Here is a 55,441-nt window from a genome sequence, read left to right on the forward strand (position 1 = left end):
GCAGCCTTCCTTGGCCTCGATTGCCTGATGCAGGCCGTCCGACAAACGACGACCCGGCATCATCCGCCCGGTGAATTCGTCAATCAGGACAACTTCACCATCGCGGACGATGTAATCCTTGTCCTTCTGAAACAGCTTGTGCGCGCGCAAACCCTGATTGACGTGGTGCACGATGGTGGTGCTTTCAGGATCGTAAAGCGACTGCCCCTCTTCCAGCAGACCCCGCGAATGCAGCAGGTCTTCGAGAAACTCGTTCCCGTCGTCGGTAAAGGTCACGTTGCGGGTTTTCTCATCGAGCGAATAATGATCGTCGGTCAATTCCGGGATCAGCTTGTCGATACCAACATAGAGATCGCTGCGATCCTGCGCCGGGCCCGAGATAATCAACGGCGTACGTGCCTCGTCGATCAGGATACTGTCCACCTCGTCGACAATGGCAAAGTAATGCTCGCGCTGGCTCATCTCCTCCAGCGAAGATTTCATGTTGTCGCGCAGGTAATCGAAACCCAGCTCGTTGTTGGTGGCATAGGTCACGTCAGAGCCATATGCCGCCTTCTTTTCATCCTCGGGCTGCTGCGGATACACCACGCCGGTGGTCATGCCGAGAGCGCCGTAAACCTTGCTCATCCACTCGGCGTCACGGCGGGCCAGGTAATCGTTCACTGTCACGATATGAACGCCCTTGCCGGTCAACGCGTTCAGATAGGCCGGGAAGGTCGCGACCAGCGTCTTGCCTTCACCCGTCTTCATTTCCGAAATGTTGCCCTGATGCAGGAAAATCCCGCCCATCAACTGCACGTCAAAGGCGCGCAATCCAAGCGCGCGGCGCGCACCCTCACGACAGTTGGCAAACGCCTCGGGCAGGAGCGAGTCCAGACTTTCGCCCTCTTCGATCCGCTTTTTGAATTCCTGGGTCTTTTCGATCAGCCCTTCATCGCTCAGCGCTTCGAATTCGGGCTCAAGTGCGTTGATCTTTTCGACCAGCGGGCGGGTCGCCTTGATCTTGCGGTCATTGGGAGTGCCGAAGATCTTCTTGGCGACAGTTCCGATACCCAGCATATTCTATCCGTTCCGGTGTTTGTGCTTATCCGTGACAGGCAATTGCTTGCCCCGCCTCCCGCACCACCCTAGAACGGGCACAAGATGGCGGTTTTATTGGTCCAAAGCCGATGTAAGGGGCCGCCGATAGAGTGTCAACGTCGCGCAGCCGCACGACCCCCTGATGCAGCAATGCAAGAAAGGTAAACCATGTCTATTCGCCAACGGTTTCTTCCAACAATCGCCCTGACTTCGATGCTTGTCCTGCCGCTCTCGGCACAGGCGGAGGATACGGCCGACACCAACACCGTGATGGCCACCGTAAACGGTACCGAAATCACGCTTGGCCACATGATTGCTCTGCGCGCCAGCCTCCCGGCCCAGTACGGCCAGCTGCCTGCCGAACTGCTGTTCAACGGAATTCTGGATCAGCTGGTTCAGCAAACTCTGTTGATGCAGGATCATACCGGTGAGCTTTCGCAGCGCAACACCCTGATCCTTGAAAACGAACGTCGCGGCATCGTCGCCAGCGAGGTGATCGACCGGGTCATGAACGCCGACCTCAGCGATGAGGAAATTCAGGCCACCTATGACAGGGATTATGCAGGTGCCGAGGCGGAAACCGAATACAAGGCGGCCCATATTCTTGTCGAAACCGAGGACGAAGCCAAGGCTATCGTGCAGGAACTGGCCGATGGCGCGGATTTCGCCGAACTCGCTTCAGCAAAATCCACGGGCCCCTCTGGCCCCAATGGCGGGGATCTGGGTTGGTTCGGCGCCGGTGTCATGGTGGAGCCGTTCTTTCAGGCCGTGACTGCGCTTGAGCCTGGCCAGGTTTCCGACCCGGTACAGACGCAATTTGGCTGGCATGTCATCAAACTGAACGAAACCCGTGTCAAAGATACCCCCAAGCTGGACGACGTGCGCACGGAAATCGAAGAAACGCTGCGTCAGGCAGCCTTCGATGCGCATATTGAAACCCTGACCGGCAAGGCAGATATCGACCGCACCGACAGCTCGGGAATCGATCCCGAAATCGTCAATAACCTTGATCTTCTGGAGAACTGATCATGGGCGCTCCTCTTCCACGTTCCCCGCTTGCACCTGCGTCATTTCCCGACCTGCCCGCCATTCGCGGGGTCCGGTTTGCCACAACGCAGGCCGGCGTTCGCTATGAGGGGCGCGATGACGTGATGCTGGCCGTTCTGTCGCCGGGCGCAACCGTCGCCGGCGCCTTCACCCGGTCGGCCACCCGATCGGCGGCGGTTCTGGATTGCCAGGAAAAGAACGGCCAGATCAGCGACCAGGGCGCAGCGATCCTTGTAAATTCCGGAAATGCCAACGCCTTTACCGGTCGCCACGGCCGGGAGTCCGTCAAGGCGGTAACCGAAGCAGCGGCACAGGCTCTGAACCTGCCGGAATCCCGGATTTTCACCTCATCCACCGGGGTCATCGGCGAACCGCTGCCGCATGACAAGATCACCGCGAAACTGGACGAGTTGACCGTCAATCTATCCCCCGACGGAATCAAAGACGCCGCAAACGCCATTATGACGACCGACACCTTCCCAAAAGGGTCCGGCACCATCGTGCATATTGATGGACAGCCCGTGCGCATCGCGGGCATTGCCAAAGGGTCGGGCATGATTGCACCGGACATGGCAACGATGCTGGTCTACATCTTCACCGATGCGGTGGTGGATCAGCCCGTCCTGCAATCCATGGTCTCGGCTTTGAACGAAAAGACCTTCAACTGCATTACCGTTGATAGCGATACCTCAACCTCCGACACCCTGATTGTCGGGGCCACAGGGGCATCGGGCATCCGCGTGACCGAAAATTCTGTCGGGTTCATGGAGGGGCTGCGACAGGTCATGCTGGATCTGGCGCATCAGGTCGTGCGTGACGGCGAAGGCGCGACGAAGTTCGTGGAGATTTCGGTGACCGGGGCTTCCAGCGATACGGATGCTCGCACTCATGCCATGGCCATCGCAAATTCGCCGCTGGTCAAAACAGCTATTGCCGGAGAAGACGCCAACTGGGGCCGGGTTGTGATGGCGATCGGCAAATCCGGCGCGCCGGCAGACCGGGATACGCTTTCAATCTGGTTTGGCGATATTCGGGTCGCACATGAAGGCTGGGTTGACCCCGAATACAGTGAAACTGCCGCATCTGCTTATATGAAACAGCAAGAGCTGGCGATTCACGTCGATCTGGGGTTGGGCGGCGGAACCGCCGTTGTCTGGACCTGTGATCTGACCCATGGCTACATCGACATCAACGCCGATTACCGCTCATGAAAACCGTTCTTGTTTCGGCGGTCGCACTGATCGACGCAGATGGTCGCATTCTGCTGACCCAACGACCCGAAGGAAAATCCATGGCTGGCCTGTGGGAATTTCCGGGCGGCAAAGTCGAATCGGGGGAAACCCCCGAACACGCATTGATTCGCGAACTGGAAGAAGAACTGGGCATCAACACATGGGCCAGTTGCCTTGCACCGCTGACCTTTGCCAGCCACAGCTATGATGATTTTCATCTGCTCATGCCGCTGTTTGCCTGCCGCAAATGGGAAGGCACTCCACAAGGCCGTGAAGGTCAGGCATTGAAATGGGTCCGCTCCAACGCCCTGCGTGATTACCCCATGCCGCCCGCCGACATTCCGCTGATCCCGATCCTGCGTGATTGGCTGTGATAAACAAAAAAGGGGCTGCCGTAGCAGCCCCTCTTGTTTCATGCCGATCAGCGATCAGTCCAGCTTGCGCTCGACTTCTTCACGCTCGAAAATCTCGATCACATCGTTGGGACGAATGTCCTCGTAATTTTCAAAGGCCATACCGCATTCCTGACCCGATTGGACCTCGGCCACTTCGTCCTTGAAGCGCTTGAGCGTCTTCAACGTGCCTTCGTGGATCACGACATCGTCGCGCAGCAGGCGCACACCAGCCGAACGGCGCGCAACGCCTTCGGTAACCAGACAGCCCGCCACTTTGCCGACGCCGGAAACCTTGAAGACTTCCTTGATCTGCGCATAGCCGATGAACTTTTCGCGTACTTCCGCACCCAAAAGACCCTCGGCCGCCGCTTTCACGTCGTCGACCAGATCGTAGATCACGCTGTAATAGCGAATCTCGACGCCCTTCTGGTTGGCACTGTTGCGGGCTGGCGCGTTCGCCCGGACGTTAAAGCCCAGAACAGGCGCGCCCGATGCTTCGGCAAGGCCGATATCGGATTCGGTGATGGCGCCAACGCCCGAGTGCAATACGCGCACCCGCACCTCTTCGTTGCCGATTTTTTCCATCGCCTGAATGATCGCTTCCGCGCTGCCCTGCACATCGGCCTTGATCAGAACCGGCAATTCCTTGACGTTTTCGTCTTCCTTGGCTTTGGCCAGCAACTGCTCCAGCGATGTACCGGCACCGGCTGCCGCGCGTTTTTCCTTGGCCGCCTGCTCACGATACTCGGCAATCTCGCGCGCCTGCGCCTCGGTTTCGACCACATTCAGAACGTCGCCCGCTTCGGGCGTACCGTTCAGGCCCAGAACCTCAACAGGAACCGATGGCCCGGCCTTTTTCACCCGGTCGCCCCGGTCGTTGATCAGCGCACGAACCTTACCCCACTGCTCACCGACGACAAAAATATCGCCCTGCGTCAGGGTCCCTTTCTGCACCAGAACCGTGGCGACAGGACCGCGGCCAACATCAAGCTGCGCTTCGATCACCGCACCTTCAGCGGCCCGATTCGGGTTCGCCGTCAGTTCGAGAATTTCCGACTGAAGCGCAATCGCCTCCAGAAGCTCATCAAGCCCCTGACCGGTTTGCGCGGATACTTCGACATCCTGCACATCACCCGACATCGCCTCGACGATCACCTCGTGCTGCAACAGGTCGGTACGCACCTTGTCGGGGTTCGCCTCGGGCTTGTCGCACTTGTTGATCGCCACGATGATCGGAACCTCGGCCGCCTTGGCGTGGTTGATGGCTTCGACGGTCTGCGGCATCACCGCGTCATCCGCAGCCACCACCAGAACGACGATATCCGTCACCTGCGCACCACGAGCGCGCATGCTGGTGAATGCGGCGTGACCCGGCGTATCGAGGAAGGTCAGAACCTGACCGCCATCGGTCGTTACCTGATAGGCACCGATATGCTGTGTGATCCCGCCCGCTTCGCCGGACACCACTTTGGCGTTGCGGATCGCATCCAGAAGCGAGGTCTTGCCGTGGTCCACATGGCCCATCACGGTGATAACCGGCGGGCGTGCTTCCATATCTTCGGGTTTGTCTTCGACCTGATCGATCACGTCCTCGACATCGGAAGCGCTGACACGCACAACGCGGTGGCCGAATTCCTCGATGATCAGTTCGGCGGTATCGGCATCGATCGTCTGGTTCTGCGTAACCATCATACCGTTGTTCATCAACGCCTTGATAACGTCGCCCACACGCTCGGCCATACGATTGGCAAGCTCGGAAACCACAATGGCCTCCGGAAGCTGCACGTCACGCACAACCTTTTCACGCTCCTGATGACCACCCATGGCCTTCTGACGGGCGCGTTCCTGCTTGCGCTTCATGGCGGCCAAAGATTTCTGACGGCCACCTTCACCACCCGAAAGCGCCTGATTCAGCGTCAGCTTGCCCGCACGACGACCACCGTCGTCGCGGCCTTTGCCACGACCACGGGTCGTCTGGTCGCGTTCCTTCTCGACCTTGCGGACGGGTTGCTGCTTGGCGGGGGCACGCGGCTCTTCGGGCGGCGGCGGCGGTGCTGCAGCGGCTTGCTCTGCCTCAAGGCGCTTGCGTTCTTCTTCCTCGGCCTTGGCGCGGGCGCGCTCTTCGGCCTCGCGCTGTTCGCGTTCCTTGGCCTCGGCCTCTTCCCGGCGGCGTTGCCGTTCTTCCTCGCGCTCTTTCTCCTCAGCCTCGCGGCGTGCAGCCTCTTCGGCTTCACGCGCCTGCGCGGCCTGAAGCGCTTTCATCCGGCGCTCCATTTCCGAGTCCGAAATACCGGCCGGACGTTTCGAAGAACCGCCTGCGGACCCCTGCGCCTTGCCCCCGCCTGCCGCGCCCGGAGCTCCTGCACCCGGCTTTGGCTTGACGACGCGCTTGCGCTTGGTTTCCACCACGACGTTCTTGGTCCGGCCATGGCTGAAGCTCTGCTTCACGTTCCCCGAACGGGGACCGCCACGAACACCCAAAGTCTTTTTTCCGTCGTTGTCGCTCATATGGTTCAACTTCCTTTCCGGCAGGTCTGCCCGCCGTTCGAAACGCGCAGGCCCTTCAACCTTGCCGCTTCATCTACAACACGTTGGGACAAACCGCCAGCACCCAGTGCCGCATGCACTGTGGTTTGTCGCCCAAAGGCGCGCCCCAGCTCTGCGGCGGTCAGCCAGCCGATGAATGTCCCGCCCTGGGGCGTGCTTAACTTCGATTTTCCACGCTCCGATCCGTCACTGGCCTGAATCAGAACGGTGGCTTCTTCCCTGGACAGCCAATCCTTAACCTTTTCATAGCCCGTAACCGCGCCGCCGCCTTTTCGGGCAAGGCTGATCAGGTTCACGATCCGCGCCACCAACTGATCCTCGACCAAAGACACGAAGTCATCGGGAACGACCACAGCCTGACGCGCTGCACGGGCAAACAGCCCCTTTTTCACCGCCTTTTCAAGCGCCGCCCTATCGGACGACACCCAAATGCCACGGCCCGGCAACTTGCCTGCGATATCCGGCGCAATCTGCCCGTCGGGCGCAACGACGAAACGGATCAATCCATGACGCGGATGCACCTCACCCGTGGCAATGCACTTGCGTTCGGGACCGTCCTGGCGATCCTTGGGTTGCCCACCGCGACCCATCAGCAGCTTCCGAGGCCTGACGGATCAGGCCTCGGCCTCCTGTTCTTCGCCCTCGGCTTCGTCGGCAGCTTCGGGCTCAAGTTCCGCAGGGTCCACCCATCCTAGCATGACTCGCGCGGTCATAACCATGTTCTGGGCTTCGTCCAGCGACACGTCGAACGGTTCCAGAATCCCGTCATCCTTGACGCGCTCACCATCCACCGTGGTCCAGCCACCGGCCAATTCCCAATCGGCACAGGTGGCGAAATCTTCCAGGGTCTTCACCCCATCCTCGGCCAGCGCAACGATCATTTGGGGGGTCAGACCTTCGAATTCAATAAGGCTGTCCTCAGCCCCCAACGCGCGGGCTTTCTCCATTGCCTCCCGCGCCTGTGCTTCCAGAACGTCACGGGCACGCGCCTGCAATTCGTTGGCCGTGTCCTCGTCCACCCCGTCGATCACCAGCAATTCGTCCAGCTCGACATAGGCAACCTCTTCGAGATTGGTGAACCCTTCGGAAACCAGAAGCTGTGCAAAGAATTCGTCCAGATCCAGGTTGTCCATGAACAGTTTCGTGCGCTCCTCGAACTCTTTCTGGCGGCGTTCGGAATCCTCGGCCTCCGTCATGATGTCGATATCCAGATTGGTCAGCTGGCTGGCCAAGCGCACGTTCTGACCGCGACGACCGATAGCCAGAGAAAGCTGATCCTCGGGCACGACCACTTCGATCCGCTCAGCCTCTTCGTCCAGAACCACCTTGGAAACCTCGGCAGGCTGCAACGCATTCACAAGGAAGGTCGGCTGATCCTCGTTCCACGGAATAATGTCGATCTTTTCGCCCTGAAGCTCGTTCACGACCGCCTGAACACGGCTCCCGCGCATACCCACACAGGCGCCGACCGGATCAATCGACCCGTCATAGGAAATCACGGCGATCTTGGCCCGGCTGCCCGGATCGCGGGCGACGGCCTTGATCTCGATAATGCCGTCATAGATTTCCGGCACTTCCATCTTGAACAGCTCGGCCATGAACTCTGGCGCGGTGCGGCTCAGGAAAATCTGCGGGCCACGGGCCTCGCGGCGCACATCCTTGATATAGGCGCGCACACGATCGCCATTGCGATAGCTTTCGCGCCCGATCTTGTCGTTGCGGCGCAGGATCGCTTCACCCCGGCCGACATCGACGATGACGTTGCCGTATTCCTCGCGCTTGACCACACCGTTGATGATGGTGCCGGCACGATCCTTGAATTCTTCGTACTGGCGGTCACGTTCGGCTTCGCGAACCTTTTGCAGAATCACCTGCTTGGCCGACTGCGCGGCGATCCGGCCCATATCGACCGGCGGAATTTCCTCGATGAACTGGTCGCCCACTTTGGGATCGTCCAGATACTGCTTGGCCTGTTCGACGGTCATCTCGGCCTGGTAGTTTTCCAGTTCTTCATCCTCGACCACGGTGCGCACACGGGTAAAGGTCGCCTTGCCGGTTTTGCGGTCGATACTGACCCGAATATCCATCTCGGCGCCGTAACGGCTCTTGGCCGCCCGCGCGAGGCTTTCTTCCATCGCCTCGACCACCAGACCGGGGTCGATCATCTTTTCGCGGGCCACGGCCTCGGCGGTTTGCAACAGCTCAAGCTGGTTGGCAGAGGTAATTGCCATTTTCAGTCCTCCTCAGACCCTTCGGTCTCGATCTCGTCAAAAGCATCTTCATTAAGCGAGCCTGAGGCCTTGCGGGCCTTCAGCATTTCCTTGATCAACTCGTCGGTCAGCACCAGCTTGGCATCGGCCAGCCAATCGAATTTCAAACCCACGGTGCCTTCCTCGATATTGATCAGCACCTCGTCATCCTCGACCCCGGCCAGAACACCCTTGAAGCGTTTGCGCCCGTCGATCAGTTCGGACGTTTCCAGCTTGGCCTCGTAACCCTCGAATTCCTCGAAATCCTTGAGCCGCGTCAGCGGGCGGTCGATGCCGGGGCTGGACACCTCCAGCGTATAGGCGTCCAAGATCGGATCTTCGACATCCAGAACCGCGCTGACAGCATTCGATATCTCGGCGCAATCGTCCACTTCGATCCCACCGTCCGGCTTCTCGGCCATGATCTGCAATGTCGACGTCTTGCCGCTCATCAAGCGCACACGCACAAGTTCATACCCCATGTCCTCAATGACGGGGGTGATGATCTCGGCCAATCGGCGGTCAATCGCAGCTTTCGCAATCAGATCGTTGCTCATCGGTCTTTCACGCACAAAAAAACGGGCGCGCGGCCCGTTATAATTTCCCGGTGGAGCCATCCGGTGAAACCCGACGACGCCGCTGTTGAGGGGGATATACGCCTCTTATCCCGAGTCTGCAAGGGTAAGCGGAAAATTCATACGTTCGCCCGATTAATAATTCTGGCCAACCCACAAACCATGCATCGTCACCGACGCTTTACCGACAAAATACCGACGTGATACTGATACCGGCCTCGATGCAATCGGGCACCATTAACGGGCCTGCGCCAACAGGTTCATCACCTTGACCAACTCCGCGCTGATTCCCGGCTCGGACAGGGCGTGCCCAGCCACAGGAATCATGCGCAAATCTGCCTTTGGCCACGCTTTGGCCAGTTTGTAGGCCGACACCGGCGGGCAGATCATGTCATAGCGCCCCTGCACGATAACGCCGGGAATATGAGATATTTTATCAATATGATCAATGATTTGCCCGTCATACTCCAGAAACCCGCCATTGATGAAATAGTGGTTTTCCAGACGTGCAAAAGCCCGTGCATATTCCGCGGGGCTGTCCGCCCCGCTACCGCTGGAGTTCACCGTCGCCAACGCATTTTCCCACGCCGACCACGCCCGCGCGTGATGGATTTCCTCAACGCGATCCCCGGAAAACAACCGGCGGTGATAGGCCCCGATCATATCGTGCCGCTCGTCTTCGGGTATAAGATCTTGAAATCGCTTCCATGTTTCCGGCCAGAACATACCGGCTCCGCCACCATAGAACCAATCCAACTCGGCCTTGGTCATGGTAAACACACCACGCAAAATCAGATGGCGCACCCGTGCCGGATGAGTCTGCGCATAAATCAGCGCCAATGTCGCGCCCCAGCTACCCCCGAAAACGATCCAGTCATCTATCGTTAACTCCTGACGAATACGCTCGATATCCGCCACGAGATGCCAGGTGGTGTTGGCCTCGATGCTGGCATGTGGGCGTGATCGCCCGCAACCGCGTTGATCGAACAGGATGATCCGATAAATCTTCGGGTCGAAATATCGCCGCATGGCGGGGCTGCTGCCCCCGCCCGGACCGCCATGAAAGACAACCACGGGCAAGCCCTCGGGATTGCCCGATTGCTCGACATAAATTTCGTGCCCATCCCCGACATTCATCATTTTTCGATCAAATGGCTCGACCGGACGATAGAGGTACTGGACTGCGCTCTTTTGGCCTGAGAATTTATCCATGACCGTCCTATATAAGAGGGTTGAACCCAAAAGAGCACATGGAGAGCAGAATGCAAGCCGCTCAGACCACGATCGATCCAGCCGAGGTCGCCAAGTTCGAGGCAATGGCCGCCGAATGGTGGGACCCGAACGGCAAGTTCAAGCCCCTGCATATGCTTAACCCATGCCGATTGGACTATATCACGTCGCAGATCGCTGCGGAGTTTGATCGTGATCTAAACGCAGGCGCCCCGTTTTCAGGACTACGCATTCTGGATATCGGATGTGGCGGCGGCCTGCTGTCGGAACCCATGGCACGCCTCGGCGCAACCGTGGTCGGCGCCGACGCTGCCAAACGCAACATCCCCGTCGCGCAGGTTCACGCCGAACAGTCTGGCCTGACCATTGATTATCGAAATACAACAGCCGAAGCCATTGCGGCGGCGGGCGAACAGTTCGATATCGTGCTGAACATGGAGGTGGTCGAACATGTTGCCGATCCGTTGGCGTACCTGACGGCCTGTCAAACGCTGCTGAAACCGAGCGGACTTCATATTTGTTCAACCATCAACCGTAATGCCAAAAGCTTTGCCATGGCCATCGTCGGGGCCGAATACGTTATGCGCTGGCTTCCCAAGGGTACGCATGAGTGGAACAAGTTCATCACCCCGGACGAGCTGTTCGACCTGCTTGAAAAGGCCGGGCTGTCTCCGGTGGACCGCAAGGGATTTGTCTTCAACCCTGTCAGTTGGCAATGGTCACTATCGCCAAAAGACCTGAGCGTGAATTATGTGACCGCCAGCGTGAAACCGAAATAAGCGTCATTCGCTTTCCAGCTTTGCCCGCAATTCACGCAATACGGGCAGGGTGGCGCGCACGTTTTCATCGCCAAGTTCGCCCACAAGCTCGGAAATCATGGGTGCAATCGCGGCAATCGCCGCATCCCGCGCCTGACGTCCGGCCGGGCTGATCGCCACCATCTTGCGCCGGGCATCGTCCCAATCCGGGCGAATATGCACATACCCGGCCCACTCCAGCTTGCTCAGCGTATTGGTCATCGCGCCGCGCGTAACATGAAAGCTTTTCGCCAGTTGCGCGGGGCTTCGCTCCCCTCCGGATCGGGCCAGATGATTGAGTACGGAAAAATGGCTGATTTCCATTCCCTTGGGCAACACGCGGCTCAGCCGGTTCCGAATCAACTGATCATTGGTCAGAATTTCACTGAAAAGTGCGACGGCCAGTGAATTGCTGCTGTTCTCGTTCATTCCGGGTTGCCATATTCGGGCGCCGCATGAAGCGACGGGATGCGATGACGCGCTTTTGCCACCTCGGACATGTTCAAATCAACGTATATGATACCCGATTCGGCTCCGGCATCCGCCAAAACATCACCCCACGGGCCGACAGCCATTGAATGCCCATAGGTTTCACGTGGCTTACCACGGCTTGCACGATGCAGCCCGGTTTGCGCCGGGGCCAGCACGTAACTGCCCGTTTCAATTGCCCGCGCGCGCAACAATACCTCCCAATGCGCCTGACCTGTGACTTTGGAAAATGCCGAGGGTACTGTCAGGATTTCGGCCCCCGCCTGCGCCAACTGTCGAAACAGGTACGGAAAGCGAACGTCGTAGCAGACCGTCATTCCTACCGAACCGAATTCAGGTCGCGCCAGAACGCTGCGAACTCCGGGGCGATATCCGGCTGATTCGCGATAGGTTTCAACCTCGGACACCTGCACATCGAACATATGGATTTTATCATACCACGCAGCTATTTCGCCATCCGGATTGATCAGAAAGGACCGGTTCGCGAACCGGCCGTCCGGATCATCGGTTTTCAGTGCGAGAGAGCCAATCAGAAGCCATATATTCAATTGATCGGCCTGCTCACGCAATGCGGCAAGGGTCGGATCGTTGGCTTGAGTCTGCAAAACCTCGATTTGATGCGTGCGGCTGCCTGAAACACAGTTCGTAACCTCGGGCGTCAGGACAAATCCCGCACCCCGCCCTGCGGCCTCCCGTATATATGCCTGCGTCACAGGCAGATTGGCCTCCGGATCGTCACTACTATTTAGCTGTATCAGTGCCGCTTTCATCGCATTTAACCAGCCAACAAGGCGTCCAGTTTCCCGGCGCGCTCCAGGGCATACAGCTCATCGCATCCCCCGACATGGGTATCGCCGACAAAAATCTGTGGAACGGTTCGTTTGCCGTTCGCGCGCTGAATCATTTCCGGTTTGCGCGATGGATCGGCAAAAACATCCACTTCGGAGAAATTGACTCCCTTTTGTTTCAACAGGCGTTTAGCCGCATGACAAAACCCGCAAAGGGGCGAGGAATAGATTTCGACAGGTTGCATCTGCATTATTTCCGTAAGTTGGGATCGACCGCAACTTAGGCATCCTTGGCGGCGCGCGCCAGTGTCACGACGCGCACATCAGTTGCCCCGCCCCTGAAACAAGCCTGCGCCGCCGCCGAAAGCGTCGCTCCCGATGTCATCACATCATCCACCAGAAGAACCGAGCGGTCCATCATGTACTGACGACGCCGCCGGTGCGGTTCGATCATACCTTGCAGGGTCTCGAATCGCGCATCACGACCTAACCCATCCAACGGTCGGGTACGCTTGGGGCGCACAAGAAGATCAGGGCACCATGATAAGTCCAGTTTCCGGGCCACGGCCCGAGCCAAAAGAGCAGACTGATTGAACCGCCGCCGGATCATGCGCGTCCAGTGTAGTGGAACAGGCGCCACAATCATCTGATCATCGACCAATGGTCGGGCGGCATTGGCCATCCATAACGCAGCGGGTCGCACAATGTCATGCCGGTCCCCGTGTTTCAGCGCCAGAACCAAATTCCGCCCGTTGTCGCGATATATCAGTGCTGCACACCCCTTGCTCCACGGTCGCGCAATCGTCAGACAATCATCACAGAATTCGGGTGTTCCGGCATCGTCACCCGGCAACGGCACACCACAAGCATCACAACTCAGGCCGGAGATAAAAGGCGTGTCGCGCCAGCAGGGACCGCAAAGGCCGAACTCACTTTCCACCTGCGTTCCACACAATGTACAACGTGGAGGATAAACAAGCCGCAAGGCCGTTTGAAAAGCAGAGTACACGCCACTATCCTTCACCCATGACATCGCAACTCACAGACCGCGCGGCGCTGATCCGCAATCGCCAACGCGCCCTGCATGATCCGGCTCTGTTTCTGCACGAAATGGCGGCAGACGACATTCAGGATCGGCTATCTCTGGTTAACAAGACGTTTACGGATAAAGCCGTAATCACCGGGTTTCCCGATTTCTGGCGCAGCCGCTTCCCTGATGCGACCTGCAGTAAAGACACCGAACAATTGCAACTTGCCGAACACAGTCAGGATCTTGTGATCCATGCCATGTGCTTACATTGGGCCAGCGACCCCGTCGGACAACTGGTTCAATCGCGCCGGGCGCTACGGCCTGATGGCCTGTTTCTCGGTATCTTCTTTGGTGGCGAAACACTGCACGAGCTTCGCCGTAGCTTGGCCCAGGCCGAAGCCGACATCACCGGCGGTCTCTCACAGCGGGTCGTGCCCATGGGTGAAATACGTGATCTCGGCGCCCTGCTGCAACGGGCAGGCTTTGCCTTACCTGTCGCGGACAGCCTGCCTTTGACAGTCACCTATGCCTCGGCACTGGATCTGATGCGCGACTTGCGCGCAATGGGGGAAAGCAACGCTCTTGACGGAAGACAACGAAAGATATCCCGACGCGACGTGCTGATGCGGGCATGCACAATATATGCCGAAAATTTCGCCGATGACGAAGGCCGTATTCCTGCAACGTTCGAATTGATGGTTCTGACGGGGTGGTCGCCCGACGAAAGCCAACCCAAGCCACTGCGCCCCGGATCGGCTGCGGCGCGACTTGCCGACGCACTTGGCACAAAAGAAACAGCGCTCAAAGATTGACGCGGGTATGTAACCCGTTATCTCCACCTGAAACCCGCGCTGAAAAAGGGACTGGATATGCTTGACGCAAGCAACACCGCTTCACGACCGGATCATGCCCCGGCCGATCACCCGGCCATTCCAAAGTACAAAACGGGCGTCCTGCTGGCCAATTTGGGCACACCCGATCACTACAGCTACTGGCCAATGCGCCGCTATCTGAGCGAGTTCCTGTCGGACCGCCGGGTTATCGATTACAATCCGTGGAAATGGCAGCCCTTGCTGCAACTGATCATCCTGACCAAACGCCCCTTCTCCAGTGGCGAAGCCTACAAATCCATCTGGAACGAGGAAAAGGGCGAAAGCCCGCTGATGACGATCACCCGTGATCAAACCTCAAAACTGGCCGAATCCCTTCATGAACGGTACGGCGATCAGGTGATGGTGGATTTCTGTATGCGTTACGGGAACCCATCGACCAAATCCAAGGTTCGCGAAATGGTCAAGGCAGGCTGCACCCGTATCCTGTTTTTTCCGCTCTATCCGCATTATGCCGGCGCAACCTCGGCCACGGCCAACGATCAGTTCTTTCGCGCGTTGATGGACGAAACCTGGCAACCCACGGCTCGCATTGTCGAACCATATTACGAGAACACGCAGTATATCGAAGCCCTGGCGCAGTCGGTTGAGGCCGCCTATGCAAAAATCGAAGACCGGCCCGATATTTTGGTCGTCTCCTATCACGGCATGCCCAAGCGTTATCTGATGCAAGGCGATCCGTATCACTGCCAATGCCAGAAAACCACGCGCCTCCTGAAAGAACGTTTAGGGTGGGACGGTACTGAAATCACAACAACCTTCCAGTCGGTCTTTGGCCCCGAAGAATGGCTGAAGCCCTATACGGTGGATCACGTCGCCGAATTGGCAAAGCAAGGCAAAAAGAAAATTGCCGTTATGGCGCCCGCGTTTTCCGCGGATTGCATCGAGACACTCGAAGAAATCAACGAAGAGATTCGTGAAAGTTTCGAAGAGGCTGGCGGCGAACAGTTTACCTATATCCCCTGCCTCAATGACGATGATGCCCACATTCAGGCACTCAGTGGAATTATTCAGGACAACCTGAAAGGTTGGCTGGAGTGAATAAGATCACTCCTTAACGAAAAAGAAAAAAGGCAGTGAAAATCCACTGCCTTTTTCCTATTAATATGTCGCCTGACTTAGTCGGCGGCAACAGCGGCTGCGATGATCGCCAGAACAACCAGCGGAATCCAAACACCAGCGGCCGAAGAGCTTGCGGCAGTTTCTTCGACAACCACGGGAGCTTCCATGACGGGCTCTTCCATGTTACCGGCAAAAGCAGTCGAAGCGGCGGCGGTCAATGCAGCGGCGAGAACGAGTTTTTTCATAGTATCCTCCAGATATAGGCCCATCGCCAGCAAACCGGCGACAAGCACCCAAGACTTACCTCGTAAGAGATTTCTAATCAGCAAAATTTGCAGATTGCAAATGCAACTTAGAACTTTAGCCAACTAAAGGGCCGGTTTTTCGTCAAATTAGCAACACTTGTGTGCCAATTTTAGTCATACCGAAAAGCTCAGCAATATGCTGATTGTAAAGGCCAATACAGCCGTTCGACGATCTGCGACCGATTTTACGTGTGTCGTGGGTCCCGTGGATTCGATAATAAGTCCATCCCAAATACAACGCATGAGTACCAAGCGGATTGTCCGGCCCCGGCCCCACATATGCCGGCCATTCCGGATTTCGCTTGAGCATCGACGGAGTCGGACGCCAGCTTGGGCCCTCGACTTTTCTTATAACGCTGGTACGTCCACGGCGCGTCAAATCTTCGGTCAATGGCACACTGGAAGGATAAAGCCGGTATGTTTGACCATCCTCCGTCCAGAAATGCAAGGCACGTGATGTTATATCGACAAGAATAGCACCATTGTTCAAATTCGAGAAATACGGCCGCCAGTCCAGTGCACGAAAACTTGAAATATTGTGCCGCGTTGCTGGCGTGACATCATTTTCCATCTCGGTTGTGGCGCTGCTGTTCAGGTCTTGAGCAAAAGCCGGAGCACCGATGGTAGCTACGGTTCCGGCCAGAAAATTTCTTCGGCTCAAACCATTTACGAATTTCGAGGCCATTTTCCCAACTCCAGTTGATCGGCGGATACAGACCATTAATATATGGCGGGAAAGCCGCAGTCGCAAATCAAAGAGTCACCAATCGGCTACACGATGCGCAACCGGGTTTGAAAGACAACGTCAGCCACGATAGAGCTTGCAAGATGAAATCTAATTGGTGGTGACACACATGGCTCGTTTACTCGGACTGATTTTCTCGGCTCTGCTCGCATTGTCGGCTTGCGCCGCTCCGCCCGAGCCGCAAATAGGTCCGGATGGTAAGCCATTGCCCAAGGTCTATCGCATTCGCGGCGGTCAAACTGCGGAAATCCAGTACCGCATGCTGGATTCGGTTAACGCACTGCGCCAAGCTGCGGGCAGGCCGCCGGTTCAGTTGAATTCTCGCCTGAATGCGGCTGCCGCTACGCATTCCCGCGATATGTCGATTCAGAATCGCCCATGGCATTTCGGATCGGACGGATCGTCACCGATAGACCGGGTGAACCGCGTAGGCTATGAAGGCTCTCTGGTTGGCGAGAACATCTCGGAAACTTATGAAACCGAGCTTGAAACCCTTGCGGCCTGGATGGACAAACCATCGACACGCGATGTCATCCTGTCCCCACAGGCCAAGGATATGGGCTTTTCCTGGCTTCAGGAAAACAACGGCAAAATCTGGTGGACACTGGTCATGGGTGGCTGATGCCACCCAAAATCACGGGCTGACATAGATTGGCGTACCGTCCTTGACCATCGCATAGATCTCTTCGATTTCACGATTCTTGACCGCGATACATCCGGCCGTCCAATCCCGCCGGCCGCCGAGCCTTTGCTTGGATTCACCATGGATGAAAATATCGCCACCCGGTTCGCGCCCGATCATCGCGGCGCGGGTCACATCGTTGGTGTTCGGGTAGGAAATTCCGACCGATAAGTGAAATTCGCTGTTCGGATTACGGCGGTCGATCAGATAGGCGCCTTCCGGCGTTTTACCGTCGCCTTCGAATTGCTTATGCCCATCAGGCGCAAAGCCCAGGTCGATATCGTAGGACTTCAAAACCTGATCGTGATGCAACAGATGCATCCGCCGCTGCCCCTTGTTGACCACAACCTGGGTCACCTCAGGCCCGTTATATGTACGAAACTTCGACGCGCTGCAGCCCGTCAGGCCAACAAACAACGCAACACTTAGCAAAACCCCGATTGCCCGCATGGTATTTTTACCTGTTTTCTGCTCTCGTCGGGTTTTAACCTGCTATTCGCAAAATTCAAAAATTTCTTTTACACAATTAGGCAGATCCGCGCACAAATTCTGCCACAAGCTCGACATGAGCGGACCAGCGGAACTGATCGACAACCCGCAACCTCACCAATTCAAAACCTTTATCGACCAAATTTCGCGCATCCCGGGCAAAACTGACCGGATTACACGATACGTAAGCGATCAGGGGAATATCCGATTTGGCCAGTTCATTGATCTGCGCCGAAGCCCCTGCACGGGGCGGATCGATCACGGCAGCATCGAATCGCATCAGTTCATCCGGCATCAAGGGACGGCGAAACAAATCGCGCGCTTCATGTGTCACCGCCTTGAGGCCCGGTGCCTTGCGCCAACCAGCATCCAACGCGGCAATCATCGCCACATCCCCTTCGACAGCATGAACCATGGCATTACGCGCCAAAGGCAGCGCGAAGGTTCCGCATCCGGCAAAAAGATCGACAACCTGCGCAGATGATCCAACGATTCGCTGAACATCCTCGCGCAGGGCATTTTCACCCTCTTGCGTGGCCTGCAAAAACGCGCCCGGCGGCATGATCACAGAAACGTCGCCAAAAATCTGTTCGGGCGGTAAACGAGTTGCGATCACCTCGTCATCCCACGCCAGCCGCGCCAGATCATGACGCTCGGCCAAACGGGCCAATTCCAGCCGCAACGGACCATTCAGCGGCTTTCCATTCATCACACTGATATCCAATCCGCTTCGCGACAGCGTCGCCGCGACGGAAATACTGTGTTTGCGACTGGCCCCAACCCGAGCCAAGGCTTCAGCCACAGGCAGTGCAGACATCAGATCAGGGTGCAAAAGCTGGCAATCAGGAATTTCCACCAGAACGTCCGAAGCGCGGGCGTGAAATCCAACCATCGCCCCCTTTTTCGTGCGGCGTGCCGCAAACGTCGCCCGACGGCGGGATCGGGGCGGCGAAACCGCTATCGGCAGAAACTCAACCTCAAGCCCGTTTGCAGCCAGTGCCGCCTTGACCACGTCCTGCTTCCATTCCGCCAAAAACTCATCCGAGGCGTGCTGCAACTGACACCCGCCACAGGACTTGAAATGCCGACAAGGAGGGCTGACCCGACTGGGCGATGGTTCAACAATGCGGATATCGCTCAGGTGCTTGCCATCGGTTTGCGCATGTACCACCTCGCCCGGCAAGGTCAGTGGCGCGAACAAGGGGCCTTCTGCAATCCCGTCACCATGGTGACCCAGTCGGGTAATCTGAAACGTGTCCATCTCCGCCACTTGCTGTCTCAGTCCAAAAGATCATCGCGGGTAAGGGTGAAACCCGAAGCGATCCATCGCTGCTCCAACTCAGCCAACCGAGCGCCAAGGGCGGGGCCTGTATAGTTTGGCATCAAATCGCGGGCCACGAGGGGAAAGCTGGCCATTGCACCCTGTTCCACCAATCGACGCTGCGACGGATCGAAAACGCGTTCGAGAGCCGCATCCCGAAGCAACAAAATGTCTAGCGCTGCCTCGGCACCATACCGATATCCCAGTTCAGCCGGTGGGGTCATCGCACTCATCTCAGCACGCAACAGCGCCAAACGTTTGGACTGCGCCTTACTTAACCGCAAGCGTATCGCGACGTCCTCACCGCCGAGGGAGGCAAGCCGGCGCATCGGATCGGGATCAATCCCGGCGTCGGATTCGGAATGAACCAAGAGGGCGAGCATTCGATCATCGGCCCCAGGTAAAATCGCGTTCAGAACACCTGTCGCTTGCATCGCCGCAACAGAAGGTGCGGGATCGGGCGCCGCCAGAAGTTTAACCATTTCGGCACCGACACGCTCACGGGAAAGCCCTGCCAAACCCTCGATATGCGCCGCAACCGCGGCCAGTCCTTCGGCGTCCAGCCCTTGGCCGGGGTCACCATATAACGCGTGGAACCGGAAAAAGCGCAGAATACGTAAATAATCCTCGCGGATACGCTGATCCGGGTCGTCGATAAACCGCACATGCCGGTTCTCAAGATCAGGCAGCCCCTCCAACGGGTCTATAACCACCCCATCCCGCCGTGCATAAAGCGCATTCATGGTGAAATCGCGCCGCCGGGCGTCCTGAGCGACATCGCCGGAATAAGCGACGACAGCGTGACGGCCAAAGGTTTCCACATCCTGACGAAAGGTCGTAACCTCGTGCGGAATGTGACCCGAGATCACGGTGACGGTCCCATGTTCGATACCCGTCGGCACGGATTTCAAGCCAGCGGCCTGCGCCATTTCTATGACGTGTTGGGGATGGGCATCGGTGGCGATATCAATATCGTGCACAGGCACGCCCAGCAGGGCGTTACGTACGCATCCTCCGACGAAATACGCCTGATACCCGCCTGCCTCAATCATGCGGCAAACGGTTTGCGTCTCTTCACCGTCGATCCAGTCCCCTTTGATTCTCATTCTGTTTCCGTCGCGTCTGCCAACGCCCGCAGGATACGCGCGGTTGCGCCCCAGATGTAATAGGGGCCGAATGGTACGGTGTAATAGTGGCGCATGCGCCCTTGCCAACGCCGGGATTGAACACTGAACCGGGCCGAATTCAGCAAATGATCCAGCGGCACACTGAATACTTCGTCAACCTCACCGGCCTCGGGGCGCAGCTGAAAGGGAGCACGAACGCGGGCCACGACCGGGGTCACCCTGAAAGCTGTAACCGTTTCATGCGCGGGCATAAGCCCCAGAACTTCGACATTTTCAGGCTTCAGGCCGATTTCTTCATGCGCCTCCCGCAACGCTGCCGCTGTGATGTCAGCATCGCTTTCGTCTTGCTTGCCACCAGGAAAGGCAATCTGCCCCGGATGATGCTTCAAAGCCGAAGATCGTTTGGTCAGATAAACGCTGGCGACCGATCCCTGATACAGGATCGGCACCAGCACCCCCGCAGGGCGCAGTTTTCGGCCCGGCGGCAAAACAGCCTCGGGATTCAGATCGAAATCCGACGACGCCTGCCCCAGACCGGCCAGCGCGACACGAATCCTGTCCAGCGGATCAGCCATTGTCTCCAGGACTATTTTCAGCCTCGAATCCCAATGTTTTGGGGTCCAGGCGGTAATGCGCGCCACAGAACTGGCAATCGGCGGTCACGATACCCTCGTCAGTGGTCATCTTCTCGATATCCTTGGCCGAGTAGATCGACAGGCTGTTGCGCACCCGGTCTTCCGAGCAAGTGCAGCCGAAACGAACCGATTGTACATCGAAGACACGCGGCATTTCCTCGTGAAACAGCCGAACCAGCAGATCACTGGGCGCCACCGATGGACCGATCATTTCCAGATCTTCCGCCGTATCCAGCAACATATTGGCACGGTTCCAGTTTTCCCTGTCTTCGCCATCGACAATATCCGAGGCAACCAAAAGTCCATCCTCGCCAGAGCCGCCGCCCTGCGCAAACGGCGAAGCCTTGGGCATGTGCTGCAACATGACGCCGCCGGCGCGCCAGTGCTCGACGCCACCCTTTTCGGTCGACTTGCCGAAAGACAAGTTGAACCGTGTCGGCAGCTGCTCGGACTGTGCAAAATAGGCTTCGGCACATGCGCTCAGGCTGCCTGCGGCAATCGGGGTGATGCCCTGATAGGGTTCCGTTCCTTTGCCCTGATCAATCAGCACGGCGAAATACCCTTCTCCAAGCTGATCAAAAGGCGCGCTGTCGGTGATCCGATTGGCGTCAAAGCTGGCGTAGGCACGAATACGGGCCGGGGCGCCTTCGCTTTCGGGTGCGTAATAATCGGTGGCGATCATCCTTACCGCGCCTTTGGTCTGGACCTGCAATGACAGCTTCCAGCGCAGTTTGATCGTTTGCCCGACCAATGCCGTCAGCAACGCCATTTCAGCAACCAGTGCCTCTACTGGCGCAGGGTATGCGTGCTGTTTCAGGATTCCGTCAAGAACCCCGTCAAGACGCGCAACACGTCCACGGATATCTGCGTTGTCCAACTGGAACGGCAGGATCGTGTCGTCCCAGGCGATTTTCTGTCCAAGTGTCATGGGGTTTCCTTGTGTGCCGGAAGTTGGCATATCGCGTCTATATAATCAGGACAACACATGGTCCAAGGGGGCAGAGGGCATGATCCGGCGGTTCGGCGAAAACCCAAGACATGATATACGCTATACCCGTCGCGCAGGTGCCTATGCCATCCTACCACGGAACGGACAGCTATTGCTGACCCATCAGGCCGAGCCCATCCCCGAACTCCAGTTGCCCGGCGGCGGTATCGACCCCGGTGAATCGCCCTTGCAGGCCTTGCACCGTGAAGTATTCGAGGAAACAGGGTGGAAAATTGCACAGGCGCACCGTCTCGGCGCATTTCGCCGATTCACCTACATGCCCGAATATGACCTTTGGGCGGAAAAGATCTGCCACATCTATCGCGCCTTTCCGGTCCGCCCGCTCGGCCCGCCAAGCGAGGCGGGACACCGCGCCGTGTGGGCCAGTTGGGAGGCCGCCGCCCAGCAGTTGGGAAATGCCGGTGACAGACATTTTGTCAGCCATCTATTGGCGAAGGCTTGAACTCCAACAGCGCGGCTGAGATATCATCGGAAAATTCATCGGTGCCCGCAAACTCGGCCAGTTTCCAGATCAACGATTCCAGGCACGCCATGCCGCATGTTTGCCGCAGTTCGCGCAGTATGCGCACCAGCCCCTCATCGGCCAATAGGGCGCCGTCAGGATCGGCACATTCAACAACGCCATCGGAACAGATCAGCAACCTGTCGCCGGGGCGCATCGTGATAGTGACCTGATCGTACCTGGCCTCTTCGATCAAACCCACCGGCAATCCGCCTTGCCCGATCATTTCAACACGGCCATCAGCCCGCTGAAGCGCAGGATAGGGGTGGCCAGCCTGGGCCATGGTCACCTGCCCTGTCGACAGGTCCGCAATGGCCAGCAACATCGTGAAATAATGCTCGGTTTCCATTTCCCCCAGGATCAGACGATTGAGAATTTCCAGCGTTTCCGCAGGTGCACGCGGCGCATAGCCCCCGCCACGCAACTGATACAGTGCAAGGTTCTGCTCGGGAGCGGTGGCCGACAGATACCCGGCCAGACGTGCCGTCATCAGGGCCGAACTGACGCCATGCCCCGACACGTCGATACCGTAAAGACCGACGCAATCGGGTCCGGCCGGAAACATGCCGACCAGATCGCCGCCGACATGGCCGCTGGACCGGAGCAAAAGCGAAACATCGGCGGGCCCGAAATCGCGATATCGCTCGCTCACCAAGGACTGTTGCAGCTTTTTCGCCTCAATCAGGTCGCTGTCGAGAGAATCATAGACCGCCTGCAACTCATCCAGTGTGGATTTGACCAGACGATTCTTTTCCGTCAACTCCCGCTCCATCCGCAGAATTCGATCCCCGGCAGCGATCCGTGCGCGTAGTTCCGCGGCATTGACGGGCTTGGTCAGGAAATCGTCCGCACCTGCATCGAGGCCATGGGCGATCTCGGCCTTTTCGGATTTCGAGGTCAGCAGTATGAAATAGCCGTAGCTATCACGCGGCATCGCGCGGAAGGCGCGGCAGAATTCCACCCCGTTCATACCTGGCATCATCCAGTCGCTCAGCACCAGATCCGGCTTCACATCTTCGCAGAGTCGCAGTGCCTCGATGCCCGACTCCGCCTCATGCACATCCAGCCCCCATTTTTTGAGGGAACTTGCCAATATTCGGCGTTGAAGGCGACTGTCATCGACCACCAGCACCGTGCAGATTGCCTGACCGTCAGCCGGGATTGACTGAAACGATTTCTGATCGCTGAGTATCTGTTGCACTTTCCACCCCTTTGGGAGCGGGCATAGAACCCCCGGCTTAACAGGTCATGAATGTTAAAATTGCGCCTGGTTTTTCACCGGGCTTGAGCATTTCTAAATGGCTCCCTGCAAGTTTAGCCGCACAAGCAAAACGGGCAGATCATGATCGACTGGAACAGAGTACGTGAACTTCGTGATGAAATCGGCACAGACGAATTCGCCGATGTCGTCAGCCTGTTTCTTGACGAGGTCGAATCCGAAATCTCAGCATTGCGGGGGCAAGGCTTGGCGGACCGGCTCGAAGCGCGGCTTCATTTCCTGAAAGGGGGCGCGCTGAACCTTGGCTTCGATGATTTTGCGGCACTGTGTCAAACCGGCGAACAGCTGGCAAGCCAAGGCTATGCGAATAAGGTTGATGTCACGGAAATCATTGAAACTTATGACAAATCCCGTGCCACTTTCATGGCGGGCCTGCCACGGTTGGATGACAGCTAGATCAGGAACTCGGCGAGAACTTCGTCATTGGTAATATCGCGATACTCGAATCCGGCGGCATCCAGCTTGTGCTCGATATGACTGAAGTTTTCGGGATGTTTGGTTTCGATCCCGATCAGAACCGAGCCGAAGTTGCGTGCGGATTTCTTCAGATATTCGAACCGGGCGATATCGTCGTCCGGCCCCAGAATACTTAGAAAATCCTTCAATGCGCCGGGCCGCTGCGGCATGCGCAGGACGAAATATTTCTTGATGCCGGAATAGCGCTGCGCGCGCTCCTTGACCTCGGGCAGGCGCTCGAAATCGAAATTGCCACCCGATGTCACGCAAACCACGGTTTTACCCCGGATTGCATCGCCCATGTCCTTGAGCGCGTCGACGGCCAAAGCCCCCGCAGGCTCCAGAACGATCCCTTCGACGTTCAGCATTTCCAGCATGGTGGTGCAAAGCCGGTCCTCGCTGATGGCCAGAACATCGGATGGATCGACCATGCGCAGCCGCTCAAATGTCCTGGCCCCGATCTGGGCGACGGCGGCGCCATCGGCGAAGGTGTTCACATGAGACAGCCGCGTGGGCTGTCCGGCTTGCAATGCGGCTGCCAGACATGCACCGCCCGAGGGTTCGACCAGAGTGATTGCCGTATGATCCCCGACATAGCTGCGAACACCCGAGGACAGCCCGCCGCCGCCCACGGGCATGACGATCCGGTCGGGCAAGCCGCCGAGTTGCTGTTCGATCTCGACCCCGACCGAGGCCTGACCTTCGATCACATCCTCATCATCGAAGGGCGATAGAAAATGCCCTTTGATTTCAGAGCAATACGCCTGTGCTGCGGCCAGCGTATCGTCGAAGTAATCGCCCGTCAGCCGGATCGAAACGGCATCCCCTCCGAACTTCTCGGTCTTGCCGATTTTCTGCTGCGGGGTCGTCACCGGCATGAAGATCACACCCTTGACCCCGAAATGCCGGCACATGAATGCCACCCCCTGCGCATGGTTGCCGGCGCTGGCGCAGACGAATTGCGTGATGTCAGGATCACGTTCCAACACCTTGCGCATGGCGTTGAACGCGCCGCGCAGTTTGTAGGAGCGCACGGGTGACAGATCTTCGCGCTTGAGCAGGATATTGGCCCTGTAGCGTTCGGAAAGATGGTCGTTGCGCTGGAGCGGCGTAGGATCGAACACGTCGCGCATTGCGGTTTCGGCGGCTTGGGCAAGGGTGCGAAAATCGGTCATAACGTCTTGATTGAAGGAAGTTTCGTGCGCTGGCAAGGGCAGGGGGCAAAACATACCGAAGAATACTGCGGGGCCGGGCATCTTGCCCCGCTCGTCAAAACCCGGTATCGCCCGGTCGGATATTTGACGGAAGGGAAAAACGATGTCCGCGCCGAAGAAAGTCGTGCTGGCCTATTCCGGGGGGCTTGATACCTCGATCATCCTGAAGTGGCTGCAAACCGAATATGGTTGCGAGGTGGTGACCTTTACCGCCGATCTGGGCCAGGGAGAGGAACTGGACCCCGCGCGCAAGAAGGCGGAACTGCTTGGAATCAAACCGGAAAATATCTTTATCGAAGATATCCGGGAAGAGTTCGTGCGCGATTTCGTATTCCCGATGTTCCGCGCCAATGCGGTGTATGAGGGGCTGTACCTGCTGGGCACCTCGATTGCCAGGCCGTTGATTTCAAAGCGTCTTGTCGAGATCGCCGAGGAAACCGGTGCGGATGCGGTGGCGCATGGGGCGACGGGCAAGGGCAACGATCAGGTTCGCTTCGAACTGGCCGCTTATGCGCTGAACCCGGATATCAAGGTGATCGCGCCGTGGCGGGAATGGGATTTGACCAGCCGGACGAAACTGCTTGATTTCGCTGAGAAAAACCAGATTCCGATTGCCAAGGACAAGCGCGGCGAAGCGCCGTTTTCGGTGGATGCGAACCTGTTGCATACCTCGTCCGAGGGTAAGGTTCTGGAAGACCCGGCGGTGGATGCGCCCGACTATGTGTATCAACGAACCGTTAACCCGGAGGACGCCCCGAACGAGCCGGAATTCATCGAGATCGGTTTCGAAAAAGGCGATGCCGTCAGCATCAACGGCGAGGCGCTTAGCCCTGCTAACCTGTTGACAAAGCTGAACGAATTGGGCGGCAAGCACGGGATCGGGCGGCTGGACCTGGTGGAAGGCCGATTCGTGGGCATGAAATCCCGAGGAATTTATGAAACCCCCGGTGGCACTGTTCTGCTGGAGGCGCATCGAGGAATCGAACAGATCACGCTGGACCGTGGCGCCGCGCACCTGAAAGACGAGCTGATGCCGCGCTATGCCGAGCTGGTGTATAACGGGTTCTGGTACAGCCCGGAACGCGAGATGTTGCAGGCTGCCATTGATCATTCACAACATCATGTGGCTGGCACCGTGCGCCTGAAACTTTACAAAGGGTCGGCCCGGACGGTTGCGCGCTGGTCGGATCACAGCCTGTATTCCGAAGCACATGTGACGTTCGAGGACGATGCGGGCGCTTACGATCAGAAGGACGCGGCGGGCTTCATCCAGTTGAACGCGCTGCGCCTGAAACTGCTGGCGGCGCGGGACCGTCGCCTGAAGGGCTGAGTTTCGTACGTTTTGTACGAAGTGTACGCGCGTTTTGTACGAAAATCGGCCCCAATGCCAAAAGTTGCGTCCATTGTGGACGCAACGCCTCAGATCGCCAGCGCCCTGAGCACCTCGTAAGACGGCATCGCGGCGCGCGCCAGATCGGCGCGCGGGCCGTCGAGATCGGGCAACGGACCCTCGGGACCGGCGAACCCGGTGGAGGCATGGACCGAGCCATACCAATGCGCCGCCCAGACCCCGTCGGATTTATGGCCCCCGGCGGGCCAGGACAGCATCGCCGGGTCCCACTCCAGCCCGATGACATCGCACAACCGCCGCAACATGGTTTCGGGGTCTTCGCGGATGTCGTGTGAATCGATCACCACGGGACGAGCGCCCGCTGCGTTAAGCTGATCGTAAAGGTCTACCTGTTGAGTGAAGCCTATCTCGGGCAGGGTCGGGTTTTCGTACTTGGCCGAGAAACTGGCAGCGACACGGGAAGGGTGACGTATGAGAAAGACATTGACGACATCGGTAATCCAGTCACGCGGAATGCCCGGAATCATATGTTGCGACATATGTTTCTGGTAGAAATGCGGCTTGCCGTCCGGGATGGGACCGAGAAGTTGATCGACCACCTGCGCCGGATCGGTGGGCTGCGAGGCGATGATAGCATCCCCCATCGGGTGATCGAGGCCGGTTTGGGCCAGATAGGCGGCATAGAACGGTTCGTCGACAACGGCGAAATCCGGCCGCGCGCCAAAGGAATACATCATGGCGGTCGACAGGTTGCGGGGGCCGGACCACATGGCGATACGCATTGGCGGGTCTCCTTTACGAAAGGCTGGTGGCAGGTATTCAGGCGGTTTCGCGCTGAATCAGAGCCTTGTACAGGTCCTGAATTCGCCGGGTGACAGGGCCCGGCGCACCATCGCCGATGGGGCGGCCATCAATTTCGCCCACGGGGGTTTGCGCGCCGAACGTGCCGGTCAGAAACGCCTCGTCCGCGCCGTAGGTATCGACAAGGGAATAATTACGCTCGAACACCGGGATATCGTTATCGCGGCACAGGTCGATCACCTTTTGCCGGGTGATGCCGTTCATGCAGTAATCGCCCGTCGAGGTCCAAACCTGCCCCTTGCGGACGATGAAGAAATTGCAGGCGTTGGTGGTGTTCACGAAACCGTTCACGTCCAGCATCAGCCCTTCGTCGGCACCGGCCTTTTCGGCGGCGATACAGGCAAGGATGCAGTTCAGCTTGGAATGGGAGTTCAGCTTGGGGTCCTGCGTCATGGGCAGGCCACGGATATGCGGCACGGTGGCAAGGCGGATGGGCCGCCCGATCTGCGGCCTGGAATGTTCCATGATGATGGTCACGGTCGGCCCCTGTTGCGACAGCGACGGATGCTGAAAGGGCCGGGTTTTCACGCCCCGTGTCACCATCAGGCGGGCATGGGCATCGGTTGTCATGTCATTGGCCTTTTGCGTGTCCGACACGGCCTGAAACACCTGTTCGCGGCTCATGCCGATATCGAGGTCGATGGCCTTGGCGGCCTCGAACAGGCGGTCGAGATGTTCGTCGATGAAGGCCCATGTGCCGTTATACAGGCGCAGCCCCTCCCACACACCGTCGCCCAGCATGAAACCGCTGTCATAAACGCTGACCCTGGCCTGATCCCTGGGAACGATATCGCCGTTCAGCCAGATTTTGATCTGTTCGTTGCGCGCGTCTTCTTCGGCCTGGTGGGTGGTCTGGTGGTCGGTCATGGGGGCCCCTTGCATCTGTCGGATGGGAGGACGCTAGGGCGCGCGGCGGGCCGTGCCAAGCGGTAAATTCGGATCACCAAACCGTGAAAACACGCGGGCGTGAATTGGCCCGCCTACGGCGATGCGGCACACTGCGCCCAAACGGAGGGCTGATACCATGAGCTATCGGATGGGAAGGATGGGAACGGTAAAAGCCGGATTTCTGGCGGTGCTGATCGTGATCGGGCTGGGAATCCAGCGTGGCAAGGCACATGCCGCCGGTACCGAGGTTCTGACCGTTGCGGGTGGGTGTTTCTGGTGCGTCGAGGCCGATTTCGAGAAAGTCGGCGGCGTGCGGGACGTGGTGTCGGGCTATACCGGCGGGACGGTTGACAACCCCACCTACAAGCAGGTCACCGCTGGCGGCACCGGCCATTACGAGGCGGTGCAGATCATGTACGACCCCGCCCGGGTATCCGCGCGTGAGCTGTACGATCTGTTTTTCCGCTCGGTCGATCCGACCGATGCGGGCGGTCAGTTCTGCGATCGCGGGGACAGCTATCGCACGGCGATTTTCGTCTCTGATCCAGCGAAAAAGAAGGCTGCGGAGGCGGCAAAGGCCGAAGCCGAAAAGGCGCTGGGCCAAAAGATCGTGACGCCTGTTCTGAGTGCCGGGCCGTTCTATGAGGCCGAAGCGTATCATCAGGATTACTACAAGGGCAGCAAGCTGGTGCTGACGCGGTTCGGCCCCAAATCGCAGGCATCGGCCTATCAACGCTATCGCGAGGCCTGTGGCCGCGATCAGCGGATTCGCGAATTATGGGGCAACGCCGCGCCGTTCATCAACTAGGGCATCGTTCCCTGGGCCGTGTATGGCGGTGGGACATGGACAAACCGGATGCAATTACCATATGGTAGTGCAAGGTATTACCTTTTATCTGGTATCTGGAGAGGTCCATGACATCGGTAACATCCATCAAACTGGACGATGACATGAAGGGCCGGGTCCGGCATCTTGCCGAAGCCCGGAAGCGCACCTCGCACTGGATCATGCGTGAAGCCATTTCACAATATGTCGAGCGCGAGGAAAAACGAGAGGCGCTTCGTCAGGAAACCCTTGAGGCATGGGAAGAGTTCCGGGAAACAGGGCTGCACGCAACGGCCGAAGAGGTCGATAAGTGGTTGGAAAGCTGGGGAACCGATAACCAGCTACCCAGCCCCGAATGCCAAAAGTGATATTCGCCCCGGCGGCGATCCGGGATTTGCAACGGCTGCATGAATTCCTTCGACCGAAGAATGCCGATGCGGCAAGGCGAGCGGGCGAGGCAATTCGGAAAGGTGTGGAGATATTGGGCGCGCATCCCCGCCTGGGCCGGATGATTGATGATATGCCCGAGCAGTATCGAGAATGGCTTATCGACTTTGGCGACAGCGGTTATGTCCTTCGCTATCATGTCGATAACGATGCCGTAACGATCCTTGTGATCCGGCACCAGAAAGAGGTGGGATTTTTCTGACGGGCCTTCTTGTTGGCCCGCTTCCCGCCATACAATACCCCGGTAAGGGGCCTGTCGGCAGGACGCGACCCGATTTCGTGTTTTAGCCCACCTTGCAGGCGGCCAGAACGGCCATGTTCAGGATGTCGCTGGCCGTCGAGGTGGACGAGCAGATCTGAATCGACTTGTCGATGCCCGAGAGGATCGGGCCGATCACCGTGGCGCCCGCCATTTCCTGCATCAGCTTGACCGAAATCGAGGCCGAGTGCCGCGCCGGAACCACGAGAATATTCGCCGGGCCTGTCAGGCGCTGGAACGGGTAGGCGTCCTGCGCACGGGTGTTGAGGGCCACATCGACGGTCATCTCGCCTTCGTATTCGAAATCGACGCCGCGCCGCTCCAGCACGCTGGGGGCGAGGTGCATCTTTTCGGCGCGTTCGGATTTGGGATAGCCGAAGGTCGAGAAACTGACGAAGGCGACGCGCGGCTCAAGCCCCAGATGGCGGGCCACACCGGCGGCGCGGGTGGCGATATTGGCGAGGTCTTCCTCGTCGGGCCATTCATGCACCAGCGTATCGGCGATCAGGACGATCCGGCCCTTGTGCAGAAGCGCGGTGACCCCGGCAACACCGTTTTCGGCATCGGCATCGAAAACGTGATTGATCCGCTCCATCACATGGGCGGATTTGCGGGTGGCCCCGGTGACGAGCCCATCGCCATGCCCATGCGCCAGCATCAGCGCGGCGAACACGTGCCGGTCACGCGCGGCCATGCGGTGAATGTCGTGCTGGTCGTGGCCCTTGCGTTGCAGGCGCTGGTAGAGGAATTCCTTGTATTCGGCCAAACGGTCGGTCTTGGCGGCGTTGGTCACCTCGATCTCGCGCACGGCATCGCCGAGGCCTGCGGCTTCGAGCTTGGTTTTGACATCATCGTCGCGGCCCACGACGATCGCCTTGCCCAGACCGGCGCGCTGATATTGCACGGCGGCGCGCAGAACGCGGGGGTCGTCGCCCTCGGCAAAGATCATGCGGGCCTGGGCGTTGCGGGCGCGGGCGTTGATAGAGCGCAGGATGCTGGCCGTCGGGTCCATCCGGGCGGCCAGCGATTGTTGATACCCTTCCATGTCCACGATGGGCCGTCGCGCCGCGCCGGTATCCATGCAGGCCCGCGCCACCGCGGGGGGCACGGTGTGGATCAGGCGCGGATCGAACGGGGTGGGAATGATGTAATCCCGCCCGAAGGCCAGTTTGCGGCCATAGGCCATCGCGACCTCATCCGGGACATCGGCGCGGGCGAGGCTGGCCAGCGCCTCGGCGCAGGCGATCTTCATCTCGTCATTGATCGCGCGGGCATGCACATCGAGCGCGCCGCGGAACAGGTAGGGAAAGCCCAAGACGTTGTTGACCTGGTTGGGATAGTCGCTGCGCCCGGTGGCGACAATGGCATCGGGGCGAACCTCGTGCGCCTCTTCGGGGGTGATTTCGGGGTCCGGGTTGGCCATGGCGAAGATCACCGGATTGTCGGCCATAGAGGCGACCATATCCTGCGTCACCGCGCCCTTGACCGACACGCCAAGGAACACGTCGGCGTCTTTCATCGCCTCGTCCAGCGTGCGCAGGTCGGTCTTGATGGCGTGGGCCGATTTCCACTGGTTCATGCCTTCGGTACGGCCCTGATAGATCACGCCCTTGGTGTCGCAAACGATGCAGTTGTCATGCCGTGCGCCCATCGCCTTGAGCAGTTCGATACAGGCGATGCCCGCAGCCCCCGCACCGTTCAGCACGATCCTGCAATCCTCGATCTTCTTGCCCGACAGGTGCAGCGCGTTGATCAGACCGGCGGCACAGATCACGGCGGTACCGTGCTGATCGTCGTGGAACACCGGAATATCCATCTGTTCCTTGAGCGTCTGTTCGATGATGAAACACTCGGGCGCCTTGATGTCTTCGAGGTTGATGCCGCCAAAGGTGGGGCCCATCAGCCTGACGGCGTTGATAATGGCCTCGGGGTCTTCGGTATCGAGTTCGATGTCGATCGAGTTCACGTCGGCAAAGCGCTTGAAGAGCACCGACTTGCCCTCCATCACCGGCTTGGAGCCCAGCGCGCCCAGATTACCGAGGCCCAGAACCGCCGTACCGTTGGAGACGACCGCCACGAGATTGCCCTTGTTGGTATAGTCATAGGCCAGTTCGGGATTTGCGGCGATTTCCTCGCACGGGACGGCAACGCCGGGGGAATAGGCCAGCGACAGGTCGCGTTGCGTGGTCATCGGCACGGTGGCCGTGATCTCGAACTTGCCGGGGGTGGGTTCGAGATGGAAGGCAAGCGCCTCTTCACGGGTGAACTTGGGTTTGGACATGTCGCGGCCTTGTGTCGTTGCGTCGGTTTTGCCTCTCAATAGCGAGGGTTTGCCGCCGCCTCAACTGCGCATCGGTTTTCGGGTTTTCCGCCGCGTCCTGGCTTTGTAAGGTTCGCGTCAACCAAGCCGGGGGGCCAAAGTGACATCCGCGAAATCCGCCGTTACGCCGATGATGGCGCAATACCTTGAAATCAAGGCCGAGTATCCGGGCGCGATGCTGTTTTACCGGATGGGCGATTTCTATGAGCTGTTTTTCGACGATGCCGTGGCCGCATCCGAGGCGCTGGATATTGCCCTGACGAAGCGGGGCAAGCATCTGGGCGAAGATATTCCGATGTGCGGCGTGCCGGTACATTCGGCGGAAAACTATTTGCTGACGCTGATCCGCAAGGGATTTCGCGTGGCGGTGTGCGAACAGATGGAAAGCCCGGAAGAGGCGAAGAAGCGCGGCTCGAAATCCGTGGTGAAACGGGGGGTGGTGCGGCTGGTGACGCCCGGCACCCTGACCGAGGAAAGCCTGCTGGAGGCGCGGCGGCACAATTACCTGGCCAGTTTCGCGCGGGTGCGGGGCGAGGGCGCGCTGGCCTGGGTGGATATTTCCACCGGGAGTTTCCATGTCATGCCGCTGGCCGAGGTGCGGCTGGGCCCGGAACTGGCCCGGCTGGCCCCGTCCGAGGTGGTGCTGGCCGAGGGGGACGAGGCCGATCTGGGTGGAATCGTCACGGAATCGGGCGCGGCCAGCACTGAATTGGGGCGCGCGGCCTTTGACAGTTCGGGGGGCGAGCAGCGCCTGTGCGACCTGTTCAAGGTGGGCGCGCTGGACGCCTATGGGCAGTTCAGCCGCGCGGAACTGGCCGCGATGGGCGCGATCGTGGAATATCTGGAAATCACGCAAAAGGGCAAGCTGCCGCTGCTGCGCCCGCCCCAGCGCGAGGCGCAGGCGCGTGTGATGCAGATCGACGCCGCCACGCGGCGCAATCTGGAAATCACCCAATCGCTGAGCGGCGGCAAGGCCGGGTCGTTGCTGTCGGTGGTGGACCGGACGGTAACGGCCGGCGGGGGCCGGCTGCTGGAGCGTCGCCTGTCCAGCCCCAGCCGGGTGATGGACGTGGTGCAGGATCGGCTGGATGCCGTTGCATTTGCGGTGGAACAGGCTCGATTCAGCGATGTCATACGCGCTGCGCTGCGCAAGGTGCCCGATCTGGACCGGGCGCTGTCACGGCTGGGCTTGGATCGGGGCGGGCCACGCGATCTGGCGGCGATCCGCAACGGGCTGACGCAGGCCGCCGAGATTTCCGCGCTGGCCGACGGGCAGGACATGCCCCGGCTGCTGGCCGGGGCGGCGGGCGATCTGACCGGGCATGACGATTTGCTGGACCTGCTGGATCAGGCGCTGGTCGCGGAGCCACCGCTGCTGGCGCGCGATGGCGGGTTCATCGCGCCGGGCTATGATGCCGAACTGGACGAAGCGCGGCAGTTGCGCGACGAAGGGCGCGGCGTGATTGCCGGAATGCAGAGCGAATACCAGGAACTGACCGGGATTCAGAGCCTGAAGGTCAAGCATAACAATGTGCTGGGCTATTTCGTCGAGGTGACGGCGACCCATGCCGACAAGATGCTGTCGGCCCCGCTGAACGAGACTTTCAAGCACCGTCAGACCACGGCCAATCAGGTGCGCTTTACCACCGTTCCGCTGAGCGAGATGGAAACCAGAATTCTGAATGCGGGCGGCCGGGCGCTGGAGATTGAAAAGCGGCTCTATGACAGCCTGAAAGGCGCTATTCTGGGGGCGTCGGCGGGCGTATCGCAGGCCGCGCGGGCGCTGGCCGAACTGGACCTGACGACAGCGCTGGCCGATCTGGCGCGCGGTGAAAACTGGTGCAGGCCCCGCGTGGACGAAAGCCGTGCGCTGGATATTCAGGGCGGGCGGCATCCGGTGGTGGAACAGGCGCTGCGCAAGGAGGGCGAGCCGTTCATCGCCAATGACTGCGAACTGGGGCAGGGGAGTGATATCTGGCTGCTGACCGGGCCGAACATGGCGGGCAAATCGACGTTTCTGCGGCAGAATGCGCTGATCGCGTTGCTGGCGCAGGCGGGCAGCTTCGTGCCCGCAACATCGGCCCATGTGGGGATGGTCAGCCAGTTGTTCAGCCGTGTGGGTGCAAGCGACGATCTGGCGCGCGGGCGGTCGACCTTCATGGTGGAAATGGTGGAAACCGCGGCGATCCTGAATCAGGCGGACGATCATGCGCTGGTGATTCTGGACGAAATCGGGCGCGGTACGGCCACCTATGACGGGTTGTCGATTGCCTGGGCCACGCTGGAGCACCTGCACGACGTGAACGGCAGCCGCGCGTTGTTCGCCACGCATTATCACGAAATGACGAACCTCAGCGACAAGCTGGACCGGGTGGAAAACGCCACGGTCAGCGTCAAGGAACATGACGGCGAGGTGATTTTCCTGCACGAGGTGCGGCGCGGCGCGGCAGACCGGAGTTACGGCGTGCAGGTGGCCAAGCTGGCCGGGCTTCCCGATACGGTGGTGGAACGTGCCCGCGTGGTTCTGGATGCGCTGGAAAAGGGGGAACGCGAGGGCGGTACGGCGCAAAAGGCGCTGATCGACGACCTACCGCTGTTTGCCGCCATGCCGCCACCCGCCCCGGCACCGGTGCGCGACTCGGAACTGGACAAGCGCATGGCCGAGGTTCTGCCGGACGAATTGACGCCGCGGCAGGCGCTGGACCTGATCTATGAACTGAAGGGGCTGGCGGAGGGCCGATAGGCCGGGCATCGGCCCGGCTTTCTGGGCGTTATCCCTGATTCGACGAAACGCCGACCTGCGCCGGGCGCAGGATACGATCGTGCAGCATGAAGCCCTCGGCCGAAATCTGGATGATCTCGCCCGCCTTGGTGCCGGGCACCGGGGCCTCGAACATCGCCTCGTGCTGTTGCGGATCGAACCTGTCGCCGATCTCGGGCGAGATCAGCGTGATACCGTGCTTGGAAAACACGTTGAGCAGTTCACGCATGGTCAGCTGAACGCCCTCGATCAGCGCGGCGGAGATTTCCTTTTGCTCGTCCGTCGCCGCCTCGACCGCGCGTTTCATGTTGTCGTAGACCGGCAGCATGTCACGGGCGAGCTTGGACCCGCCGTAGTTTTCGGCCTCGCGGCGGTCTTTCTCGCTGCGCTTGCGGGCGTTTTCAGCATCCGCAAGGGCGCGCATGAATTTGTCCTGCAACGCATCGCGTTCGGCGCGAAGCGCTTCGATCTCGGCATCGGAGTCGAGGATTTCCTCCTCGGCAATGGCCTGTTCTTCGGCCTCGGCCTGTTCGATGTCGTCCAGAAACTCTTCGTTTTTCGGCTCTGCCATGTGTCACCTCTAACTTCGGTCGGCGATCAGTTTGCCGACCAGCTGTGCCGTGTAATCCACGATCGGAACGATCCGCCCGTAGTTCAGACGCGTCGGGCCAATCACGCCCACCGCGCCAATGATCTTTCGGTCAGCGTTCATATAAGGAGACACCACCAGAGAGGAACCCGAAAGTGAGAAAAGTTTGTTCTCGGAGCCAATAAAAATGCGCACGCCTTCGCCTTCATCGGCGAGTTCGAGGAATTCGGCGATGTCGCGCTTGCGTTCGAGATCGTCAAACAGGCTGCGGATGCGTTCGAGATCCTCTTCCTGAGCCTCGTCGCCCAACAGATTCGCACGGCCCCGGACGATCAGCCGCTCGTAACTGTCGCCATCGTCATCCCATACGGCAAGGCCGCTCTTGACCAGTTCCTGCGCCAGCCTATCGATCTCTTGCCGCCGCTCGCTGATCTGGCGGGAGATGACGGTTTGCAGCTCGGACAATGTGCGGCCTTCGGCCAGGGCATTGAGGAAATTCGCCGCTTCGCGCATCGAACTGGGCGTCTGGCCGGGCGGAGGGGTGAAAATGCGGTTCTCCACATGCCCGTCGCCGAACACCAGCACCACGAGCGCGCGGTCATGGGCGAGGCTGACGAATTCGATATGCTTGATCGGGGCCTCGTGCTTGGGCGCAAGAACCAGCGATGCGCCTTGCGTGGCGCCCGACAGGGCCGATCCGATCCGGTCGAGAATGCCCGACACGTCCTGCGAATTGCTGCCCAAAGTGGCGTCGATCTTTTGCCGGTCGTCGCTTTGCAGATCGCCGACCTCGAGCAGGCCATCGACGAACATGCGCAACCCGTCCTGCGTGGGAACGCGGCCCGCACTGACATGGGGGCTTTGCAGGAGGCCCAGATATTCCAGATCCTGCATCACGTTACGGATGGTGGCCGGGCTGATCTTTTCGCTGAAGTCGCGGGTCAGGGTGCGCGACCCGACGGGTGCACCGGACGCAAGATAGGATTCGACCACGCGGCGGAACACCTCGCGCGAGCGGTCGTTCATCTCTTCCAGAATCTTGCCTGTATCGGTCATGTCTTTGGCTTGTTCGCTTTATCGTCATTAAAGACGGGATGTGGAAAAGGTCAATCGGGGTTGCTATCCGAGGCGGGCGGGCTGTATCCCCGACACAGAGTTTGAGAAGGGAAATATCATGCGGCCTTCGGGTAGAGATTTAAGCGAAATGCGCCCGGTTTCAATCGAGACCGATGTCACGAAACACGCCGAAGGGTCCTGCATGATCCGGGTGGGCGATACCCACGTGTTGTGCACGGCCAGTCTTGAGCCGCGCGTGCCCCCGTTTCTGAAGGGTGCCGGGCTGGGCTGGGTCACGGCGGAATACGGGATGTTGCCGCGCTCGACCTCGTCGCGGATGCGGCGCGAGGCGACCGCCGGCAAGCAGGGCGGGCGCACCGTGGAAATCCAGCGCCTGATCGGGCGCAGCCTGCGCGCGGGTGTTGACCGCGTGGCCCTGGGCGAGCGGCAGATTACCGTGGATTGCGACGTGATCCAGGCCGATGGCGGAACCCGCTGCGCGGCGATCACCGGGGGCTGGGTGGCCCTGCGTCTTGCGGTGAACAAGCTGATGAAAGCGGGCGATATCATCAGCGATCCGCTGGTCGAGCCGGTGGCGGCCGTGTCCTGCGGGATCTATGCCGGTCAGCCGGTGCTGGATCTGGATTATCCCGAAGACAGCGAAGCAGGGGTAGACGGCAATTTCATCATGACCGGCAACATGCGGTTGATCGAAGTCCAGATGAGCGCCGAGGGCGCAACATACAGCCGTGACCAGATGAACCAATTGATGGATCTGGCCGAAAAAGGCGTATCCGAACTGATGGCAGCGCAGAAGGCGGCGATTGATGCGTAAATTCGACGGCGATACCCTGCTGGTGGCGACGCATAACGCGGGCAAACTGGAAGAAATCGCCAACCTGCTGGAACCTTTCGGCGTGCGCGTCGTGGGTGCGGCGGAAAAGGGCCTGTCGGAACCCGAGGAAACCGAAACCAGTTTTGTCGGAAATGCCCGAATCAAGGCCCATGCCGCCGCCAGGGCCACGGGGCTGCCTGCCTTGTCCGACGATTCGGGGATCGAGATCGACGCGCTTGACGGTGCGCCGGGCGTGTTTACCGCGAATTGGGCCGAAACAGAGAAGGGGCGCGATTTCATCATGGCCATGGGCAAGACCCATGACCGCCTGCGCGAAACCGGCAAACCCAGGCCCTGGACGGCGCGGTTTTGCTGTACCCTTGTTCTGGCCTGGCCCGATGGCCATGACGAGGTGTTTCCCGGCACGGTCGAGGGACAGATCGTCTGGCCGATGCGGGGGGATGAGGGCCACGGGTATGACCCGATTTTCCAGCCCGACGGGTATGACATCACCTTTGGCGAAATGGATCGTTGGGAAAAGAACAAGATCAGCCACCGCGCGGATGCCTTCGCCAAGCTGGTGAAGGGCTGTTTTGGCTGAGGATTGGCAAAACGGGGGCTTTGGCCTGTATGTTCATTGGCCGTTCTGCGAGGCCAAATGCCCCTATTGCGATTTCAACAGCCACGTTTCCCGCGATATCGACCAATCCCGCTGGCTCAGGGCGTATTTGTCGGAAATCGACCGCTATGCCGAAGAATTGCCGAACCGGGTTTTGAATTCGGTCTTTTTCGGTGGCGGCACGCCCAGCCTGATGGACCCGGACGTGGTGGCGGCGATCCTTGAACGGATTCGCCGGACATGGCCCACGGCCAATGATCTGGAGGTCACGCTGGAGGCCAATCCCGGATCGGTCGAGGCGGGCCGCTTTCGCGCCTATGCCCAAGGCGGGGTTTCACGTATCTCGATGGGCATACAGGCGCTGAACGATGACGACCTGCGCCGCCTTGGCCGCATTCATACGGTGGCAGAAGCGCGTCAAGCCTTTGATATTGCAAGAAAAAACTTTGATCGGGTGAGTTTTGACCTGATTTATGCGCGCCAACATCAAAGCGTTGAGGCCTGGCGGGCGGAGCTGCGCGAGGCGCTTAGCATGGCGGTGGATCATCTTTCGCTTTATCAATTGACGATCGAAGCGGGCACCGCCTTTGGCGACCGGTATGCCAAGGGCGGATTGCGCGGATTGCCCGAGGAAGACCTGGCCGCAGATATGTATGATGCCACACAGGAGATTTGCGAAGCGGTCGGGATGGCGGCGTATGAGATCTCGAATCACGCCAAACCCGGCGCGGAATCGCGGCATAACCTGATTTATTGGCGCTATGGCGATTATGCCGGGATCGGACCGGGCGCGCATGGGCGTATCACGCTGAACGGGCAACGCCATGCCACCGAAGCCTGGTCGAACCCGGATCGTTGGCTGGCGGCGGCGGAGTCCGGTTCGGGCGAAAAACTGCGCGACGCTATCGCGCATGGCGATCAGGCGGATGAATACCTGATGATGGGATTGCGGCTGCGCGATGGGATCGACCGGCGCAGGTATACGGCACTGGCGGGGCATGACCTGCCGCCCGAGGCGTTGATGGAATTGCAGGATCTGGGCATGATCGAGACAGACCAGTCATATCTTCGGACAACACGGCGAGGGCGCACGATCCTGAATTCGATCCTGCGAGAACTGATCGGGGGCTAGACAATGCGCATCATCTGGGCCGGGCTAGGGATAATTTCCGTCATTCTGGGCATGATTGGTGTTGTTTTGCCCCTGTTGCCGACCGTGCCCTTCATGCTGTTGGCGGCGTTCTGTTTTGCCCGGTCTTCGGAGCGGCTGCATAGCTGGCTGCTGACGCATCCCAGATTCGGCCCTGCCATAGTGGACTGGCAGGAACGCGGCGCGATAAACGCGCGCGTCAAACGTATTTCGACGGTTACGATTGCCGGGGTTTTCCTGCTGTCGCTGATCATGGGGCTGCGCCCGCTGATCCTGATGATTCAGGGCGGTGTTCTGATCTGCGTTTTATTGTTTATCTGGACTAGGCCGGACTACTAGAGCTGAGAATACGGCACAAGGTATCCAGTTCGTCCAGCGAATCGTAAGCGATTGTGAGCTGGCCTTTTTCCTGCCCCGGCCTGTGATTGAGCGAAACCTTCATTCCCAGGTTTGCGCTCAGATCCCCTTCGAGAGCCTTGGTATCGGCGTCTTTTGCAGGCGTCTTGCTGGTTTTCGTCTTGCCGTCATCTGAAAAGATATTCGGTGCGGCCTTCTTGGCGAGCCTTTCGGTTTCGCGAACGGACAGGTTTTTCTTGATCACCTCGCGGGCCAGGGCGACAGGATCATCCGCCGTGATCAGGGCGCGGGCATGACCGGAGGACAGCTTGCCATCGCGCAGGTATTCCTGCACCTCGCCGGGCAGGGTCAGAAGACGCACGGCATTAGCGATGTAACTGCGGCTTTTTCCCAGAACTTCGGACAGCTTTTCCTGAGTATGGCCGAACTTTTCCATCAGCTGGCTGTATCCGGCGGCCTCTTCCACCGGGTTCAGATCGGCGCGCTGGATGTTTTCGATAATCGCGACCTCAAGCACCTCGGTATCGTCGAAATCGCGCACGAGGATCGGAATTTGATGCAGTTTGGCGATCTGTGCCGCGCGCCAGCGGCGCTCACCGGCGACAATTTCGAATTCCCCATCCTTGCCGGGCCTGGGGCGCACGATAAGCGGCTGGATGATGCCCTTTTCCTTGACCGACGCGGCCAGATCGTCGAGCGCCTCCTTGTCAAAACTGCGCCGGGGCTGATCCGGGTTGGGGCTGATCTTCTCGATCGGCACGACGCGATCCGCTGATTTCGGGGCGTCGCCCGTCTGCGCGGAATCTTCGTTCACATCGGCCATAAGAGCAGACAGGCCGCGGCCCAGACCGCGTTGCTTTGTTTTTTTATCGGCCATGATCCGGCTCCTTCGATTATGCGGCGGCGCGCGTCTGGTTGGACATCAATTCGCGTGCGAGATCGCGATAGGCTTGCGCGCCCTTGGATGCGGTATCGTATTGCAAAACGGGCTGCGCATAAGAGGGCGCCTCGCTGACGCGAACATTTCGCGGAATCCGCGTTTGGAACACCAGATCCCCCAGATTATCGCGCGCATCCTGTTCGACCTGAGACGAGAGGTTGTTGCGCGCATCGAACATGGTCAGCACGATACCTTCGATTCTGAGATTCGGATTGGCGGATTGCCTGACCTCGCGAATCGTCAGCATCAGTTGCGAAAGCCCCTCGAGCGCGAAAAACTCGCTTTGCAGCGGGACCAGAACGGAATGCGCGGCAACCATCGCGTTGACGGTCAGCAAGTTCAGCGACGGCGGACAGTCGATCAGGATGTAATCGAGCCCATAGCTGTCCATCGCCGTCTGACGCAGGGCGTCGTGTAACAGAAAGCTGCGTTTTTCATTTGAAATCAATTCGATATCCGCTGAACTCAGGTCAACGGTGGCCGGTACGATCTTGAGATTGTCGATCTCGGTGTCTTGCACAACCTGCGAAAGTTCGATCTCTTCCAGCAAAAGCTCGTAGGTCGTGTATTCCCGTTCGTCCGCTTCGATTCCCAAACCGGTAGAGGCGTTCCCTTGCGGGTCGAGATCGACGATCAAAACACGCTGTCCCGCTTCGGCCAGGGCCGATCCCAGGTTGATTGTCGTCGTTGTCTTGCCAACGCCCCCTTTTTGATTGGCGATTGCAATAATCTTGGGGCCGCGAGGGCGAGTGGGATCAGGCACGGGCGACTCCTGTAACGGTCAGAATGACGGGGCCGGTTTCAGTTTTGCTTTTAGCAACTCGATGGCTGAAACTCCACGCTCTTTCGGCATCCGACAGCTCTTTTGCCCAGGATTCGCCCTTTGGAAATATGGCCATGCCGGTTTTGCTCAGATGCTGGTCAGCAAAGCCCAGAAGCGTGGTTAAATCCGCGAGGGCGCGCGCCGAAAGAACGTCGGCTTGCAGCGGATCAAGGTTTTCGATGCGGTCATTGATAACCCTGGCCGGTGCGCCAATTTCCCGAATCACGGTACGCAAAAATGTGCACTTTCTGGTATCGCTTTCGACAAGAGTAACGGCGGCGGGGGATTCGGCCTCCATACCCATGATCGCCACCACGAGGCCGGGAAACCCGCCGCCCGACCCCAGATCGGCCCAGTGCGCCACCGGATGCGGGGCCAGATGATAGATTTGCGCGGAATCCAGAATATGCCGCGTCCAAGCGCTGTCCAAAGTCGAGCGCGCAACAAGGTTTATGCGTGGATTCCATTTGTGAAGAAGGGATTCGTATATTTTCAGTCGCTCAAATGTTTCACGTGAAACATTCAGGCCGTCAAAGGCGCTCATGCGGATTTTTCCCGCTTTTCCATGCGCAGGCGAGCCAGAAGCAAAGTCAGCGCGGCGGGCGTCATCCCGTCGATACGCCCAGCTTGCGCCAGATTGGCCGGACGTGCTGCCATCAGCTTTGATTTCAACTCGTTGGACAAGCCATCAATGGCGCCGAAATCGAAGTTGCCAGGGATTTCCTGCGATTCATCGCGCTTCATCATCTCAACGTCGCGCTTCTGGCGCTCGATATAGTTGGCGTAAAGTGCATCCTTCTCAAGCTGCCCACGCGACTCGTCGTCGATATCCGCCAAAGAATTGTCCAGCGCGATCAGTTGATCAAACCCGATATCCGGAAACGCCAAAAGCTGAAATCCGGTACGGCGCGTACCATCCTGATTAACCCTGAGGCCGATATCGGCAAGTTGCCGTGGGGTATAACTCTGCTGTTCGATGCGCCCCTGGGCTGCTGTCAGGCGGGTCATTTTATCCTCGAACACGCTGCGCCGACGATCCCCGACGCATCCGAATGCTATTCCAAGCGGAGTCAGCCGTTGATCGGCATTGTCTGCTCGCAGCGAAAGCCGGAATTCAGCGCGTGAGGTGAACATGCGATAGGGTTCGCTGACGCCACGGGTGATAAGATCGTCGATCATGACCCCGATATAGCTGTCAGAGCGGCTGAAAATCGCAGGGTCACGATGCTTGACCGACAGCGCGGCATTCAAACCGGCGACCAGACCTTGGGCCGCTGCTTCCTCATATCCTGTGGTTCCGTTGATCTGGCCCGCAAGATATAGACCCGGAACGGACTTGACCGCCAGCGTCGCATCCAGCGCGCGCGGATCGACGTAATCATACTCAATCGCATAGCCCGGTTGCAAGATTACCGCGTTCTCAAGCCCCTTGATCGAATGCACATAGCTTTCCTGAACATCCTGGGGCAGGGAGGTCGAAATCCCGTTGGGATAAATCACGCTGTCTGACAGGCTTTCGGGCTCAAGAAAAATCTGGTGCGAGTCCTTGTCGGCGAAACGCACGATCTTGTCCTCGATGGACGGACAGTATCGCGGGCCAACGCCATCAATATGCCCCCCATACATCGCCGAGCGATCCAGGTTATCGCGGATGATCTGGTGGGTTTTCTCATTCGTATGCGTGATTCCACAGGATATCTGACGCGCAGAGGGCGCATCGGACAGGAAAGAAAACAAAACCGGATCGTCATCGCCGGGCTGTTCACCAAGACCGTCCCAATTGATCGTTGTCCCATCGAGACGCGGGGGCGTGCCCGTTTTCAAACGCCCGAGGGTAAGGTCGAAGCTGTCGATTCGCTCGGCCAGCCGGATTGACGGCTTGTCACCCATACGGCCGCCCGGCCGCGATACATCCCCGATATGGATGACCCCGCGAAGAAAAGTCCCGGTGGTCAGAACAACCGCGCCTGCCTGGATCTCGCTTCCATCGGCCAGAATGATGCCGGTCACGCGATCTCCTTGCATCAGGAAATCAGCGGCTTCGCCTTCGATAATCTCCAGGTTTTCCTGCGCCTCGATCTCGGCCAGCATGGATTCGCGATAAATCTTGCGGTCTGCCTGTGCGCGAGGCCCTTGCACGGCGGGGCCTTTGCGGCGATTGAGCAGGCGAAACTGGATACCCGCCTTATCCGCGACACGGCCCATCACGCCGTCCAGCGCATCGATCTCGCGAACAAGGTGGCCCTTGCCAAGACCGCCGATCGCCGGGTTGCAGGACATGACGCCGATACCGGATTTTTTCAATGTCACAAGGGCCGTCGATACCCCTGTGCGCGCCGCTGCATGCGCGGCATCCGTGCCTGCGTGCCCGCCGCCGATGACAATGACGTCAAAATGTTTCACGTGAAACACTCCTCATTTCCCAAGGCAGAAGCTTGCGAAAATTTCATCCAGAACGTTTTCGATATCTATGCGTCCTACCAGAGAATCAAGGGCACGGATAGCGGTGCGCAGTTCTTCGGCGGCGATATCGGCCTGATCTTCACCTTGCGGTAAAAGAACAAGCGCAGCCTCCAGGGACATAAGACCACGCTCCATTGCCTGCTTGTGCCGCAAGCGCGTCGCGATGCCGACACCGGAGGCGCGGGATTTCAGGGTATCCGTGAGCCTGTCGACCAACTGAGCGATCCCCGCTCCGGTCTTTCCCGAGATTGCGCCTGTGGATTCCCCGAGCAGATCGGCCTTGGCGCGCAAAACGATGTCATCCGCTTCGGGCGTCAGATCCGGGGCGGTATCGCCTTCTACCAGGAACACGCGCAGATCGGCCATCTGCGCCCTTTGGCGCGCGCGATCTATGCCGATGGATTCCACCGCATCCTCGGTTTCACGAAGTCCGGCAGTGTCCAGAAGGGTTACGGGCAAGCCGGAAAGATCCATCCGAACTTCGATCACGTCGCGGGTTGTTCCGGCATATTCCGACGTGATCGCCGCATCGCGCCCTGCCAGGGCATTCAACAGCGTGGATTTGCCGACATTTGGCGCGCCGACGATGGCCACTTCGAACCCCGAACGGATACGTTCCGCGGTGCTGACGCCGGAAATTTCTTTTCGCAGGCTGGCAACGACGGACTCGACAAGTTCGGTAACTTCGGGCGACACATCGACGGGAACGTCTTCATCCGCGAAATCAATCGTCGCTTCGAGCAGGGCAGCCGCACGGATCAGGTTTTTTCGCCAGCCTTCGGCGCGCCGGCCCAGATCACCGGACAACACGCGCAGCGCCTGGCGGCGTTGTGCCTCGGTCTCGGCTTCGATCAGATCGGCAAGGCCTTCGACCTGAGCCAGATCGAGTCGGCCATTTTCCATTGCCCGGCGGGTGAACTCACCCGGATCAGCAGGCCGCAATCCGTCGATATCGGATAACGCTTCAAGAACGGCGGCCACAACAGCCGTACTACCGTGAACCTGAAACTCGACGGTTTCTTCACCTGTAAAGCTGTGATCTTCGGCAAAGGTCAGAACTAAGGCCTCGTCCAGACGAACACCGTCACGGTCTTTCAATACGCGCAACGATGCCTTGCGCGGCTGCGGTACATCGCCAGCCAAAGCCTTGACGGCAGTAAACGCCCGCGTACCGGACACGCGGATCACTGCGACGCCGGCTTTGCCTTGCGCCGTTGAAAGAGCATAGATCGTATCCATAGGGTTGCCCCGGTGACGGCCCGCGTCAGGTGTTCATAGAATCGAAGAACTCAGTATTCGTCTTGGTCTGTTTGAGTTTGGACAGAAGGAATTCGATGGCATCCGTTGTGCCCATCGGATTGAGAATCCGCCGCAAAACAAAGGTTTTCTGAAGGTCCACCTTGTCGATCAACAGATCCTCTTTCCGGGTGCCGGATTTCAGAATGTCGATGGCCGGGAATACGCGCTTGTCGGCAATCTTGCGATCCAGGACGATTTCCGAGTTCCCGGTGCCTTTGAATTCCTCGAAGATCACTTCGTCCATTCGGCTGCCGGTGTCGATCAGCGCGGTCGAGATAATGGTGAGCGATCCACCTTCTTCAATATTCCGGGCGGCACCGAAGAACCGCTTGGGCCGTTGCAGCGCGTTGGCATCCACACCGCCGGTCAAAACTTTACCGGAGGAGGGGACCACGGTATTATAAGCCCTACCAAGTCTTGTGATCGAGTCGAGAAGGATAACAACATCTCGTTTATGTTCGACCAGTCGCTTGGCTTTTTCGATGACCATTTCAGCCACGGCCACGTGCCGCCCGGCCGGTTCGTCAAAGGTCGAGCTGATGACCTCGCCCTTGACCGAGCGCTGCATGTCGGTCACCTCTTCGGGGCGCTCGTCGATCAGCAGGACGATCAGGTAGCATTCCGGATGGTTCTTTTCGATGCTGCTGGCAATATTCTGCAACAACACCGTCTTACCCGTCCGCGGCGGCGCCACGATCAGGGACCGCTGGCCTTTACCGATAGGGGCAACAAGGTCGATCACGCGCGCGGAGCGGTCCTTGACCGTCGGATCGTCGACTTCCATCTTGAGACGCTCATCCGGGTAAAGCGGCGTCAGGTTGTCGAATGCGATCTTGTGGCGCGCGCGCTCGGGCTCTTCGAAATTGATCTGCTCGACGCTGGTCAGCGCGAAGTACCGCTCGTTCTCTTCGGGTGCGCGAATTTCACCTTCGATCGTGTCCCCGGTCCGCAGCGAATACTGACGGATGGTTTCAGGCGATACATAGATATCGTCAGGGCCCGGCAGATAGTTCGCTTCGGGCGAGCGCAGGAACCCGAACCCGTCCTGCAACACTTCCAGAACGCCATCGCCATAGACTGTCCAGCCTTCGTCCGCGCGTTCGCGCAGGATCTGGAACATCATTTCGCCCTTGCGCATGGTCGATGCGTTTTCGATCTCGAGCTCTTCTGCCATCGCGAGCAGGTCTTTGGCAGCATGGGCCTTGAGATCGGACAGGTTAAGGCGGTCGTCGGACATGTTGGAAATCCTTTTGACACGAACTGTGCGCAGGCGTGACGCTGCGTGGTGTCATTCTCTGGTCTGGAAAGTCGGTCGCCCGGACGGGCGCTGAGCGATTACATAAGCGTCAGTAACGGCGGAGTCAACGATGCTAGAAGCGCACGATCACCGCCAGCACGATCAGCACCATCAGGATCGTCGGAACCTCGTTCATCATGCGGTACTGACGCCCGGTGAGGGTATTGCGGCCCGCAACGAAATCCTTGCGCCGCAAACCGAGCCAGTAGTGAAACCCGGTCATACCCAGAACACCGGCACCTTTAACGTAGGGCCAGGCGGCGCCCCAATCGACGATACCGGGTGTCATGACCATCATCAGGCCAGCCAGCCAGGAGGCGAACATTGCCGGAGTCATGATCACGCGAAGCAGTTTGTCTTCCATGATCTGGAATACTTCGTCGCGGCTGTCGCCGGGGCTGGACTGCTCGGTATGATAGACAAACAGGCGAGGCAAATAGAACAGGCCTGCCATCCAGGAGATAACAGCTATGATATGGAACGCCTTGACCCAAGGGTAGAGCGTTATCAGAAGATCACTCATCTTATCGCCTTCTTTGTCTGCCCCTCTTTATAAATAAATAAAAAGATAAGAAAGATGATGTTCTTTGTAGGAAGGTGATTGACTGTGGATTATGCAATTGTCCACGTGTTCTCGACAGGATTTCGTATCTGTGGATAACGATGTAGAGAATTATGGAATTTCTACAGGAATCCGGATAAATTATTTATTTTCAAATGGATAAGAAATTTTCATCCGAGATTTGAAGTTGATAAAATTGCGGATCACTCATGGATTTCATCGACTATTCAGAATCTGTTGTTTTCCAAATCCACACGGGAAGAACAGTTTGGAAACGCCGTGAAACGCGTCCTTTGAACAGGGATCGAAGGAACGGTGTGGAATTATGCCCCAACAGTTCTTAAACAGCCGTTAAATTATCCAAGAGGTTGTCCACATCATGCGGCAGATTATCCTGGCATCGGGCTCTGACATCCGGGCGACGTTGTTGCGCAATGCCGGGATCGTGTTCGATATCGTGCCCGCCCGCGTGGACGAAGAGGCGCTGCGCGATGCGATGCTTGCGGAGGATGCGAGCGCGCGGGACATCGCCGATGCGCTGGCGGAAATGAAAGCGCAAAAGATCAGCGCCAAGCACCCGGAGGCTTTGGTCATCGGGTGCGATCAGGTTCTGAACCTCCAGGGGCAGCTACTGACGAAACCCGACAGCCCGGAAACGGCCAGAACACAGTTGATCGCGATGCGGGGCAAACGGCATGAATTGCTGTCTGCTGCGGTGATCTGTGAAAACGGCAAAGCGATTTGGCGGCATGTGGGTGTGGTGCGCTTGCTGATGCGGCAGTTTTCCGACGCCTATCTGGACGACTATATTGCGCGGAACTGGGACAGCATTCGCCACTCGGTCGGAGCCTATAAACTGGAAGAAGAAGGCGTGCGCCTTTTCTCTCAGGTGCAGGGCGATTACTTTACCGTTCTGGGGCTGCCGTTGCTTGAACTGCTGTCTTATCTGACGTTGAGGGGGGATCTGAAAGGATGAGTCAGGAGCGAATACCGTTGGCGGGTGTAATCGGCTCGCCCATAGCGCATTCCAAATCGCCGCAATTGCATGGTCACTGGCTGAAGGTGAACGGGCTGAAGGGGTTTTATATCCCGATGGATGTGGCGGCTGACGATCTGGAACAGGTGCTGCGGACATTGCCCAGGATGGGGTTTGTTGGCGTCAATGTCACGGTGCCGCATAAGGAAAAGGTCATGGAACTGGCGGATCTGGTTACGGATCGGGCCACGTTGATCGGTGCGGCGAATACACTGATTTTCCGCAAGGACGGCAAGATTCACGCGGATAATACGGACGGGTATGGATTCATTCAGAACCTGCGCGAGAACGCGCCCGGCTGGGTTCCGGCGGCCGGACCGGCGGCGGTTCTCGGGGCCGGGGGCGCGGCGCGGGCGATTGTGGCGTCACTGCTGGATGCGGGCGTGCCCGAGATTCTGATTTCCAACCGGACACGGGTGCGTGCCGAGGCATTGCAGGCGGATTTCGGGAAACGCCTGAGTGTCGTGGATTGGGTCCAGGCGGGCAACATGCTGGAAGATGCGCTGACCGTGGTGAACACTACTTCGCTTGGCATGATGGGTAAACCGCCGTTGCGTGTACCGCTGGATGGGCTGCGCAAGGATGCGGTGGTGACCGATCTGGTCTATGCGCCGCTCAAGACGCGCTTGTTGCTGGAAGCCGAAAAGATGGGCTGCACCACGGTCGATGGGTTGGGAATGCTGTTGTATCAGGCCGTTCCGGGGTTCGAACGCTGGTTCGGAATGCGCCCGACCGTCGATAGCGCCACGCGCGCCGCGGTTCTGCGATGAGCTTTCTTCTGGGGCTGACCGGCTCGATCGGGATGGGCAAATCCACGACTGCCCGGATGTTTGCCGAGGAAGGCTGTGCGCTTTGGGATGCGGATGCGGCTGTTCATCGTCTGTATGCCAAAGGCGGCGCGGCGGTTGGCCCGATACGTGAAGTTTTCCCCGAGGCTGTAATTGATGACGCTGTGTCGCGTGACCGGCTGAAAATGATTATCGCGCAGGATGAAACGGCCTTGGCGAGGATCGAGAAGATCGTGCATCCGCTTGTCGCGAGGGACCGCGCGGATTTCATCCATGAAAGTACGGCGGATATCGTGGTTCTGGATATTCCGTTGCTGTTTGAAACGGGCGGGGACAAGGGGATGAATGCAGTTGCCTGTGTCACTGTTTCACCGGAACTACAGCGTGAGAGGGTTCTGGCGCGGGGCACGATGAGTGAGGCGCAGTTTGAAACCATCCGTGCCAAACAGATGCCGAACGACGAAAAATGCCGCCGTGCGGATTTCGTGATTGAAACCGATACGCTTGAGCATGCGGGCCAACAGGTACAGGATGTCGTCAGGCAAATCAGGGACAGGCTGAAACATGCGTGAAATCGTTCTCGATACCGAAACCACGGGATTTGATCCTCATCAGGGGGACCGGATCGTCGAAATCGGTGCGATCGAACTGTATAACCACATGCCGACCGGCCGGACCTTTCACGAATACATCAATCCGCAACGCGACATGCCCAACGAGGCGTTCGAGGTACATGGCATCGGCCCCGACCTGTTGATCGAGCCGCGCCCGCCGCGCGATGGTGAGGTGACGCTGAAGGACAAACCGTTGTTTGCGCAGGTGGGCCATAAATTCATTGAATTCGTCGCCGACGCCAAGCTGGTGATTCACAATGCGGCGTTCGACATGAAGTTCCTGAATGCCGAACTGGGCTGGATGAACCTGCCGCAACTGCCGTGGGAACAGGCGATTGATACGCTGGATATGGCGCGCAAACGCTTTCCCGGCTCGCCTGCATCGCTGGATGCGCTGTGCCGCCGGTTCAGCATCGACAATTCGTCGCGCACCTTGCACGGCGCATTGCTGGACTCGGAAATTCTGGCCGAAGTGTACCTGGAACTGATCGGGGGCCGGCAACCGGATTTCGGATTGTCGACCGGGTCGTCGGGCGGCGGGGGCAGCGCCGGAGCGGAGTCTGATTGGCGCCCGCAGCCGCGCCCGCAACCCTTGCCGTCGCGCCTGAGCGAAAAAGAAGCCGCCGCCCATGCGGCCTTTGTCGATGGCCTGGGCGACGGCGCGCTTTGGAAAAAACTGAACCAGATCAGCTGACGGGCTGATCTTTCTGTTCCGCCTGGGCCTCGGCCTGACGGCGGGAGATTTCGTTGCGGTAAAGTTGAACGAAGTCGATGTTTTCCAGGTTCAGCGGCGGGAAGCCGCCATCGCGGGTCACATCGCTGATGATGCGGCGAATGAACGGGAACAGCATCCGCGGGCATTCGATCATCAGGAACGGGTGCATCTGTTCGTCCGGCACGCCTTCGATATGGAAAACACCGGCGTATTCCATTTCCAACACGAACAGGACCTGATCACTGTCCTTGTTCTTGGAGTCGACGCGAAGTTTGACGATTACTTCGTACTGATTTTCAACCGAGCGCTTCTTGGCGTCCAGATTGACGGCCACCTGCATCTCGGGATTGACTTCGCCACCCGTGCCGCGTTGCGACAGGACGTTTTCAAACGAAAGATCGCGAACGAATTGCGTCAGGGTGCTCATGCGGACTTGGGGCTGCTGTTCTGCTGCGCCGGTTTCCTGTTCGGCCATGGGTTATCTCCGGTATGAAAATTTGTTGGCAGAACGCTTAGCAGGATGGCCGATCGGCCTCAATGCCTAGTCGTCCAGCCTGAATTGCCTTGTGAGGGGCGATTGGCCGGGTCAACCTCGTGATATTCGGTTTCTATCACATCGGGGTGGCGGTGCGTTCGGGGATCGTGAGGCCGCTGCGGCCCGTTCGGCCCCATATCGAAACGCTGAACGTGAACACGTTTGCGGATGTAGTTGAAGGCCGCGTGCCGGACAGGCGGCATCAACAGCGCAAAGCCCACGGCATCGGTGAAAAACCCCGGAGTCAGCAACAAGGCCCCCGCGAACAGGATCATTGCGCCATGCGCCAGCGGTTCGGATGGATCGTCGAGTTCGGAAAACGACCGGCGCAATTGTCCCATCGCCATTGCGCCCTGTGTGCGCACCAGCCAGGTGCCCATGATGGCGGTGATGATGACGATCCCGAGGGTCGGCCACAGACCGATTGCGCCGCCAATCTGAATGAACAGCGCGATCTCGATCAGGGGAACCGCCAGAAAGGCCAGAAAAAGCCACATCGCTGAAACTCCGTTTTCATGATCGCGTGCAAGGTGGACTTGCCCGCAAGTGTCACCTACATAAGTGCGAGCAACGCACGATACCATGCCTGCATGACAAGAGGTGTCCATGAATTCCCCCCTTCTACAGCTTCTGGTGCTGGCCGGAATCGCCATTTTCCTGATTTTGCGACTGAAAAGCGTTCTGGGCACCCGCGATGGGTTTGAAGATCCCGCGCGCAGGCAGCAGGCTGCCGACAATACGCAACGCCGTGAGAACTTCGAAGTGATCGAAGGCGGGCCGGATTACGATATTCTGGATAACGTGCCTGAAGGCTCGGACGCCGCCGATGCGCTGGCCCAGATGAAACGGGTGGAGCCGTCATTTGGCGTGGGTGAATTCCTGCAAGGCGCGCGCGGCGCTTATGAAATGATCCTGATGGCGTTCGAACGTGGCACATTGGAAGATGTGACGCCGTTCCTGTCCGAAGATGTCTACGAGGCTTTTGCCCAGGTCGTCGATTCCCGTCAGGAGCAGGGCCTGAGCGTCGAAGCCGAATTTCTGGGCGTGCGTGAAACGCGCCTGACCGCTGCAACGTTCGATCAGCAAACCAACAGCGCCGAGATCACCGTGCGTTTCGTGGGTGAACTGACCTCGGTTGTGCGGGACGCCAATGGCGAAATCATCGAAGGCAACGCAACGCAGCCCAAGCGCCAGAAAGACAGCTGGACGTTCGAGCGAATCATGGGCTCGGGCGATCCGAACTGGCGGCTTGTTGCCACGGGCGAATGATCCGGGGGCTGTGGGCCGCAGTGGTGTTCTGGCTGTCCTGCGCGGGCAGCCTTGCCGCCTTTGACGAAACGACCCACAAGATCGTCGAATTTGACGACCTGGACGGCTGGGAAGAGGACAACCATGCGCGGGCGCTGGACGTTTTCCTGAACACCTGCCCCGATATGAAAGACCCCGACTGGCAGGCCCTTTGTGCATTGGCCCAGCAAAAGCCGGACCCCAAGCCATTTTTCGAATTGTTCTTTCGTCCTGTCATGATCGAGAATGGCAAGAGTGCCCTGTTCACCGGCTATTTCGAACCGGAACTGAACGGCGCTTTGCAGCCGAGCGAACGCTATCGTTATCCGGTCTATCGTGTGCCGCCCGAATCCCGTGTGATGAGCCCCTGGCTGACCCGCCGCGAGATCGAATCCGGCGATGTCATGCATGGCCGGGGACTGGAAATTGTGTGGGTGGACGACCCTGTCGAGCTGTTCTTTCTGCAAATTCAGGGCTCGGGCCGGGTGCGGCTGCCGGACGGTCGGGTGATCCGCGTGGGCTATGGTGGTAAGAATGGCCATAATTACCGCTCGGTCGGTGCCGAACTGGTGCGGCGCGGTGTTTACAAGGCCCATCAGGTTTCGGCGGAGGTGATCAAGAACTGGGTCAGGCGCAATCCCGTCAAGGGGCGCGAATTGCTGTTTCACAATCCTTCCTATGTGTTTTTCAGGCGGATCGACTCGGTTCCAGCCGGGGAGGGGCCGCTCGGTGCGATGAACCGCTCGGTGACGGCGGGGCGAACGATAGCGGTGGACCCGGAATATGTGCCGCTTGGCGCGCCGGTCTGGATCGAGAAAGCGGGCAAAGACCCCATTCATCGCCTGATGGTGGCGCAGGATACCGGATCGGCGATCAAGGGACCGCAGCGTGCCGATATTTTCTTTGGCACAGGCGATGCGGCCGGGCGTGCGGCTGGAAAGCTGCGCGATCCGGGTCGGATGGTGGTCTTGATGCCGATCCAGCGCGCCTTTGCCATGCTGACCGAGCCGCTGCCGTGACACGCCGCCGGTTGAAGCCCGAAGAGCTGGAATTATGGCGCAAGGTCGCCAAGACGACCGAGCGATTGCACCCCGAAGGAAAGCGCAGCGAACAGCCCTTGCCCAAACCGTCGTCCACCAAATTGCCCAAGGCGCGGATCGAAGGGTTTGAACTGAGTCAGAAGGCTGCGCCGTCGCGGCACGGGCATGACATCGCGCCGGATATTTCGCACAGCATCGCGGCACAGCCGGTTCGGATGGATCGCAAGACATATGGCAAGCTCAAACGCGGCAAGGTCGTGCCCGAGGGCAAGCTGGATTTGCATGGCATGACGATGGATCAGGCGCATCCGGCGCTGATGCGGTTTATCCTGCGGGCACATGAAAACGGCAAGCGCATGGTTCTGGTGATCACCGGCAAGGGCAAATTGCGCGATGAGGGCGGACCGATCCCGGTGCGGCGCGGTGTGTTGCGCCATAACGTGCCTCAGTGGTTGTCGACGCCGCCGCTTGCCGCGGTGGTCCTACAGGTGACCGAGGCGCATCTGAAGCATGGTGGCGGTGGGGCCTATTACGTTTATCTAAGGCGTCAGCGATAGCAGGGGCCGCGCGCGGGCAACTCCGATGGTCATCATCGCACTGGCAAAAACAAAGTACCCCGCGACCCACAGGTATTGCGCCTCGAGCCCCAGGCCCAGATCGATCCCCATTCCAGTGATCCCCGGCCCGATGGCCGATCCCAGAACCATGATCGCGGCGGCCATGGCCTTGATCGCCCCGAGGTGGCGGGTGCCATAGAATTCTGCCCAGAAGGCATTGGGCAGAGTCGTGTTCGCCCCGGTGGTAAGCGCCATGAAGAACAGGCCGAGGAAGATGGTCAGCGGAGCGCCGGCCAGTGCGAACAATACGAAGCCCGCGACCATGGGCAATTGCATGAAAGGCATCAAACGGGCGGTGCCGACCCGATCCAGCGCCCAACCGGAAAGTACCATCGCGCCGATGGAGGCCGTTGTGAAAAAGGGAAACATGGCAACCAGTTCCACATGGGCGATGCCCTTGATGTCGGCGAAATGAACCTGATGAAAAAAGAACGCGGTGTTGAATGCCGCCGGGCCCAGCAACGCGGGCACCATGAACCAGAACAGGAAATGGTGCAGGGTCTGGTGGCGGGTCCAGTGCTTGCCCTCCATCCCGCTGGATTGGCTGAGATGCGCCATGGATTGCGGGGTGCGTTCCTGCCGCAGCAGAAGCAACAGCACCGGGATTCCGCATATGGCGATCAGCCCCGCCAGCACCCAAAGCAGCCGCCAGTCATAGTGGATCATCAGCGCCACGAAGATCAGCGGCAACAGCGCCTCGCCTGCTGCGAAGCCGAGTGTGGCGACGGACAGAGCCTTGCCTCGTGTGGCGATGAACCAGCGTGACATGGCCACCACGGCGATGTGGCTGGTCATGCCCTGGCCGGTAAAACGCAAGGCAAAGATCACCAGAGGCAGCAGCCACCAGGCGGGATTGATCGCCATGAACAGGCACGCCGCCATCAACATCAGCAATATCACGGTGCCAAGAGCGCGCACGCGAAAGCGGTCGGTCAGCCCACCCGCCCAGACCATGAGCGCCGCCGACGAGCCGGTGCCGAGCGTGTAAATGCCTCCCCACTGGCCATGCGACAGCTGGAACGCTTCACGGATTTCCCCGGCGAAAACCGAGATAAAGAATGTCTGGCCAAAACTGCTGAGAAAGGTCAGCAAAACCCCGGCGGACAGCCAGCGGGCATTGTCACGAAGAAAGACGAGAATCTGCATGACCTTTCGTCCGATGAAATGGGACCAAAGGAAAGAGGTATTCGAACGCGACCTGCATTGCGACGTGATGCGTCACGAAGCGCGCGGTTTCTCCATTACCAGAAACGTCATCATCCCGATGGGCGGCAATTTTCCCTGCTGTGTGACGTGCAGATCATCGCGCAGCACCGTGTCGATCCGGAAATCCGAATGCCAGCCCAGCACGTTTGCAAACGGCGCCGTCACCCGTTCGAGGAACGCCATGAAGCCGCGTTCGCGCACGAAATGATTGGTGATCACCACGCGACCGCCCGGCTTGCAGACGCGGGCGATCTCGGCCATGACGCGCTCGGGTTCGGGGACGACCGAAAGAACATGCATCGCGGCAATGGTATCAAAGCTGTTATCGGGAAAATCGAGGTGACGCGCATCCATCTGGCGCAGGTCTTCGACATGGGTCAGGTCGCGTTCGATCACCTTGTCGCGGGCCTTGGCTAGCATCTTTTCACTGAAATCGATCCCCGTGACCCGGCAGGCCGGATCGTAAAGCGGCAGCGACAGCCCGGTGCCGACGCCGACCTCCAGCACACGACCCGGAATCCTGTTGATCAGATGAACGGCCCGCCGTCGGCCGACATTGGTGATATTGCCAAAAGTCGCGTCATAAATCGGCGCCCACCGCGCATAGGACGATTCTATAGATTTGAGATCCATGTCAGGACGGGTTCCTGTTTGTTTTGGAAATTTCGGACAGCAAGGACCGGACCACCATTGCCAGGTAGATCACGCACATCGCCAGCAAGGTG

General features: G+C 58.9%; 61 protein-coding genes (2 of these 61 only partly in view). 25 read left to right on the forward strand and 36 right to left on the reverse strand.

Annotated elements, in window-relative coordinates:
- Positions 1–1,059 carry the beginning of a preprotein translocase subunit SecA gene (gene secA, locus BUB53_RS12105; RefSeq protein ID WP_073035031.1) on the reverse strand. Its footprint begins 1,656 nt before the window's first position, so only the first 1,059 of its 2,715 coding nucleotides appear in the window; it begins with the start codon at positions 1,057–1,059; the stop codon falls past the left edge of the window.
- Positions 1,060–1,248: 189 nt separating this feature from the next.
- On the opposite strand from secA, the gene BUB53_RS12110 reads away from it, so the two are divergent.
- The 3 genes from BUB53_RS12110 to mutT are packed head-to-tail and all read left to right on the forward strand — an operon-like array spanning position 1,249 to position 3,733.
- Positions 1,249–2,106: a peptidylprolyl isomerase gene (locus BUB53_RS12110; protein ID WP_073035032.1), complete on the forward strand. Its 858-nt coding sequence runs from the start codon at positions 1,249–1,251 to the stop codon at positions 2,104–2,106.
- Between the two features lie 2 nt (positions 2,107–2,108).
- Positions 2,109–3,338, forward strand: a complete 1,230-nt coding sequence (gene argJ, locus BUB53_RS12115; protein WP_073035033.1) for a bifunctional glutamate N-acetyltransferase/amino-acid acetyltransferase ArgJ — start codon at positions 2,109–2,111, stop codon at positions 3,336–3,338.
- On the forward strand, positions 3,335–3,733 hold the full coding sequence (gene mutT, locus BUB53_RS12120; RefSeq protein ID WP_073035034.1) for an 8-oxo-dGTP diphosphatase MutT: 399 nt from the start codon (positions 3,335–3,337) through the stop codon (positions 3,731–3,733). Before argJ ends, mutT begins: the two co-directional genes overlap by 4 nt.
- 54 nt (positions 3,734–3,787) lie before the next feature.
- Here mutT and infB read toward each other — a convergent pair whose 3' ends face one another.
- The 5 genes from infB to pip form a co-directional block, all read right to left on the reverse strand.
- A complete protein-coding gene (infB, locus tag BUB53_RS12125; protein ID WP_073035035.1) occupies positions 3,788–6,262 on the reverse strand; it encodes a translation initiation factor IF-2 in 2,475 nt (824 codons plus the stop codon).
- Between the two features lie 5 nt (positions 6,263–6,267).
- A complete protein-coding gene (locus tag BUB53_RS12130) occupies positions 6,268–6,891 on the reverse strand; it encodes an RNA-binding protein (protein ID WP_073035036.1) in 624 nt (207 codons plus the stop codon).
- Positions 6,892–6,915: 24 nt separating this feature from the next.
- Positions 6,916–8,532: a transcription termination factor NusA gene (gene nusA / locus BUB53_RS12135; protein ID WP_073035037.1), complete on the reverse strand. Its 1,617-nt coding sequence runs from the start codon at positions 8,530–8,532 to the stop codon at positions 6,916–6,918.
- 2 nt (positions 8,533–8,534) lie between these two features.
- Positions 8,535–9,107, reverse strand: coding sequence for a ribosome maturation factor RimP (gene rimP, locus BUB53_RS12140; RefSeq protein WP_073035038.1), 573 nt, complete (start codon positions 9,105–9,107; stop codon positions 8,535–8,537).
- Between the two features lie 255 nt (positions 9,108–9,362).
- Complete coding sequence (gene pip / locus BUB53_RS12145) at positions 9,363–10,337, reverse strand: prolyl aminopeptidase (RefSeq protein ID WP_073035039.1); 975 nt, start codon at positions 10,335–10,337, stop codon at positions 9,363–9,365.
- A gap of 50 nt (positions 10,338–10,387) precedes the next feature.
- Here pip and ubiG point away from each other — a divergent pair, with 50 nt between their 5' ends.
- Complete coding sequence (gene ubiG / locus BUB53_RS12150; RefSeq protein ID WP_073035040.1) at positions 10,388–11,134, forward strand: bifunctional 2-polyprenyl-6-hydroxyphenol methylase/3-demethylubiquinol 3-O-methyltransferase UbiG; 747 nt, start codon at positions 10,388–10,390, stop codon at positions 11,132–11,134.
- Positions 11,135–11,137: 3 nt separating this feature from the next.
- Here the strand turns inward: ubiG and BUB53_RS12155 are convergent, their stop codons facing one another.
- From BUB53_RS12155 to BUB53_RS12170, 4 genes are read right to left on the reverse strand one after another with little or no spacing between them, the layout of a single operon-like run.
- On the reverse strand, positions 11,138–11,581 hold the full coding sequence (locus BUB53_RS12155; protein ID WP_073035041.1) for a MarR family winged helix-turn-helix transcriptional regulator: 444 nt from the start codon (positions 11,579–11,581) through the stop codon (positions 11,138–11,140).
- Positions 11,578–12,411 (reverse strand): carbon-nitrogen hydrolase family protein, encoded by an 834-nt coding sequence (locus BUB53_RS12160; RefSeq protein ID WP_073035042.1) that lies wholly within the window; start codon positions 12,409–12,411, stop codon positions 11,578–11,580. Before BUB53_RS12160 ends, BUB53_RS12155 begins: the two co-directional genes overlap by 4 nt.
- Positions 12,412–12,416: 5 nt before the next feature.
- Complete coding sequence (gene grxC, locus BUB53_RS12165; protein WP_073035126.1) at positions 12,417–12,674, reverse strand: glutaredoxin 3; 258 nt, start codon at positions 12,672–12,674, stop codon at positions 12,417–12,419.
- 35 nt (positions 12,675–12,709) lie between these two features.
- Entirely contained in the window at positions 12,710–13,462 is a 753-nt protein-coding gene (locus BUB53_RS12170; protein WP_073035043.1) for a ComF family protein, read from the reverse strand.
- On the opposite strand from BUB53_RS12170, the gene BUB53_RS12175 reads away from it, so the two are divergent.
- Together BUB53_RS12175 and hemH are read left to right on the forward strand one after the other, a co-directional pair.
- On the forward strand, positions 13,456–14,271 hold the full coding sequence (locus tag BUB53_RS12175) for a methyltransferase domain-containing protein (protein WP_073035044.1): 816 nt from the start codon (positions 13,456–13,458) through the stop codon (positions 14,269–14,271). The two genes, BUB53_RS12170 and BUB53_RS12175, sit on opposite strands and share 7 nt — an antisense overlap.
- A 57-nt stretch (positions 14,272–14,328) precedes the next feature.
- Positions 14,329–15,390 carry a ferrochelatase gene (gene hemH / locus BUB53_RS12180; protein ID WP_073035045.1) on the forward strand — a complete coding sequence of 354 codons (1,062 nt, stop codon included), beginning with the start codon at positions 14,329–14,331 and terminating at the stop codon, positions 15,388–15,390.
- Between the two features lie 77 nt (positions 15,391–15,467).
- Here the strand turns inward: hemH and BUB53_RS12185 are convergent, their stop codons facing one another.
- Both BUB53_RS12185 and BUB53_RS12190 read right to left on the reverse strand, forming a co-directional pair.
- The gene (locus BUB53_RS12185) at positions 15,468–15,656 is read right to left on the reverse strand and encodes a hypothetical protein (protein WP_073035046.1); all 189 of its coding nucleotides are present in this window, start codon (positions 15,654–15,656) and stop codon (positions 15,468–15,470) included.
- Between the two features lie 142 nt (positions 15,657–15,798).
- Positions 15,799–16,401, reverse strand: a complete 603-nt coding sequence (locus BUB53_RS12190) for a L,D-transpeptidase (RefSeq protein ID WP_073035047.1) — start codon at positions 16,399–16,401, stop codon at positions 15,799–15,801.
- A 169-nt stretch (positions 16,402–16,570) separates the two neighbouring features.
- Here BUB53_RS12190 and dalA point away from each other — a divergent pair, with 169 nt between their 5' ends.
- Entirely contained in the window at positions 16,571–17,083 is a 513-nt protein-coding gene (gene dalA / locus BUB53_RS12195) for a divisome-associated lipoprotein DalA (protein ID WP_073035048.1), read from the forward strand.
- Positions 17,084–17,095: 12 nt separating this feature from the next.
- On the opposite strand, the gene BUB53_RS12200 is transcribed toward dalA, so the two are convergent.
- From BUB53_RS12200 to hslO, 5 genes are all read right to left on the reverse strand, one after another.
- On the reverse strand, positions 17,096–17,593 hold the full coding sequence (locus tag BUB53_RS12200; protein WP_073035049.1) for a L,D-transpeptidase family protein: 498 nt from the start codon (positions 17,591–17,593) through the stop codon (positions 17,096–17,098).
- A 76-nt stretch (positions 17,594–17,669) separates the two neighbouring features.
- Entirely contained in the window at positions 17,670–18,893 is a 1,224-nt protein-coding gene (locus tag BUB53_RS12205; RefSeq protein WP_073035050.1) for a class I SAM-dependent RNA methyltransferase, read from the reverse strand.
- A 17-nt stretch (positions 18,894–18,910) separates the two neighbouring features.
- Positions 18,911–20,059, reverse strand: a complete 1,149-nt coding sequence (locus tag BUB53_RS12210) for a CCA tRNA nucleotidyltransferase (RefSeq protein ID WP_073035051.1) — start codon at positions 20,057–20,059, stop codon at positions 18,911–18,913.
- Positions 20,056–20,655, reverse strand: a complete 600-nt coding sequence (locus BUB53_RS12215) for a CoA pyrophosphatase (RefSeq protein WP_073035052.1) — start codon at positions 20,653–20,655, stop codon at positions 20,056–20,058. Before BUB53_RS12215 ends, BUB53_RS12210 begins: the two co-directional genes overlap by 4 nt.
- Positions 20,648–21,643 (reverse strand): Hsp33 family molecular chaperone HslO, encoded by a 996-nt coding sequence (gene hslO, locus BUB53_RS12220; RefSeq protein WP_073035053.1) that lies wholly within the window; start codon positions 21,641–21,643, stop codon positions 20,648–20,650. Before hslO ends, BUB53_RS12215 begins: the two co-directional genes overlap by 8 nt.
- A 79-nt stretch (positions 21,644–21,722) precedes the next feature.
- Between hslO and BUB53_RS12225 the strand changes: the two genes are divergently transcribed.
- Positions 21,723–22,166 (forward strand): NUDIX hydrolase, encoded by a 444-nt coding sequence (locus BUB53_RS12225; RefSeq protein ID WP_073035054.1) that lies wholly within the window; start codon positions 21,723–21,725, stop codon positions 22,164–22,166.
- On the opposite strand, the gene BUB53_RS12230 is transcribed toward BUB53_RS12225, so the two are convergent.
- Complete coding sequence (locus BUB53_RS12230) at positions 22,141–23,418, reverse strand: PP2C family protein-serine/threonine phosphatase (protein ID WP_073035127.1); 1,278 nt, start codon at positions 23,416–23,418, stop codon at positions 22,141–22,143. The genes BUB53_RS12225 and BUB53_RS12230 overlap by 26 nt on opposite strands.
- A gap of 150 nt (positions 23,419–23,568) precedes the next feature.
- Here BUB53_RS12230 and BUB53_RS12235 point away from each other — a divergent pair, with 150 nt between their 5' ends.
- Positions 23,569–23,901: an Hpt domain-containing protein gene (locus BUB53_RS12235; RefSeq protein WP_073035055.1), complete on the forward strand. Its 333-nt coding sequence runs from the start codon at positions 23,569–23,571 to the stop codon at positions 23,899–23,901.
- Here the strand turns inward: BUB53_RS12235 and ilvA are convergent.
- On the reverse strand, positions 23,898–25,136 hold the full coding sequence (ilvA, locus tag BUB53_RS12240) for a threonine ammonia-lyase IlvA (RefSeq protein WP_073035056.1): 1,239 nt from the start codon (positions 25,134–25,136) through the stop codon (positions 23,898–23,900). The two genes, BUB53_RS12235 and ilvA, sit on opposite strands and share 4 nt — an antisense overlap.
- A gap of 142 nt (positions 25,137–25,278) precedes the next feature.
- On the opposite strand from ilvA, the gene BUB53_RS12245 reads away from it, so the two are divergent.
- Positions 25,279–26,505 carry an argininosuccinate synthase gene (locus BUB53_RS12245; RefSeq protein ID WP_073035057.1) on the forward strand — a complete coding sequence of 409 codons (1,227 nt, stop codon included), beginning with the start codon at positions 25,279–25,281 and terminating at the stop codon, positions 26,503–26,505.
- A gap of 89 nt (positions 26,506–26,594) precedes the next feature.
- On the opposite strand, the gene BUB53_RS12250 is transcribed toward BUB53_RS12245, so the two are convergent.
- Both BUB53_RS12250 and BUB53_RS12255 read right to left on the reverse strand, forming a co-directional pair.
- Entirely contained in the window at positions 26,595–27,308 is a 714-nt protein-coding gene (locus BUB53_RS12250) for a sulfotransferase-like domain-containing protein (RefSeq protein WP_073035058.1), read from the reverse strand.
- Positions 27,309–27,345: 37 nt separating this feature from the next.
- Complete coding sequence (locus BUB53_RS12255; RefSeq protein ID WP_073035059.1) at positions 27,346–28,254, reverse strand: D-amino acid aminotransferase; 909 nt, start codon at positions 28,252–28,254, stop codon at positions 27,346–27,348.
- A 169-nt stretch (positions 28,255–28,423) separates the two neighbouring features.
- Here BUB53_RS12255 and msrA point away from each other — a divergent pair, with 169 nt between their 5' ends.
- From msrA to BUB53_RS12270, 3 genes are all read left to right on the forward strand, one after another.
- Positions 28,424–29,083 carry a peptide-methionine (S)-S-oxide reductase MsrA gene (gene msrA / locus BUB53_RS12260; RefSeq protein WP_073035128.1) on the forward strand — a complete coding sequence of 220 codons (660 nt, stop codon included), beginning with the start codon at positions 28,424–28,426 and terminating at the stop codon, positions 29,081–29,083.
- Positions 29,084–29,190: 107 nt separating this feature from the next.
- Positions 29,191–29,469 carry a CopG family ribbon-helix-helix protein gene (locus BUB53_RS12265; protein WP_073035060.1) on the forward strand — a complete coding sequence of 93 codons (279 nt, stop codon included), beginning with the start codon at positions 29,191–29,193 and terminating at the stop codon, positions 29,467–29,469.
- Positions 29,466–29,750: a type II toxin-antitoxin system RelE/ParE family toxin gene (locus BUB53_RS12270; RefSeq protein WP_200797799.1), complete on the forward strand. Its 285-nt coding sequence runs from the start codon at positions 29,466–29,468 to the stop codon at positions 29,748–29,750. Before BUB53_RS12265 ends, BUB53_RS12270 begins: the two co-directional genes overlap by 4 nt.
- Positions 29,751–29,832: 82 nt before the next feature.
- On the opposite strand, the gene BUB53_RS12275 is transcribed toward BUB53_RS12270, so the two are convergent.
- A complete protein-coding gene (locus BUB53_RS12275) occupies positions 29,833–32,088 on the reverse strand; it encodes an NADP-dependent malic enzyme (protein WP_073035062.1) in 2,256 nt (751 codons plus the stop codon).
- A 169-nt stretch (positions 32,089–32,257) separates the two neighbouring features.
- Here BUB53_RS12275 and mutS point away from each other — a divergent pair, with 169 nt between their 5' ends.
- Positions 32,258–34,870, forward strand: coding sequence for a DNA mismatch repair protein MutS (mutS, locus tag BUB53_RS12280; RefSeq protein WP_073035063.1), 2,613 nt, complete (start codon positions 32,258–32,260; stop codon positions 34,868–34,870).
- 28 nt (positions 34,871–34,898) lie between these two features.
- Here mutS and BUB53_RS12285 read toward each other — a convergent pair whose 3' ends face one another.
- Together BUB53_RS12285 and hrcA are read right to left on the reverse strand one after the other, a co-directional pair.
- The gene (locus BUB53_RS12285; protein WP_073035064.1) at positions 34,899–35,459 is read right to left on the reverse strand and encodes a nucleotide exchange factor GrpE; all 561 of its coding nucleotides are present in this window, start codon (positions 35,457–35,459) and stop codon (positions 34,899–34,901) included.
- 9 nt (positions 35,460–35,468) lie between these two features.
- The gene (gene hrcA, locus BUB53_RS12290; protein WP_073035065.1) at positions 35,469–36,533 is read right to left on the reverse strand and encodes a heat-inducible transcriptional repressor HrcA; all 1,065 of its coding nucleotides are present in this window, start codon (positions 36,531–36,533) and stop codon (positions 35,469–35,471) included.
- Between the two features lie 118 nt (positions 36,534–36,651).
- Between hrcA and rph the strand changes: the two genes are divergently transcribed.
- From rph to BUB53_RS12310, 4 genes are read left to right on the forward strand one after another with little or no spacing between them, the layout of a single operon-like run.
- Positions 36,652–37,368, forward strand: coding sequence for a ribonuclease PH (gene rph / locus BUB53_RS12295; protein WP_073035066.1), 717 nt, complete (start codon positions 36,652–36,654; stop codon positions 37,366–37,368).
- Positions 37,361–37,969, forward strand: coding sequence for an RdgB/HAM1 family non-canonical purine NTP pyrophosphatase (gene rdgB / locus BUB53_RS12300; protein WP_073035067.1), 609 nt, complete (start codon positions 37,361–37,363; stop codon positions 37,967–37,969). Before rph ends, rdgB begins: the two co-directional genes overlap by 8 nt.
- A complete protein-coding gene (hemW, locus tag BUB53_RS12305; protein WP_073035068.1) occupies positions 37,962–39,119 on the forward strand; it encodes a radical SAM family heme chaperone HemW in 1,158 nt (385 codons plus the stop codon). The genes rdgB and hemW overlap by 8 nt, the downstream gene beginning before the upstream one ends.
- A 3-nt stretch (positions 39,120–39,122) precedes the next feature.
- Complete coding sequence (locus BUB53_RS12310; RefSeq protein ID WP_073035069.1) at positions 39,123–39,476, forward strand: YbaN family protein; 354 nt, start codon at positions 39,123–39,125, stop codon at positions 39,474–39,476.
- Here the strand turns inward: BUB53_RS12310 and BUB53_RS12315 are convergent.
- The 7 genes from BUB53_RS12315 to hemJ all read right to left on the reverse strand — a co-directional run bounded on the left by BUB53_RS12315 (position 39,460) and on the right by hemJ (position 46,839).
- Positions 39,460–40,371, reverse strand: coding sequence for a ParB/RepB/Spo0J family partition protein (locus tag BUB53_RS12315; protein WP_073035070.1), 912 nt, complete (start codon positions 40,369–40,371; stop codon positions 39,460–39,462). The genes BUB53_RS12310 and BUB53_RS12315 overlap by 17 nt on opposite strands.
- Before the next feature lie 16 nt (positions 40,372–40,387).
- Positions 40,388–41,197: a ParA family protein gene (locus BUB53_RS12320; protein ID WP_073035071.1), complete on the reverse strand. Its 810-nt coding sequence runs from the start codon at positions 41,195–41,197 to the stop codon at positions 40,388–40,390.
- Positions 41,190–41,801, reverse strand: a complete 612-nt coding sequence (gene rsmG / locus BUB53_RS12325) for a 16S rRNA (guanine(527)-N(7))-methyltransferase RsmG (protein ID WP_073035072.1) — start codon at positions 41,799–41,801, stop codon at positions 41,190–41,192. The genes BUB53_RS12320 and rsmG overlap by 8 nt, the downstream gene beginning before the upstream one ends.
- Positions 41,798–43,660, reverse strand: coding sequence for a tRNA uridine-5-carboxymethylaminomethyl(34) synthesis enzyme MnmG (gene mnmG / locus BUB53_RS12330; RefSeq protein WP_073035129.1), 1,863 nt, complete (start codon positions 43,658–43,660; stop codon positions 41,798–41,800). Before mnmG ends, rsmG begins: the two co-directional genes overlap by 4 nt.
- Before the next feature lie 12 nt (positions 43,661–43,672).
- Positions 43,673–44,959 (reverse strand): tRNA uridine-5-carboxymethylaminomethyl(34) synthesis GTPase MnmE, encoded by a 1,287-nt coding sequence (gene mnmE, locus BUB53_RS12335; RefSeq protein WP_073035073.1) that lies wholly within the window; start codon positions 44,957–44,959, stop codon positions 43,673–43,675.
- Between the two features lie 25 nt (positions 44,960–44,984).
- Entirely contained in the window at positions 44,985–46,256 is a 1,272-nt protein-coding gene (gene rho, locus BUB53_RS12340) for a transcription termination factor Rho (protein ID WP_073035074.1), read from the reverse strand.
- A gap of 133 nt (positions 46,257–46,389) precedes the next feature.
- Positions 46,390–46,839, reverse strand: a complete 450-nt coding sequence (gene hemJ, locus BUB53_RS12345) for a protoporphyrinogen oxidase HemJ (protein ID WP_073035075.1) — start codon at positions 46,837–46,839, stop codon at positions 46,390–46,392.
- Between the two features lie 418 nt (positions 46,840–47,257).
- Here hemJ and BUB53_RS12350 point away from each other — a divergent pair, with 418 nt between their 5' ends.
- From BUB53_RS12350 to dnaQ, 4 genes are read left to right on the forward strand one after another with little or no spacing between them, the layout of a single operon-like run.
- Positions 47,258–47,854, forward strand: a complete 597-nt coding sequence (locus tag BUB53_RS12350) for a Maf family protein (protein WP_073035076.1) — start codon at positions 47,258–47,260, stop codon at positions 47,852–47,854.
- Positions 47,851–48,684 (forward strand): shikimate dehydrogenase, encoded by an 834-nt coding sequence (locus tag BUB53_RS12355; RefSeq protein WP_073035077.1) that lies wholly within the window; start codon positions 47,851–47,853, stop codon positions 48,682–48,684. Before BUB53_RS12350 ends, BUB53_RS12355 begins: the two co-directional genes overlap by 4 nt.
- Positions 48,681–49,274, forward strand: coding sequence for a dephospho-CoA kinase (coaE, locus tag BUB53_RS12360; protein ID WP_073035078.1), 594 nt, complete (start codon positions 48,681–48,683; stop codon positions 49,272–49,274). Before BUB53_RS12355 ends, coaE begins: the two co-directional genes overlap by 4 nt.
- Positions 49,267–50,010, forward strand: coding sequence for a DNA polymerase III subunit epsilon (dnaQ, locus tag BUB53_RS12365; protein WP_073035079.1), 744 nt, complete (start codon positions 49,267–49,269; stop codon positions 50,008–50,010). The genes coaE and dnaQ overlap by 8 nt, the downstream gene beginning before the upstream one ends.
- Here the strand turns inward: dnaQ and secB are convergent.
- Positions 50,003–50,506 carry a protein-export chaperone SecB gene (gene secB / locus BUB53_RS12370; protein WP_073035080.1) on the reverse strand — a complete coding sequence of 168 codons (504 nt, stop codon included), beginning with the start codon at positions 50,504–50,506 and terminating at the stop codon, positions 50,003–50,005. The two genes, dnaQ and secB, sit on opposite strands and share 8 nt — an antisense overlap.
- 59 nt (positions 50,507–50,565) lie before the next feature.
- The gene (locus BUB53_RS12375; RefSeq protein ID WP_073035081.1) at positions 50,566–51,063 is read right to left on the reverse strand and encodes an FxsA family protein; all 498 of its coding nucleotides are present in this window, start codon (positions 51,061–51,063) and stop codon (positions 50,566–50,568) included.
- A gap of 109 nt (positions 51,064–51,172) precedes the next feature.
- Between BUB53_RS12375 and BUB53_RS12380 the strand changes: the two genes are divergently transcribed.
- From BUB53_RS12380 to BUB53_RS12390, 3 genes are read left to right on the forward strand one after another with little or no spacing between them, the layout of a single operon-like run.
- Positions 51,173–51,835 (forward strand): Tim44/TimA family putative adaptor protein, encoded by a 663-nt coding sequence (locus BUB53_RS12380; RefSeq protein ID WP_073035082.1) that lies wholly within the window; start codon positions 51,173–51,175, stop codon positions 51,833–51,835.
- The gene (gene mltA / locus BUB53_RS12385; protein ID WP_073035083.1) at positions 51,832–52,872 is read left to right on the forward strand and encodes a murein transglycosylase A; all 1,041 of its coding nucleotides are present in this window, start codon (positions 51,832–51,834) and stop codon (positions 52,870–52,872) included. The genes BUB53_RS12380 and mltA overlap by 4 nt, the downstream gene beginning before the upstream one ends.
- Positions 52,869–53,450 carry a Smr/MutS family protein gene (locus tag BUB53_RS12390; RefSeq protein ID WP_073035084.1) on the forward strand — a complete coding sequence of 194 codons (582 nt, stop codon included), beginning with the start codon at positions 52,869–52,871 and terminating at the stop codon, positions 53,448–53,450. Before mltA ends, BUB53_RS12390 begins: the two co-directional genes overlap by 4 nt.
- Here the strand turns inward: BUB53_RS12390 and BUB53_RS12395 are convergent.
- The 3 genes from BUB53_RS12395 to pssA form a co-directional block, all read right to left on the reverse strand.
- Complete coding sequence (locus BUB53_RS12395; RefSeq protein ID WP_073035085.1) at positions 53,433–54,656, reverse strand: MFS transporter; 1,224 nt, start codon at positions 54,654–54,656, stop codon at positions 53,433–53,435. The two genes, BUB53_RS12390 and BUB53_RS12395, sit on opposite strands and share 18 nt — an antisense overlap.
- Before the next feature lie 72 nt (positions 54,657–54,728).
- A complete protein-coding gene (locus BUB53_RS12400; protein WP_073035086.1) occupies positions 54,729–55,349 on the reverse strand; it encodes a class I SAM-dependent methyltransferase in 621 nt (206 codons plus the stop codon).
- A 1-nt stretch (position 55,350) separates the two neighbouring features.
- A protein-coding gene (gene pssA, locus BUB53_RS12405; protein ID WP_327213541.1) for a CDP-diacylglycerol--serine O-phosphatidyltransferase crosses the window boundary here: on the reverse strand, positions 55,351–55,441 show its final stretch. 632 nt of this gene lie beyond the right edge of the window; the window shows 91 of its 723 coding nt (coding positions 633–723); its start codon lies off the right edge, out of view; the stop codon is at positions 55,351–55,353.

The sequence above is a fragment of the Roseovarius pacificus genome, assembly GCF_900142665.1.
Lineage (GTDB): Bacteria > Pseudomonadota > Alphaproteobacteria > Rhodobacterales > Rhodobacteraceae > Roseovarius > Roseovarius pacificus.

Coding starts and splice junctions, on each gene's coding strand:
- BUB53_RS12250 (WP_073035058.1), bottom strand. CDS start 27,308: ATGCGTATCGCCATGTGGTCCGGCCCCCGCAACCTGTCGACCGCCATG.
- BUB53_RS12285 (WP_073035064.1), bottom strand. CDS start 35,459: ATGGCAGAGCCGAAAAACGAAGAGTTTCTGGACGACATCGAACAGGCC.
- mutS (WP_073035063.1), top strand. CDS start 32,258: ATGATGGCGCAATACCTTGAAATCAAGGCCGAGTATCCGGGCGCGATG.
- BUB53_RS12175 (WP_073035044.1), top strand. CDS start 13,456: ATGACATCGCAACTCACAGACCGCGCGGCGCTGATCCGCAATCGCCAA.
- BUB53_RS12315 (WP_073035070.1), bottom strand. CDS start 40,371: ATGGCCGATAAAAAAACAAAGCAACGCGGTCTGGGCCGCGGCCTGTCT.
- rsmG (WP_073035072.1), bottom strand. CDS start 41,801: ATGAGCGCCTTTGACGGCCTGAATGTTTCACGTGAAACATTTGAGCGA.
- BUB53_RS12185 (WP_073035046.1), bottom strand. CDS start 15,656: ATGAAAAAACTCGTTCTCGCCGCTGCATTGACCGCCGCCGCTTCGACT.
- BUB53_RS12190 (WP_073035047.1), bottom strand. CDS start 16,401: ATGGCCTCGAAATTCGTAAATGGTTTGAGCCGAAGAAATTTTCTGGCC.
- rimP (WP_073035038.1), bottom strand. CDS start 9,107: ATGAGCAACGATCTGATTGCGAAAGCTGCGATTGACCGCCGATTGGCC.
- BUB53_RS12110 (WP_073035032.1), top strand. CDS start 1,249: ATGTCTATTCGCCAACGGTTTCTTCCAACAATCGCCCTGACTTCGATG.
- BUB53_RS12155 (WP_073035041.1), bottom strand. CDS start 11,581: ATGAACGAGAACAGCAGCAATTCACTGGCCGTCGCACTTTTCAGTGAA.
- BUB53_RS12210 (WP_073035051.1), bottom strand. CDS start 20,059: ATGAGAATCAAAGGGGACTGGATCGACGGTGAAGAGACGCAAACCGTT.
- BUB53_RS12395 (WP_073035085.1), bottom strand. CDS start 54,656: ATGCAGATTCTCGTCTTTCTTCGTGACAATGCCCGCTGGCTGTCCGCC.
- ubiG (WP_073035040.1), top strand. CDS start 10,388: ATGCAAGCCGCTCAGACCACGATCGATCCAGCCGAGGTCGCCAAGTTC.
- grxC (WP_073035126.1), bottom strand. CDS start 12,674: ATGCAACCTGTCGAAATCTATTCCTCGCCCCTTTGCGGGTTTTGTCAT.
- BUB53_RS12215 (WP_073035052.1), bottom strand. CDS start 20,655: ATGGCTGATCCGCTGGACAGGATTCGTGTCGCGCTGGCCGGTCTGGGG.
- secB (WP_073035080.1), bottom strand. CDS start 50,506: ATGGCCGAACAGGAAACCGGCGCAGCAGAACAGCAGCCCCAAGTCCGC.
- infB (WP_073035035.1), bottom strand. CDS start 6,262: ATGAGCGACAACGACGGAAAAAAGACTTTGGGTGTTCGTGGCGGTCCC.
- coaE (WP_073035078.1), top strand. CDS start 48,681: ATGAGCTTTCTTCTGGGGCTGACCGGCTCGATCGGGATGGGCAAATCC.
- hemJ (WP_073035075.1), bottom strand. CDS start 46,839: ATGAGTGATCTTCTGATAACGCTCTACCCTTGGGTCAAGGCGTTCCAT.
- BUB53_RS12160 (WP_073035042.1), bottom strand. CDS start 12,411: ATGAAAGCGGCACTGATACAGCTAAATAGTAGTGACGATCCGGAGGCC.
- msrA (WP_073035128.1), top strand. CDS start 28,424: ATGGGAAGGATGGGAACGGTAAAAGCCGGATTTCTGGCGGTGCTGATC.
- BUB53_RS12350 (WP_073035076.1), top strand. CDS start 47,258: ATGCGGCAGATTATCCTGGCATCGGGCTCTGACATCCGGGCGACGTTG.
- BUB53_RS12200 (WP_073035049.1), bottom strand. CDS start 17,593: ATGCGGGCAATCGGGGTTTTGCTAAGTGTTGCGTTGTTTGTTGGCCTG.
- BUB53_RS12225 (WP_073035054.1), top strand. CDS start 21,723: ATGATCCGGCGGTTCGGCGAAAACCCAAGACATGATATACGCTATACC.
- BUB53_RS12130 (WP_073035036.1), bottom strand. CDS start 6,891: ATGGGTCGCGGTGGGCAACCCAAGGATCGCCAGGACGGTCCCGAACGC.
- BUB53_RS12375 (WP_073035081.1), bottom strand. CDS start 51,063: ATGTGGCTTTTTCTGGCCTTTCTGGCGGTTCCCCTGATCGAGATCGCG.
- rph (WP_073035066.1), top strand. CDS start 36,652: ATGCGGCCTTCGGGTAGAGATTTAAGCGAAATGCGCCCGGTTTCAATC.
- BUB53_RS12355 (WP_073035077.1), top strand. CDS start 47,851: ATGAGTCAGGAGCGAATACCGTTGGCGGGTGTAATCGGCTCGCCCATA.
- rdgB (WP_073035067.1), top strand. CDS start 37,361: ATGCGTAAATTCGACGGCGATACCCTGCTGGTGGCGACGCATAACGCG.
- BUB53_RS12310 (WP_073035069.1), top strand. CDS start 39,123: ATGCGCATCATCTGGGCCGGGCTAGGGATAATTTCCGTCATTCTGGGC.
- BUB53_RS12205 (WP_073035050.1), bottom strand. CDS start 18,893: ATGGACACGTTTCAGATTACCCGACTGGGTCACCATGGTGACGGGATT.
- BUB53_RS12275 (WP_073035062.1), bottom strand. CDS start 32,088: ATGTCCAAACCCAAGTTCACCCGTGAAGAGGCGCTTGCCTTCCATCTC.
- nusA (WP_073035037.1), bottom strand. CDS start 8,532: ATGGCAATTACCTCTGCCAACCAGCTTGAGCTGTTGCAAACCGCCGAG.
- hslO (WP_073035053.1), bottom strand. CDS start 21,643: ATGACACTTGGACAGAAAATCGCCTGGGACGACACGATCCTGCCGTTC.
- pip (WP_073035039.1), bottom strand. CDS start 10,337: ATGGATAAATTCTCAGGCCAAAAGAGCGCAGTCCAGTACCTCTATCGT.
- mnmE (WP_073035073.1), bottom strand. CDS start 44,959: ATGGATACGATCTATGCTCTTTCAACGGCGCAAGGCAAAGCCGGCGTC.
- hemH (WP_073035045.1), top strand. CDS start 14,329: ATGCTTGACGCAAGCAACACCGCTTCACGACCGGATCATGCCCCGGCC.
- BUB53_RS12170 (WP_073035043.1), bottom strand. CDS start 13,462: ATGTCATGGGTGAAGGATAGTGGCGTGTACTCTGCTTTTCAAACGGCC.
- BUB53_RS12245 (WP_073035057.1), top strand. CDS start 25,279: ATGTCCGCGCCGAAGAAAGTCGTGCTGGCCTATTCCGGGGGGCTTGAT.
- rho (WP_073035074.1), bottom strand. CDS start 46,256: ATGTCCGACGACCGCCTTAACCTGTCCGATCTCAAGGCCCATGCTGCC.
- mutT (WP_073035034.1), top strand. CDS start 3,335: ATGAAAACCGTTCTTGTTTCGGCGGTCGCACTGATCGACGCAGATGGT.
- BUB53_RS12400 (WP_073035086.1), bottom strand. CDS start 55,349: ATGGATCTCAAATCTATAGAATCGTCCTATGCGCGGTGGGCGCCGATT.
- argJ (WP_073035033.1), top strand. CDS start 2,109: ATGGGCGCTCCTCTTCCACGTTCCCCGCTTGCACCTGCGTCATTTCCC.
- BUB53_RS12265 (WP_073035060.1), top strand. CDS start 29,191: ATGACATCGGTAACATCCATCAAACTGGACGATGACATGAAGGGCCGG.
- BUB53_RS12255 (WP_073035059.1), bottom strand. CDS start 28,254: ATGACCGACCACCAGACCACCCACCAGGCCGAAGAAGACGCGCGCAAC.
- BUB53_RS12235 (WP_073035055.1), top strand. CDS start 23,569: ATGATCGACTGGAACAGAGTACGTGAACTTCGTGATGAAATCGGCACA.
- dalA (WP_073035048.1), top strand. CDS start 16,571: ATGGCTCGTTTACTCGGACTGATTTTCTCGGCTCTGCTCGCATTGTCG.
- hrcA (WP_073035065.1), bottom strand. CDS start 36,533: ATGACCGATACAGGCAAGATTCTGGAAGAGATGAACGACCGCTCGCGC.
- mltA (WP_073035083.1), top strand. CDS start 51,832: ATGATCCGGGGGCTGTGGGCCGCAGTGGTGTTCTGGCTGTCCTGCGCG.
- ilvA (WP_073035056.1), bottom strand. CDS start 25,136: ATGACCGATTTTCGCACCCTTGCCCAAGCCGCCGAAACCGCAATGCGC.
- BUB53_RS12380 (WP_073035082.1), top strand. CDS start 51,173: ATGAATTCCCCCCTTCTACAGCTTCTGGTGCTGGCCGGAATCGCCATT.
- dnaQ (WP_073035079.1), top strand. CDS start 49,267: ATGCGTGAAATCGTTCTCGATACCGAAACCACGGGATTTGATCCTCAT.